Consider the following 57,044-nt stretch of genomic DNA (forward strand, 5'->3'; position numbering starts at 1 on the left):
AGTCAGTGACCGGGGCGGGCAAACGAAGCCAACAAAGAGGCAGCTTGAAGGATGAAGTGTATTTAAGCTTTACGCTCTGGCGCGCCGTGCACCATGGTATAAGCGTAATCCACGCCCATCCCGTAGGCGCCGCTGTGCTCGCGCACCAGGTCCATCACCGCGTCATACGTCTCTTTACGCGACCAGTCGCGCTGGTACTCCAGCAGCACCTGCTGCCAGGTTACCGGCACCGCGCCGGCCTGCACCATACGGTCAATGGAGCGTTCGTGGGCATCAACCGAGGTGCCGCCGGAGGTATCGGTCACTACGTAAACTTCATAGCCCGCATCCAGCGCCATCAGCGCCGGGAAAGTCAGGCAGACTTCCGTCCACAGTGCGGAAATAATCAGTTTCTTGCGTCCGGTCGCCTTTACCGCTTCAACAAAAGCCGCGTCTTCCCAGGAATTCATTGAGGTACGTTCAATAGGTTTCACATCAGGATGTACGGCCAGCAGTTCCGGCCAGATATAGCCGCTGAAGCTTTTGGTTTCTACTGAGGTATAAATCACCGGAACATTAAAAATTTTGCCCGCTTTGGCTAAGGCCACCGTATTATTTTTCAGGGTCTGACGGTCAATATTGGCCACGCCAAAAGACATTTGCGGCTGGTGGTCAATAAAAATAAGCGCTGAGTTTGAGGGATCGATCAGTTCACGAATAGACATAACATATCCTGTTAATCAATGAGTTAAAAAGATACTACCGTTTCCGTTGTGCTGTCTGGATCCTGACTGATAAAGCATGGTGAGTATAGTCAGTAATTTCTAACGAGTTATTAAAGATTTTTTTCTGATTTATTTCCAAAGCGAAAGTTATGACTATTCGATTAACCATTACAAGATGGGCGAAATTATGTTTATCAAATTTTTACGGTTAACCGTTCTAAATTATTCACTGGAATTGAACAGGGCGCTCCGGTAAAACGGGGGCACTCTTTTTTACCGGAAGCTGACGCATGCGCCTGAACCTTGATGTCCTGTTGATTCTCGACGCGCTGGACAAACATGGCTCTTTTGCCACCGCCGCAGAATCGCTATTTAAAACCCCTGCCGCGCTGAGCTACATGATTCAAAAGCTGGAAAACGATCTGAATATCACTCTGTTGGATCGCTCCGGGCACCGGGCAAAATTTACCGATACGGGCAGAATGATGCTGGAGAAAGGCCGATTGCTGCTGAATGCCGCCAAAGATCTGGAAAAGCAGGCGGTGCAGCTCAGCGCCGGTTGGGAACGGGATCTGGCAATCGCCCTGGATGACTCTTTCCCGTTTAGCGCGCTGCTGCCGCTGATCGACGCGTTCTACGCCCAGCATCCGCAAACCCGCCTTAACTTTACCCACCATACTCTTGCGGGCTCGTGGGAAGAGCTCACCCACAACGGCGCGGATATTATTCTCGGGGCGATCAATGAACCGCCGACCTCCGCCGAATGGTCGTGGAAAATGCTCGGCGCCATGGACAATATTTTCGTCATCGCGCCGGGGCATCCGCTGGCGGAAACAACCCAACCGCTGACCAATAAGCAGCTCAGCCTGCATCGCGCGGTGGTTATCAGCGACAGCGCCCGCTACTGCCATCCGCTCAACAGCAACCTGCTCGACGAGCAGCCGCAAATCCGCGTCGATGATTTCGCCAGTAAAGTCGAACTCTTGCGCGCCGGGCTGGGCTGCGGCTTTTTACCGCGCCACATTGCCCGGCCGTGGCTGGAAAAAGGCGAGCTGGTCGAAAAGGCCGTCATCTCCTGCCGCGAGAAAGATATCACCTATATGGCCTGGCGCAGCGGCAACGACGGGCTGGCCCAGCGCTGGTGGCGCGAGGCCATTTTGCAAAGTGAAAGCCTGGGCCAGCTCTACGACTAGCGGCTAAACCAGACGCTGGCGGAGATCGCCGGTAGCGTCAGCACGCCGTCGTGTAGCGCCCCGGCGCCCTCTTTCAGTTGCCAGCCGGTGACGTCGAGCAGCGGCGAATCCTCCACCACCACCTCGCAGGCTTCGCCGCGGTTGATCGCCACCAGCACGCGCTGCTGTTTATAGACGCGCACGAACACCACCACGTTATCTTCGGCATAAATCACCTGACAGCCGCCGTAGCGCAGCGCCTGATTGGCCTTACGCAGCTTGCTCATCCGCTTGTACAGTTCGAGCAGAGCGCCATCCTGCAAAGCCGGATCCCACGGGAACGGCTTACGGCAGAACGGATCGTTATTGCCATCCACGCCCACTTCATCGCCGTAGTAAATGCACGGCACGCCCGGCCAGCTAAATAGCCACACCACCGCCAGCGGCAGGCGGGCAACATCTTTGCCGAGCAGAGACTTAAAGCGCGCGGTATCGTGGCTATCGAGCTGGTTAAACATCCGCAGCTGCTGCTGGTGCGACAGCCCGGCGCGATAGTTATCCATCCACGCCATACAGGTCTGCGCATCGATTTTCTGCGGATCGTAGGAGATATCGGTGTTCGCGAGAAAGCCCCACAGCGGAAAGGTAAAGCCGCGGTAGTTCATCGCCGAATCTTCAACGTCGGCCTGTAGCCACTGGCGCGCGTCGCCGAAATGCTCACCGAACACGAAAGCGTCCGGCCGCTCCAGCTTCGCCGCCTGGGTAATGCCGGCGATATGGCGCAGGTTATTGCGCGCCCCGCCCTCTTCGCCCAGCATATGCACCACGTCCAGGCGCCAGCCGTCCATGCTCCATGGCGCTTTCAGCCAGTGGCGCACGATACTATCTTCCCCGGCATAGATTTCATCGATCAGCGTCGACGACCGGTAGTCCAGCTTAGGCAAGCTGGCGTATCCCAGCCAGTCGTGGGCAACGCCCTCGGGGGAAAAATTATACCAGTCGCGCCACGGCGAATCGGCGTTATGGCAGGCGCCGCCGCTACCGCGCTGGTGGCGGTCGAACCAGGCATGCGAATCGCCGCTATGGTTGAACACGCCATCGAGGATCAGACGCATTCCCTCTTTTTGCGTATGGTGGCGCAGGCGCAGCAGCGCCGCATCGCCGCCAAACTGCGGATCAACGCGACGATAATCCTCGGTATCATATTTATGCACGCTGGGGGCGACAAATACCGGGTTCAGGTACAGCGCCGTTACGCCAAGCTGCTTCAGGTACGGCAGCCGCTCGCTGATACCATCGAGATCGCCGCCGTAAAAGGTGGAGCCGCCCGCCTCGGCGGTTAGCGGTTCATCCCACGCTTTGCGCACGATGTCGTGACCGGCGGCGTGATGGTAATAAATCGCATCCTGTCCCGCTTCGCGAGACTCGCTGCGGGCAAAACGGTCAGGGAAGATTTGATAAAATACCTGATCGGCTACCCACTGCGGTCCGCTGTCCGGCAGATCGACCGCAAACTGCTCCAGCCTCGCCGGCGGAAAGCGGTTGAACCCCTGCGGCGTGAACCACAGCTGACGGTCGGCCCACAGCAGCTTGAAGCTGTAACGCCGACGCGGCTGCCCGTTAACGAGGCTGATTTCCCCGCGCCACGCCACCACGCCCGGATGCGGCTCCTGCCGCAGGCGGTGCATCGGCAGCGACAGCTCTTCGTTATCCTCTTCCGCGCGCAGCGTGACCCGCGGCGGCAGATCGTCGCCGCTTAACCATAGCGTAATAATCAGTCGTTCCTGCTGTTCCTTAATAAACGGAGCAACCGGGAGGTGCCATGCCTTCAACATCATTATTCCTCTCTTTGCAGAATGGGCACACCTTGCCACAGCGTACTGGCGTATGACTCATCATCGGCAGAATTATTGGGGGAGGATGGCGGGGGTGGAGGGATAGCTTGCCGGATAGCCCGTGCGTATCCGGCAAGAAGAGAACGAAAATGACTAGGCTTTCGCCAGTTTTCGCTCGCGGCGGGTTTTAAACTGCCAGCCAATCAGCAGCAGGAGAATCCACGCAAAGCCAACGTACAGCGAGATGCGGGTATCAGGATGGTAGCCGATCAGACCGATAATAAAGACCAGGAACAGCAGGCCAATCACCGTGGTCGCGACACCGCCAGGCACCCTGAACTTCAGCGCCTTCGCCTCTTCCGGCGGAAGGCGGCGACGGAAGGCGATCTGCGACAGCAGGATCATAATCCACACCCAGACGGTGGCGAAGGTCGCCAGCGAGGCGATCACCAGGAAGACGTTCTCCGGCATAATGTAGTTAAGATAGACCGCGAACAGCAGGGCAATCGTCATCACCGTCACCGTCACCCACGGCACCCCGCGACGGGAGGTTTTCGCGAACATCTTCGGTGCGCTGCCCTGTTCCGCCATGCCGTGCAGCATACGCCCCACGCCAAAGACGTCGGAGTTAATCGCCGACAGCGAAGCGGTCAGCACCACAAAGTTCAGGATGCTGGCGGCAAAAGTGATGCCGAGATGCTGGAAGGTCAGTACGAACGGGCTGCCGTTGGTCCCGACCTGGTTCCACGGATAGATAGACATAATCACAAACAGCGTCCCGACGTAAAACACCAGGATACGCATCGGCACCGAGTTAATGGCGCGCGGAATGGATTTCTCCGGATCTTTCGCTTCGCCGGCGGTGATACCGATGATTTCGATCCCGCCGTAGGCGAACATTACCATCTGCAGCGACATCACCATCCCCAGCCAGCCGTTGCTGAAAAAGCCGCCGTTGCTCCAGAGGTTGTGGATACCCGTCGGCTGCCCGCCGTTGCCAATACCCCAGATAATGATGCCGAAACCGGCGAGGATCATGATGATAATCGTGGCGACTTTGAAGAAGGAGAACCAGAACTCCAGCTCGCCGAAGACCTTCACGCTCATCAGGTTGACGGCGCAGATAATCAGCACCACGCTGAGTACCCAGATCCAGTGCGGTACCGCCGGGAACCAGACGCCCATATAGATACCGAAGGCCGTGACGTCGGCGATGGCGACAATCAGAATTTCGAAACAGTAGGTCCAGCCGGTGATATAGCCCGCCAGCGGGCCAAGATAATCCTGCGCGTAGCGCGAGAATGAACTGGCGGCCGGGTTATGCACCGACATCTCGCCCAGCGCGCGCATGATAATGTAGGCCGCGGCGCCGCCGATAATATAAGCCAACAGAACGCTCGGCCCCGCCATTTTAATCGCGTCAGCCGAACCATAGAAAAGGCCGGTACCGATTGCCGACCCCAGCGCCATAAAGCGAATATGCCGGGTACTTAGCCCGCGCTTAAGCTTGTTACTACTTTCCATCGTGTTCCATGCCGTTTTTCTCCTCTGGCCTTCGCGGGGGCAAAGAACAAAGGAGGGTGACCAAAAAAACAAAAAACCACGGGACCTGAAGTCCCGTGGTTAAACACCTGTGTAAAGCGTCGGTTAGTGCGCGCTGGATGTCACCTGACGTCCCGCTGCGCGATCCCAGATAACCGCCAGCACCACCATAACGGCGGTTGGCATCAGCCAGGCCAGGCCCTGCTCCGCCAGCGGCAGACGCGCGGTCCAGGACGGCATCATCTCTGCAAACGCCGACGCTTTAATGCCGTCAATGATACCAAACATCAGGCTGATAAACATTGCCGGGGCGATAACGCGGGACGAATTATGCCACCAACCGCGGGTAAAGCTTAATACAACCAGTGCGATACACGGCGGATAGATAGCCGTCAGCACCGGAATCGAAATCTGAATCAGGTGGCTCAGGCCGAGGTTGGAGACCGCCATCGAAAACAGGCCGAGGATAAACACCAGCGTACGGTAGGAGAACGGCAGGTACTGGGCAAAGAACTCCGCGCAGGCGCAGGTCAAGCCCACCGCCGTCACCAGACAGGCGATAAAGATCAGCGCCGCCAGCAGGAAGCTTCCCGCGCCGCCGAAGGTGTGCTGGACGTAAGCATGCAGAATCGCCGCGCCGTTAGCGGACTGCTCCACCAGCGTGCCGCTATCGGAACCTAAACGGAACAGCGCCAGGTACAGCAGCGTCAGGCCCACGCCGGCCATCAGGCCAGCCCAGACGGTGTAGCGGGTCAGCAGGCGGGCTTCGGTGACGCCGCGAGAACGCGCGGCGTTAACAATCACGATACCAAAGACCATTGCCCCGAGGGTGTCCATGGTCAGATAGCCGTTGACGAAGCCGTTAGAGAACGGCGCGGTGCGGTAGGCTTCCATCGCGTGGCTCAGCGGACCGGCAGGCCAGACGATTGCCGCCACGGCGAGAATAATCAGGGCGATAATTTTCAGCGGCGCGAGGAAATTCCCCACGGTGTCCAGCAGCTTGCCCGGGTAGAGCGAAACGAGGATCACCAGCGCAAAATAGATAACGCTGTAAATCAGCAGCGGCAGCGGGCCGTCGCCGGTCAGCGGCGCAATCCCCACCTCAAAAGAGACGGTCGCGGTACGCGGGGTCGCGAACAGCGGCCCTACGGCCAGGTAGCAGACGACCGCCAGCAGGATACCGGCGACTTTACCAATCGGCGTGCTCAGGCTCTCTACGCCGCCGCCGACTTTTGCCAGCGCCACGACCGTTAGCACCGGCAGACCCACGGCGGTAATCAGAAAGCCAATGGCCGCGCTCCAGACGTGTTCGCCGGCCTGTAAGCCAACCATTGGGGGGAAGATAATATTGCCTGCGCCGACAAACAGCGCGAAGGTCATAAAGCCCAACGCTATGATGTCGCGAGATTTTAACTGATGGGTCATAAATTCATTACAGCCTGTGGATGTGGTGTTGTAAAAACGGATAAATACCGCGCCTTTCCCCTGGGGATGATACAGCGGCCATTGTCAGTAAACTCAGCGGGATATGCTCCCAAAGCGGCGTGGAAAAGAATTGTTTTTTGAATTACCACGCAAAAACAGTCTGTCTGCGACCGTAGGGGGGCAATTTAAACGCTTATAACGTTTTAAAGCAAGGAGGGATCGCAAAAGCAGATGATTATGCTAACTCTATTTTGATGCGTAGAATTATTTACCTGATGGATAGAAAACATCTGGCTTATCATGCGAACAAAAAAGCAGCGAGCGTTCGTTAATTACGCAGCTGTGATTGCGCTGCAAAGGAAAATGACCAGCCGAAGCTGGTCATTGGCAAGTTATTCTGACACCCGGCCGCTCGGGCTCAATTTTTGGCAATTAAACGTTCCGGTAACAGGAAGCTAAAGCGGGTGCCTTTCCCCAGCGTACTCTCAATTTCGAGGCGGCTATCGTGATGGCTGACGGCGTGTTTGACGATCGCCAGCCCCAGACCGCTGCCGCCGGTCTGTCTTGAACGCGCTTTATCCACCCGGTAGAAACGCTCGGTCAGACGCGGAATATGTTCCGGCGCGATGCCCGGCCCGTTATCTTCGACGCTGAACAACGCTCCGTGCGGCGCGCGCTGCCAGCTTACGGTAATGTCCGTTCCCGGCGGCGTATGGTTGACCGCGTTATAGACCAGGTTGGAAATGGCGCTGCGCAGCTGTTCTTCATTACCCAGTACTTTCAGCGATTCATCGACCGAAAAATGCAGCACCTGCCTCTGCTGGCTTAGCGTTTGCGCCTCGCGCTCGACCACCCGCAGCATCATCGGCACATCGATTTTATCGTTCATCGCCAGTACCGGCGCGGCTTCGATTCGCGACAGCGTCAGCAGTTGCTTAACCAGGCCTTCCATGCGCTGGGTTTGTTCACGCATGGTGTGCAATGCTTTTTCGCGCGTTCCCCCTTCCAGCACCTGCTCCTGCATCATCTCCAGATACCCCTGCAGCACCGTCAACGGCGTGCGCAGTTCGTGGCTGACGTTGGCGAAAAAGTTTCGCCGCGCCCCTTCCAGCTGGTGCATCTGCGTGACATCGCGCGCCACCATCAGCAGCTGTTTATCGCTATAGGGCATCACGCGAATTTCAAGATGACGGCCGTTATTCAGCACCAGATTGAGCGGTTTGGAAAAATCGCGGTATTTCAGATAATTGGCAAATTCAGGGTAGCGCAAGAGGTTAAGGATGTTCTGCCCGTTATCGTCAGGCCAGCGCAGATTCAGGATCTGCTGGGCCAGACCGTTGCACCAGAACATCACCCCTTCTTCGGTGGTCAGCACCACCGCATCCGGCAGAGACTCCGCCCCGCTGCGAAAGCGCTTAATCAGGCTTCCCAGCTCACGGCGGCGCTTTTTATTACGCATCTGCATCTGGTGCAGTCCGTAAAGCAGCGGCTCCCAGCTGCCGCTGCCCGGCGGCGGCGTCATGCTGCGATCAACCCACAGCCACCACGACAGGCGCATCAGATTCCAGAAATGCCAGACAAGAAGACCGGTCACTGCCGCCAATAAAAACCACGGCAGGTAACCTAAAAACGCCCCGAGGATCAGGGCCGGGATACAACACAAGAAAAGCTCAAGCGCCAGCCTTTTCCATGACAGCCGTTCCAGCACGGTTCACACTCCTGTCAGCATTCAGAAACGGGCGGAGAAACGATATCCCGTACCGCGAACCGTTTGTACCATCCGGTCATGGCCGCTATGTTCCAGCGCTTTGCGCAGACGGCGAATATGCACGTCTACCGTTCTGTCTTCGACATAAACGTTGGTTCCCCAGACGTGATTCAGCAGCTGTTCGCGGCTATAGACTCGCTCCGGGTGCGTCATGAAGAAGTGGAGTAATTTAAACTCCGTAGGCCCCATATCCAGCGGATTTTCGCCGGTCATGACGCGATGCGAAGAGGGGTCGAGGCTCAGCCCCTGCATTTCAATCACCTCCTCCACCGCCATCGGCGAAATGCGCCGCATCACGGCTTTAATTCGCGCCACCAGCTCTTTCGGGGAAAACGGCTTAGTGATGTAGTCATCGGCGCCGGTCTCCAGGCCGCGGACGCGATCTTCCTCTTCGCCGCGGGCGGTCAGCATCACCACCGGAATATCACGGGTCATCGCTTCACGCTTGAGCTGTTTAATAAACTGCAGACCCGACCCGCCCGGCAGCATCCAGTCAAGGAGGATCAAATCAGGCCAGGGTTCATTGAGCTGATTGACCGCGCTGTCAAAATCTTCCGCCTCGACGGGCTGAAAGCCGTTTTGCTCCAGAACAAAGCAAACCATTTCGCGGATTGGAGCTTCATCTTCAACGACCAGAATTCTTCTCGCCATTATTTACCCTGTATTTTTTAGCCATCAGTATAGAAGTGCGCGGCCATTATGCGTCAGATTTATGACAGATTTATGAAAAAAATGACCGCCAGATGAACGCGGATTTCGAATTGTGACACGGACTTAACTCACCCAAAAGCAGCGTTATCCCCTCAATAATTCAGGTTTCACTCCCCACAAGTACAGGTAACCAGGTGGCTGGACGTAGCCAACGCATAAGCAACTTGAAGGATGACGGGTATATAATGCCGCTTACGCTTTTTCTCCAGGGAACAACTATGCGCATCCTTCACACCTCTGACTGGCACCTTGGGCAAAATTTTTACAGCAAAAGTCGCGCCGCCGAACATCAGGCGTTTCTCGACTGGCTGCTGGCCAGCGCGCAGGAACATGATGTCGATGCCATTATTGTTGCGGGCGATATTTTTGATACCGGCTCACCGCCGAGCTACGCGCGCGAGCTGTATAACCGCTTTGTCGTTCAGCTGCAGCAGACCCGCTGCCGGCTGGTGGTGCTGGCGGGAAACCACGATTCGGTCGCCACCCTCAACGAGTCGCGAGACATTCTCGCCTTCCTGAATACGACGGTGGTGGCCAATGCCGGCCACGCCCCTTTTATCCTGCCGCTGCGCGACGGTACGCCGGGGGCGATTTTTTGTCCGGTACCGTTCCTGCGCCCGCGTGAGCTGGTGACCAGCCAGGCCGGGCACTCTGGCGGCGAAAAGCAGCAGCTGCTGCTCAGCGCCATCAGCGACTACTACCAGCAGCAGTACCAGCTGGCCTGCGAACTGCGCGGCGACCGGGCGCTGCCGATTATCGCCAGCGGCCATTTAACCACCGTCGGCGCCAGCAAAAGCGACGCGGTTCGCGAAATCTATATCGGTACGCTGGACGCCTTCCCGGCGAGCCGTTTTCCGCCCGCCGACTATATCGCGCTCGGCCACATTCACCGGGCGCAGGTGGTCGGCGGCTGCGAACATATCCGCTACAGCGGTTCGCCCATCCCGCTGAGCTTTGACGAAACCGGGAAAAATAAGAGCGTCAATCTGGTCACTTTCGCTAACGGCTGCCTGACGGACGTCACGCCGCTTATCGTCCCCGTCACCCAGCCGCTGGCGGTCCTGAAGGGCGATTTCGCCAGCATTAGCGCACAGCTAAACCAATGGCAGAATAACGACCAGCAGCCCTCAGCGTGGCTGGATATAGAAGTCACCAGCGACGAATATATGCATGATATCCAACGTAAAATCCAGGCGCAGACCGAAACGCTGCCGGTAGAAGTGCTGCTGGTGCGCCGCAGCCGCGCCCAGCGCGATCGCATTCTGGCCGGCGCTCAGCGCGAGACCCTCAGCGAACTGCAGGTGGAGGACGTCTTCGCCCGCCGTCTGGCGCTGGAAACGCTGGAAGCAACGCAGCAGCAGCGCCTGGAACAGCTCTTTAATGAAACGCTGCATAGTCTGAACGGTGAGGATCGCCTGTGAAAATACTCAGCTTACGCCTGAAAAACCTCAACTCACTCAAAGGCGAATGGAAAATTGATTTCACCGCTGAGCCCTTCGCCAGCAACGGACTGTTCGCGATTACCGGGCCAACCGGCGCCGGAAAAACCACCCTGCTGGATGCAATCTGTCTGGCGCTGTATCACGAAACCCCGCGCCTGAGCAGCGTGTCGCAATCGCAGAACGATCTGATGACCCGCGACACCGCCGAATGCCTGGCGGAAGTGGAGTTTGAGGTAAAAGGCATCGCCTACCGCGCCTTCTGGAGCCAGAACCGGGCGCGAAACCAGCCGGACGGCAACCTGCAGGTTCCGCGCGTCGAGCTGGCGCGCTGCGAGGACGGCAAGATCCTCGCCGATAAGGTCAAAGATAAGCTGGAACTGACCGCCTCGCTCACCGGCCTGGACTATGGCCGCTTCACCCGCTCAATGCTGCTGTCGCAGGGGCAGTTCGCCGCCTTCCTGAACGCGAAACCGAAAGAGCGCGCCGAGCTGCTGGAGGAGCTGACCGGCACCGAGATTTACGGCCAGATTTCGGCACAGGTCTTTGAAAAGCATAAGCAGGCCCGCGTCGAGCTGGAGAAAATTCAGGCCCAGGCCTCCGGCGTGCTGCTGCTGAGCGACGAACAGCAGCAGGCGCTCCAACAAAGTTTGCAAGCGCTTACTGATGAAGAAAAACAGCAGGTTAGCGAACAAACCCGCCTGCAAAATGCCCGTCAGTGGCTGGTACGCGGCGCAGAGCTGACGGCAGAAGATCGGCAGGCTCAAACCGCGCTACGCGAAGCGCAGGCTGCGCTGGAGCAGGCGCAACCGCAGCTTACCGTATTGCTGAATGCCCAGCCCGCGGAGCAGCTACGCCCGCAGTGGACGCGTCAACAGGAGCAAATCGCCGCGCTGGCGCAAACCCGCAATCTGAGAGAAGAAGTAAATACTCGCTTACATGAACGACTGCGGCTGCGGGCGGGGATTCGCCTCGCCGCCCGGCAGCAATCTGAACGCCTGCAGAACCACCAGCAAACGCTCGCCGCATGGCTAAAAGAGCACGACCGCTACCAGCGATGGGGCAATGCGCTGGCGGGCTGGCGGGCCGCTTTCCAGCAGCAGGCCCGCGATACGCAGCAGCAAGCCGCTCTGCAGCAGCGTCTGGCGGAAACCAGCCGCCGGCTGGGCGAACTGCCGCCCGACGGGCTGGCGCTGGATGCTGAGCAGGTCAGCGCCAGCCTCGCGCAGCACGCCGCGGCGCGCGCTCTGCGCCAGCAGCTCGCGGCCCTGCATGGCCAGCTGCAGCCGCTGAGCCAGCGATTATCACAGCTTCATGCCGCCGGGCAGGCCAGTAAGCAGGAGCAGGAGCGGCTGGAAACCACCCTGGCCCAGCGCCGTCAGGCCTATAAAGAGAAGAATCAGCAGTTTAGCGATGTCAAAGCCCTGTGCGAAATGGAAGCGCGCATTGCCGGTCTGGAGGCCGAGCGAGCCCGCCTGCAGCCCGGTTCCCCCTGTCCGCTCTGCGGTTCCGCGCAGCATCCGGCCGTCGCCGAGTATCAGGCGCTGGTTCCCGGCGTAAATCAGGCGCGGCGCGATGCGCTTGAGCGCGAAGTCAAACAGCTGGCGGAGGCCGGCGCCCTGGTGCGCGGCGAGCTGGACGCCCTGCTTAAGCAGCAGCAGAAAGAGGCCACCGAGAAAGCATCGCTTCTGCAGCAGGAGCAAGCGCTTACCTCACGCTGGCAGGCGACGATCGCCGGATTAAATATCGACCTGACGCCAAAGGATGACATTCCCGGCTGGCTAAACGCGCAGCAGGAGCATGAACAGCGGCTGTATCAGCATCAGCAGCGTCTGGCCTGGCAGGCCCAGCAGCAGGAGTGCCAGCAGCAGCTCCAGCAGCTCCAGCAGGAACAAGCGCAGCGCAGCGCCGCGCTGGCGGCTGAACTGGCCGCATTTGCGCTGAGTTTACCGGCAGCAGAGCAGGCCGCAGGCTGGCTGGCGCAGCGGGAAGACGAGACCCGCGGCTGGCAGGCCAAACAGAACGAACTGATCGCCCTGCAGGAACAGCTTCAGCAGCTGACCCCGCTGCTGGAGTCCTTGCCGGAAACGGACTTAGCGGCGGAACCCGCGCCGCTGGACGGCTGGCGCCAGGTGCACGACGACTGCCTCGCGCTTCAGAGCCAGTGGCAAACCCTGGGGCAACAGGAGAGCCAGCAGCAGGCTCAGTTGAAAGAGAGCGAAGCGCAGTTCAGCGCGGCGCTGGCCGCCAGCCCGTTCGCTGACCAGCAGGCGTTTCTCGCCGCGCTGCTCGATGAGGAGACGCGCCGGCGCCTTGAACGCCTGAAGCAGACGCTGGAAAGTACGCTACAGCAGAATCAGGCGCTGGCGATGCGGGCCCGCGAGGCGCTGGATAGCCACCGCCAGCAGCCGCCGGCGGAAACGGATATCAGCCAGCCTCTTGAGCGGGTACAGGAACAGCTTCAGCAGCTGACGACGCTGCTGCGGGAAAACAGCGCCCGTCAGGGAGAGATTCGCCAGCAGCTGAAGCAGAATGCAGAAAACCAGCAGCGTCAGCAGTCGTTACGCCAGCAGATGGAACGCGCTGCGCAGGAAGTGGAAGACTGGGGATGGCTGAACGCGCTTATCGGCTCCAGAGAGGGCGATAAATTCCGTAAGTTTGCGCAAGGCCTGACGCTGGATAACCTGGTGTGGCTGGCCAACCATCAGCTCAACCGCCTGCACGGCCGCTATCTGCTGCAACGCAAAGCCAGCGACGCCCTGGAGCTGGAAGTGGTCGATACCTGGCAGGCGGACGCGGTGCGCGACACCCGGACGCTGTCCGGCGGCGAGAGCTTCCTCGTGAGCCTCGCGCTGGCGCTGGCGCTCTCCGATCTGGTGAGCCATAAAACGCGGATAGACTCGCTGTTTCTCGATGAGGGCTTCGGCACTCTGGACAGCGAAACCCTGGATACCGCGCTGGATGCGCTGGACGCGCTCAACGCCAGCGGCAAGATTATCGGCGTCATCAGCCACGTTGAGGCGATGAAAGAGCGCATTCCTGTGCAAATTAAAGTTAAAAAAATCAACGGGCTGGGCTATAGCCGTCTCGATAAAGCTTTCGCCGTCGAATAAATTTCCCCCTCCGCACCTGTCTTCAAGCCTCTCCCCCACGGGAGAGGTCGCGCCGTTGCCCGGGCTCAGCATTCACGATAAATCTTGATATTGCACGAATTTGCATGATAAGTTTAAACTCATTGCTTTAACGATGAGCCTCAGGCGAAATCATGCATAAAAACCGTGCTTATTATTTTAACCACATCATTTCGTGCAAAAACGTGCATTCATGACTTTTTCTGAGGGCGTGCTGCTGCCTCCGGCAGCATCGTCCCATCCCCTCTGGCCCATTAAGAAGGTCTTAACCATGAAAAGCTTACTTATTTTGATTGCCGGCCCGGTACGCAGCGGCACCCACAATCGCGCGGAACTTATCGACGCTAACCTGAACAATATGGCCCAGGTTGCGCTACGCGTTTATCAGAAAGGGCATATCCCCGTGGTCGGCGAATGGCTGGCTCTGCCCATCGCCAAAGCTGCGGGTTCAACGGAAATTGGCGATGCGATTAGCGAGGAATATCTCTACCCGGTCGCTCACCGTGTCATTAGCCGCTGCGACGCTATATTGCGCATGCCGGGCGAATCCCGGGGAGCGGATCTGGATATTGAGGAGGGTAAAAAAAGGGGGCTGCCGATTTACTACAGCCTGGAGGAGATCCCGGACCGGTAATCCGCGGGGTACCCGCTGCGCCGTTCAGGCCGCGCAGCGGTTGATGATTACAGCGGCCACAGCCAGGCCGCGCCGCGCACGCCGCTGGAGTCCCCGTGCGCCGCCCGGCGAATCGGCGTCTCGCATTCACCGCCGAATACCCATGGTTTTAGCAGATTCGGCACCGTCTGGTAGAGACGGTCAACGTTGCTCATTCCGCCGCCAAGTACAATAACGTCCGGATCGAGGATGTTAACCACGTGAGCCAACGACTTCGCCAGCCGCATCTCATAGCGGCTCAGCGCCAGCTCCGCCACCGGATCCCGCTCGCCCACGCGCTGCATAATCTCGCTGCCTTTTAGCGAATGACCGCTTAACCGCCGGTAATCGGTCGCAAAGCCGGTACCGGAGATAAAGGTTTCAATACAGCCCTGCTTGCCGCAGTAGCACGGTACTTCAGCGCGATAGCGAAGTTCATCTTCATCCATCCACGGCAGCGGGTTGTGCCCCCACTCGCCCGCCGTACCGTTGCCGCCAATATGGGCGCGTCCGTTAAGCGCCACGCCTGAACCGCAGCCGGTGCCGATAATCACCGCAAATACCGTTTGCGCCCCGGCCGCCGCGCCGTCTACCGCTTCCGACACCGCGAGGCAGTTGGCATCGTTGGCCAGACGCACTTCCCGTTGCAGACGCTGGCTAAGGTCTTTATCAAACGGCTGACCGTTGAGCCAGGTTGAGTTAGCGTTTTTGACCACGCCGGTATAGGGCGAAATCGACCCGGGGATGCCGATGCCGACCGTGCCGCTCTGCCCGGTAGCCTGCTCGGCCATCTCGACCAGCGAGGCTATCGTCTCTATCGTCTGGCGATAATCGCCCCCTGGCGTAGGCAGGCGATGACGAAATAGCTGCGCTCCCTGGTCGCTCAGCGCGATGACTTCCGTTTTGGTTCCGCCTAAATCAATGCCAATGCGCACTGTGAATTCCTCTCCCGATTAACAATGCAAGCATAGCGACAATTCGCTATCATGCCCGCTGGATTTAACGACTAAGCCGTGGAAATTATCATGCTGTGGTTCAAAAATTTAATGGTTTATCGTCTCAGCCGCGACATTTCCCTGCGCGCCGAAGAGATGGAAAAACAGCTGGCCGAGCTGACCTTTACCCCTTGCGGCAGCCAGGATATGGCCAAAACCGGTTGGGTACCGCCGATGGGATCGCACAGCGATGCGCTGACGCATACGGCAAATGGCCAGATCGTTATCTGCGCGCGTAAAGAAGAGAAGATCCTGCCGTCTCCGGTGATCAAACAGGCGCTGGAAGCAAAGATCTTCAAGCTGGAAGCCGAGCAGGGCCGTAAGCTGAAAAAAACCGAAAAAGATTCTCTGAAGGATGAAGTGCTGCATTCCCTGCTGCCGCGCGCCTTCAGCCGCTTCAGCCAGACCATGATGTGGATCGATACCGTCAACGGACTGATCATGGTGGACTGCGCCAGCGCCAAAAAAGCGGAAGATACGCTGGCGCTGCTGCGTAAAACCCTGGGCTCGCTGCCGGTTGTTCCGCTGGCGCTGGAAACCCCGATCGAACTGACGCTGACCGAGTGGGTGCGTTCCGGTACCGTGGCTCAGGGCTTCCAGCTGCTGGATGAAGCCGAGCTGAAAGCGATGCTGGAAGACGGCGGCGTGATCCGCGCGAAAAAACAGGATCTGGTGAGCGACGAGATCGCCGTGCACATTGAAGCCGGTAAGGTCGTCACCAAGCTGGCGCTCGACTGGCAGCAGCGTATTCAGTTCTTAATGTGCGATGATGGTTCGATTAAACGCCTGAAGTTCTGCGACGAACTGCGCGATCAGAATGAAGATATCGATCGGGAAGATTTCGCCCAGCGTTTTGACGCGGACTTTATTCTGATGACCGGCGAGCTGGCCGCGCTGATTCAGAATCTGGTGGAAGGGTTAGGCGGCGAAGCGCAGCGCTAATCTCGTGAATTCCTTCCTGCCAGCGCAGGAAGGAAACGAACATTACAGGTAGCGGCACAGATAAGAGGTCGGCTCAGCCACCTGCAGATTAAACTCGCTATTTCCCGGAACGTTGAATACTTCCCCGGCGGCATAGACTTTCCACTCGGTCTCTCCCGGCAAAAGTACGTTCAGCGCGCCGCTGACTACGGTCATCTCTTCCGGCTGCGCGGTACCAAAGGTATATTCCCCTTCCGCCATCACGCCCACGCTCGCACGACCGGTGCTGCTGCTGGTGAAGCCGATAGATTTTACTTTTCCGTCAAAGTATTCATTGCTTTGAAGCATAAACTCGTCCTTATGATCTTGTGTTGAAGGCACAATATAGGGGGCGCTCCTTGCCCCTGTCACGTAAAATTAACGCGTTACATCAGGTTAAACTAATAGTTCTGCCGCCAGCCGTGAAACCAGCACATTTGACAACAGAACCGGAATATCCAGCGCCTTTTGTAATATGTCGCGATGCTGCTGGTGGTAGCAAAGGCAATCCAGCATTAATACGTCTGCGCCCTGTTCAATCAACTCCCTGCCCGCGGCGATTAACTCCTCTTTACCGCCGCTCACCGGATTGGAAATGGCGTAAAACGGAGTATTTTCTAATACCTGCCATTTATTCCGCTGCAGCGGCAAAATCTCTTCAACCGGAACAATCACCCCCACCTGATGGCCGTCGACAATCGACGCGACCAGCGGCGGAATAATTCTTTGCGGCTCAAGCAGGATCGCATTATTCGCCGTAAATCCGCTAAAGGGATGAGTGCTCATGAGTAAAATAAGGTCGTAATTTTGTTTATCGAGCATCGCAATGACGCTACGTAAATCACGCTCAACCTTCTGCCGTGAGACCTGCGCAATTTGATTATCGTTAAGCAAGGTCAATAGCATCTCATCGCCGGGCTCTATGCTGTAGTCCCGCATAACGTCTTCGCGCGTCATTTTGCCGAGCAGGCTAATGTGGGCGATCTCGTCTTCCCTGATATGTTCAGTTAAAAGCGGCAGCATCTCCGCCACGGGTACGACCCCAATGGTCAAGATTGCCATCGATGCACTACTCATATCGTTTACCTTTTCACAACCGCTGTTTCAAAACAGGCTTTTATTTACAACTTCTGCCCCCTGGTGACCCAAAGCAACCGTCGAGAAGCGTAGCAGGTTACGGCTGATATGGAATGTAAAGATTCCAGAAGAGTCAAAAACGCTCCTGAAAATCCGTACCTTAGGTAATCATTAGTACCGTTAATAGATTAAAAATGTGATACATGTCCGGTAGCGATCTTTTCAGAACGAATCCCGGACATTTAAGAGGAATTAAGACTTATCAGGATCTTCGTAACGCCGTTTGGCGTCCAGCGCTTCCTGTTCTGTTGGATGTTCGCTGATGAGTGAGTTTGGCGTCGGGTGATCGGCGCGCAGTTCATACCAGGTGACCGTTTGGCCCTGCGGGCCCTTTTCAACGGCGACAACACGCGCTTCCCTTGGATATGGAGGTCTGGTCGGCATAGCGTTTCCTTTTTTTACCTTAAGAGCTTTAAAGTATAGGCGCTGCCGATCCGTTTACCCCAGGCAAAGTCTTAACTGGTATAGGTCTCGCCGCAGACGGTGGTCATAATCTGTTCTACAACCTCATCCGGCGTGGCGGTCGCATTAATAATATGATGCGCGGCCGCGCGATACAGCGCTTCCCTCTGCGCCAGCACCTCACCCACTTCATCGCGGATGGGCTTTCCGGTCAGCGTCGGGCGCTGTTCCGCCTTCGGATAGGCTTCAAGGCGGTCAATCAGCGCGGAAACCGAGGCCTCGAGATAGATAACGATGCCATTTTCCCGCATAAACTGTCGGTTGTATTCGCTGAGGATAATGCCGCCGCCGGTGGCGATGATAGTCGCGGGTTGAGCGACGCGTTCTAAAGCCTGCGTTTCCAGCGCACGAAAGCGTTCCCAGCCTTCCTGCTGGACGATAGCCGCTACCGTGCGCTGCTCATGCTCCTGCAGCTCATGGTCCGTGTCGGCGAACTTAAAGCTGCGAGCTTTCGCCAGCGCATGTCCGATGGTCGTTTTACCGCAGCCGCGAGGCCCGACAAGAAATATTAGCTGTGTCATTACCGAAGACCCCTTGGTTCCGCATTTTGCGGATAAATGAAAGCGAAAAGAGAAACAATGGTACCGCAAACTTACCCAACGCAAATCGTAAAATAAACGTTACACACCATCTACAAACTCTTTCACCTTAGTATTAGAAAGGACATTTAATGTAAACTTATCATTGCATTTGGTGTTATGCCAGCTTTACTTTTGTACAGAAGTTATTTTTTGTTCGCAGTCTGGCGTAAACAGTAACACATTTCTGCACAGCTTTACGCTGCCGCATATTTACAAGATGCGTGCTTCGGAGCGAATCTGAAGCTAATCAATCAGTATGACAGAGGTATGTAGTATGCAATCTGAAGAGCAACGCCTTATCGATGGACTGTTTTCCCGATTAAAAGAGGCCGAGAGCCACAGCGCATCACGGGATGCCAGCGCTGAGGAGCGGATTGCCGGGCACATTAAAGAGCAGCCGTTCGCCCCTTACTATATGGCGCAAACGATTCTGATTCAGGAAGCGGCGATCAAACAGCTCAACGACCGCATTCAGGCGCTGGAGAGCCAGGTGACCCAGCTTCAGGCCGCGAAGCCGAGCAGCGGCGGGTTTCTCTCAGGCCTGTTTGGCGGCGGTCAGTCGCGCGGTTCCGACCCGATTCCTGGCGCCGAGCAGTATGGCCGACCGCAGGCCGGCGCCCAGCCTCAGTATGCTCCGCAGGCGCAGCAGCAGAACTACGCCCCTCAGGCGTCGCGCAGCGGCGGCGGTTTTATGGCCGGCGCGCTGCAAACGGCGGCAGGCGTCGCGGGCGGCGTGGTGCTGGGAAACATGTTGACCAATATGTTTAGCGGCTCGCATCCGCAGGAGATCGTCAATATCATCGAAGAGAAACCGCAGCCGGATCTCAGCCAGGCGCAGGACAATAGCGTCGCTGACGATACCTTCCGCCAGGATGACGGGCAGTTCCTCGCCGACAACAACGATTATGACGCCGACTTTGACGCCGGTTTCGGCAATGATGATTTCGGCAGCGACGATGACAGCTGGGTTTAACCCTGCTGGCGCTTAACGTCTAACAGCCATTTCTCCAGCGCGGCGGCAAACTGCTGCCGATCGCGCTGGGATAAGCTATCCGGGCCGCCGGTCTGCACGCCGCTGGCCCGCATCGTTTCCATAAAGTCGCGCATCGTCAGGCGTTCGCGAATGGTCGCCTCGCTGTAGCGTTCACCGCGTGGATTCAGCGCCGCCCCGCCTTTCTCCAGCACTTCCGCCGCCAGCGGGATATCGGCGGTAATCACCAGATCTCCCGGCTCGCATAAACGTACGATTTCGTTATCCGCCACGTCAAACCCCTGCGCCACGCGCAGCGTGCGGATAAAGCGCGACGGCGGGACGCGCAGAGGCTGGTTAGCAACCAGCGTCAACGAGATTTGCGCGCGCTCGGCGGCGCGGAACAAAATATCTTTAATGACGTTCGGACACGCGTCCGCATCAACCCAAATAGCCATTGCGGCTCCTGTCGATGAAAAAGAGATGCCGTATTGTCGCCTGCTTTTGCCTTCCGCGAAAGCAACAAGATGTTAAGCTATATCGCTAACGATAAAACAAACAAAGGGGATTGGTGATGGAGAAGAAAATCGGCTTTATCGGCTGCGGCAACATGGGCAAGGCCATCCTGGGCGGCCTGATCGCCAGCGGGCAGGTGCAGCCGGGTCAAATCTGGGTCTATACCCCGTCGCCGGATAAAGTGGCGGCCCTGCACGACCAATACGGCATTAATGCGGCGCAAAGCGCGCAGGAAGTGGCTCAGGTGGCGGATATCGTTTTTGGCGCCGTAAAGCCGGGCGTGATGGTAAAAGTGCTCAGCGACGTCGCCTCCAGCCTGAATAAAGACTCTCTGGTGGTTTCTATCGCCGCGGGCGTGACGCTCGACCAGCTGGCGCGCGCCTTAGGCCATGACCGCAAAATAGTCCGCGCGATGCCCAACACGCCTTCGCTGGTCAACGCGGGGATGACGTCGGTCACGCCGAATGCGCTGGTCAGCGCCGAAGAAACCGCGGAGATCCTGACCATATTCCGCTGCTTTGGTCAGGCGGAAATCATTGCTGAGCCGATGATTCATCCGGTGGTCGGCGTCAGCGGCTCCGCGCCGGCTTACGTCTTTATGTTTATCGAAGCGATGGCCGACGCCGCTGTGCTTGGCGGAATGCCCCGCGCGCAGGCTTATAAATTCGCGGCGCAGGCGGTGATGGGCTCGGCCAAAATGGTACTCGAAAGCGGCGAGCATCCGGGAACGCTGAAGGATATGGTGTGTTCGCCCGGCGGCACCACCATCGAAGCCGTGCGCGTGCTGGAAGAGAAAGGCTTCCGTTCCGCCGTCATCGAAGCGATGGTGAAATGCATGGAGAAATCAGAGAAGCTGAGCCGTTCCTGATTGCAATAGCGAATAGCGGGTGAGGTTTCCCTCACCCGCCCATTTCTTACACCTGTTTTTTCAGGCAGGCGCTCATAAATTTGCTGCGATCGTCCCCTTTCAGGGACTGCTGGGTCGCCTGAGCGTTACACTCGCGCATTTTCTGCTGCTGAGGCGTTAGCCCCTTACCGTCCTGCGCGGCGCCATCTTTCTTCAGGCAGCTACTCATAAACGTTTTACGCTCATCCCCTTTCAGCGACTTCGATGACGCTTCTTTATTGCAGACGCTCATCTTTTGCTGCTGAGGGGTCAACTCTTTTTCCGCGGCACTCACCGCTGTCATAAATACCAGGCCAAAAAGTAGGGTCACAAGTAATGTTATTTTCATCGCACCATCCTCTATGAGTGGATCTCTGTAAGTCTGGTCGCTGATGGAGAAAAAACCAGCCGGTAACGAAAATTCATCACCGGCGCCCGGTTATTTCAGATTAAGTGCGGCTTTCATGGTGTAGAACAGGTCCGTCTGGTCGGTTAAACCCACCACGTTGGCGGCGTGCGGGCCGTAGGCGGCAATACGCAGCTGGGTGCCGGTATGTTCCATCGACTCTTCTTCAGAGTTGCCGTAGCTCATCACCATCACCGAACCATCTTTGGTGTTCAGCGCCTGCGTCAGGCCCGGCGCTTTGGTATCTGCCGGGATAATCTGGCTGGCGTGAGCGTGGTCGGCGGTGACGATAACCAAGGTATTGCCCTCTTTTTTGGCAAATTCCAGCGCCTTCTGTACCGCTTCGTCCAGATCGACGGTCTCGCCAATCTGACCGCACGGATTCGCCGCGTGATCCTGTTTATCGATAGAAGCGCCTTCCACCTGCAGAAAGAACCCCTTCTCATTGCTGCTCAGCAGATCGATGGCTTTTTCGGTCATCTGCGCCAGCGTCGGCACCGATGCATCGCGTTTCGGGTTCGGCGTACAGGTCACCGCCGCCTTATCGATATTGCCGTGATAAGACGCCTTTGGGCCTTCCCAACGCACCGGCATATTGCCTTCCGCGAAGAGACCGAGCAGCGGTTTGTCCTGATTGGCCTGGCTAATGGCGGCCAGCGAGCTGGCGTCGGTGACGATCTGGTAGCCGCGGGCTACCGCCTGATCGTGCAGCGTTTTGCCCTGCCATTCACCGGCCGTCGCGCTTTCCGCGAAGGTTTTCGCGCCGCCGCCCAGTGTTACGTCGGGACGGGCGTTCAGCAGTTGTTCGGTAATCGAACCTTTACCGCCCTTTTCCAGCGCGTTGCTGGCGCATTTTTCGCTGGTCACGCTCGGGCCGTAGCATTTACGCGACGTCACATGCGCCACCAGCGCAGCGGGAGTGGCGTCCTGCAGTTCCGCCGTGGAGACGTTACCGGTGGCTAAGCCCGCCGCTTTCGCCAGCTCAAGGATGGTCTGATGATCTTTTTCATGGATATCCACTCCCAGCGCGCCGTTATAGCTTTTCACGCCGGTGGTCCAGGCCGTTGCGGAAGCGGCGGAGTCGGTGACATAATCCGGCTTGCCGGTTTTCTTATCCAGAGAATAATGGGTGTACTGGCCGGTCAGCGGCAGCGCGTCAATGCCTTTAAAGAAGCCGCCCGCCCCTTCTGCATAATTTCGCGCGGCGGTGATTTCAGAATCGCCCATTCCGTCGCCAATCAGCAAAATAATATTTTTAGCCGGTTTATTGATTAACGAAGCGCGCAGCGCCTCGGTCTGGTCACCGCTTAAACGACGCGCGCCGCCCGGCGTGGTGATATCGCCCTGCGCGGCACGATTTTCCAGAACCGGTGCGGTTGTTGTTTCTGCGTGAATAATCGGGGAGCCCAGCAAAGGCAGCAGGGCAATAAACAGGGCGCTTAATTTCACTTTTATCGTCTCCATGTAAAAAATACTTTAAAAAACAAAACGAGGGAGACTGTATAAAAGCGATGTGACAGTAAAATGACAGCATCCATACCCTGTCACAAAACTAACTACGAGGATGCCGTAACAGCTTCTTTATATATTGCTGCAGTAGCTGGGTATCGCGGTCATCCACCAGCGGGCCGGGGCTGGCCTCATCGATGGCCTGCTCAATATCGGTGATGAGCGCCTGCTGGGCGTCCTGCTCCATATGACGTAGCAGAGCGGTCACCACCACTTCCAGCGCCTCAACCTGGGCCGTCAGCTCCTTCGATTCTTCTTCCTTTTGGGCGAGTTTTACCAGTAGCTCAGCAATGAGATTCTTCACAGCACTTTATCCTTATGCGAGGTCCGTAGTCTGCTATTTATGTCATACATTAGCCGTCGGTTGCCACTATTATTTTTTAAAAAAGTTCGCCACGCCGGTGAATAACAAGCGAAACGTTTTGCTCTTTGCATGCCACCCGCCAGGAATTTACTCAATGCGGATTAATAAGCATCATAACCAACTTTAACAAATAAGAATAAAATGGAATATCGCTATTCTATCGATAACTATAACGTATCGCCATAATATATCTGGTAGGCCAGATTCACGCTGTCCGGCGCGTCTTTACCGGCCAGGCGCGCAATAAGTATTTCGCTCGCCGTTTTACCGATTTCATAACGTGGGGTAATGACGCTGGCTATTTTTTGCAGCCGCGCACGGCCAATTTCCAGCCCGTGAAAACCGGCGATGGCGATCTCCTGCGGAACGGCTTTCCCCTGCGCCTGGCACTCGAGCAGCACCCCCACCGCCAGATCGTCGTTGGTACAAAAAATGGCGTCAATATCCGGGCGCGTCTGCTGCATCTGCAGGAACATCTGCCGGCCAAGCGCAACCGAGGAGATGGTCCGCGGCGCCATGTGATACGCCTTCAGGCCGTGCTCCGCCAGCGCCAGCTCGGTGCCGCGGAAGCGGCTTAAATCGCGGGGATCGTCCATTGAACCAAAAAAGGCGATCGCCCGTTTGCCGCTCTCAAGAAAAGCATGGGTCATATCCCACGCCGCCTTTTCGTTATCGAACCCCACCTGGATATCCAGCTGCTGGCCGCCGTAGTCCATCAGTTCAGCGACGGGGATACCGCTGGCGCGCACGTACTGCACCATGCGATCGCTGTGCTGCTTCCCGGTCAAAATCAGCCCATCGATATTATAAGAGAGCAGATTGAGCACTTCGCGCTCTTCGCGCTGCGGGTCATATTCGTAGTTGGCAATCAGGGTCTGATACTGGTGCGCGGAGGTCACCGACTCAATGCCGGCCAGCACATCGGCAAAAATCTGGTTGCGGAAGGAGGGAATAAGCACGCCAATCGTTTTACTCCGGGCGTTAAGCAGGATTTCCGGGGCGCGGTTAGGGATATAGTTATTCTCTTCCATGACCTTTGAAATCAGCTCACGGCTGCGCTCAGAAACCTGGCCGGGGTCACGTAAATAACGGCTGACCGTCATTTTATTCAGCCCCGCCAGGTTGGCGATATCCTGCAATGTCATCCGGTTGTTTTTCATCAGGTTCTCTACGACAAGCGACTTTTATGCTCGCAGAGAACCTTACCACAGCAGCGGCGGTTTATGTTAGCCGGCAACCTTTTTTGCCGTCACCGGGGAGACGGGTTGCGGGTTAGCGCGCACGTTGTACATCAGCACGACGGAGGACAGCAGCGCGACAGCCATAAAGGTATAGGAAACCCCCGGCCCGCCGGTAATCCCGTTGAGGTACCCCACCAGCCACGCGCCGAGGAAAGCGCCGAGCGCGCCAAAGCTGTTGATTAAGCCCATCGATACGCCGGAAACGTTGCGCGGCAGCAGTTCAGGAATAAGCGCGAAGAACGGCCCATACGGCGCATACATGCAGGCCGCGGCAATGACCAGTAGCGCATAGGAGAGCCAGAACGCCTGGTTGCCCACCAGCCAGGAGCCAAAGAAAGCGATAGCGGCAATCAGCAATAACGGCCAAATAAACAGTTTACGATTCTGGAACTTATCCGACAGCCAGGAGACCGTCAGCATCAGGATAATTGCCGCCAGGTACGGCACCGCCGCCAGCCAGCCCACCGCCACGATATCCATCTGCGCGGCGTTCTTCAGAATCGACGGCATCCACATCATGAAGCCGTACACGCCGATGCTCCACAGCGCGTGCACGGCGCAGAGCATGATCACATTGCGCGAGCGCAGCGCTTCACCGTAGTTGCGCACCGGCTTGATATGACTCTGCTCGCTGTCCATCACCTTCTGCAGGGTCTCTTTTTCCTGCTCGTTCAGCCAGGAAACCTCGGACGGTTTATCGCGCACCAGTATCCACCAGCATACCGCCCACAGTACCGCCGGAATGCCTTCGATGATAAACATTTCGCGCCAGCCCCACGCCTGAATCAGGTAGCCGGAAACGATGGACATCCACAGCACCGTTACCGGGTTTCCGAGGATCAGGAACGTGTTGGCGCGCGAACGCTCGGTTTTCGTAAACCAGTTGCTGATATAAATCAGCATCGCCGGCATCACCGCCGCCTCAACCACGCCAAGGGTAAAGCGAATCGCCATCAGCATCGGAATATTGCTGACGAACCCGGTCGCCGCCGCGCAGAATCCCCATAAAATCAGGCTAAAGAAAATCATTTTTCGCACGCTGCGTTTTACCGCATATATCGCGCCGGGTACCTGGAAAAAGAAATAGCCGAGAAAAAATAGCGCGCCAATAAGCGATGCCGTTCCTTTGGTAATACCCAAATCGCTTTCAATTCCCGCCGCAGCGGCAAAACCATAATTCGCACGGTCAAGATAGGCCAGACTATAGGTAATAAATATAATCGGCATTAAATACCACCAGCGACGCGCGGGTAATTTCGCGAGCATGTGCATAAGCACTCCTCAGATATCAATATCATCACACGGGTTTAATACTCTGTCCTTCAGGTAGTGCGGGCACGCTGCTGCCCGAAGGACGCGAAGTGATTCAGACAGCGGCAAGCATTCCGCCGTCCACAAACAGCAAATGACCGTTAACAAAGTTTGCCGCCGACGAGGCCAGATATACCGCGGCGCCAATCAGTTCTTCCGGTTTTCCCCAGCGCGCCGCCGGGGTACGCTGGTACAGCCAGGCGGAAAACGCCTCATCGTTGACCAGGGCGGCCGTCATGTCGGTGGCAAAATATCCCGGCGCGATACCGTTAACCTGAATATTATATTCGGCCAGCTCAACGCACATGCCGCGAGTCAGCATTTTAACCGCCCCTTTCGAGGCCGCATAAGGCGTAATGGTTTTACGCCCCAGCTCGCTCTGCATTGAGCAAATATTAATTATTTTCCCCGCGCGGCGGCCCATCATATATTTCGCCACCTGCTGTGAAACCAGAAAAACGCCCTTCTGATTGACCTCAATAACGTTATCCCACTCCTCCTCCGGAAATTCGGTAAAAGGGAAACGCCGCTGGATCCCGGCGTTATTAATTAAAATATCAATGGCGCCGATCTCCTCTTCGATGCGGGCTATCGCCTGCTCGACCTGCGCCGCCCGGGTGACATCAAAGGCGACCCCTACCGCATGAAAACCCTGCGCCACCAGCGCCTGCGCCGCCTGGTCCGCGCGCGCCTGGGTGCGGTCGTTGATGATGATCTCCGCGCCGTACTCCGCCAGACCGCCGGCCAGCAGATGGCCAATCCCCTGAGCGGATCCGGTGATCAGCGCGCGCTTCCCTGACAAATCAAATAAATTTCGCATAAAACCTCTTTTTCAATAACTGTTACGCGTAACTGTATACGCGTAACAGTCAGGAATAGAAGAGGATGAGAGGGGAAAATGATCGTTTTGTGATCGGTGATACATTTAAAGCTTCGGGAACACCGAGGCCGCTACTGACGCTGTCGCATCCATCGCGGCCGAGGAGAAAGAGCGGAATTAAGCCGCAGGACGGCGGCTGCGGCGCAGCATGATGGCCAGCTGCCAGATATTGATCAGGACAATAACCGCCGTCGCGATAAACACCCAGCGGAAGCCGGCCATGGCCGAGACCGACGCGCCGATCAGCGGCCCGGCCACGTTGCCAAGATACATAAACGACTGGTTATAGCCGAAAATACGCCCGGTGACGCTGTCGCTGCAGTATTTGAGCAGAAGCGTTTGCACCGCCGGCAGCATCGCCCCATCGGCAAAACCGAGCAGGAAACGCAGGACGCCAAGCTGGAATGGGGTGGTAACGAACGACATGGCAAAGAACATCACCACCGCGCAGCACAGCGTCGCCAGCAGGATCCGCGAGGTGCCGATCCTGTCGCCCAGTTTCCCCAGACGGGGAGCCGAAATCAGCGCCGACACGCCCGGCACGGCGGCGATCATGCCGGCGAGAAAGGCGATGTTATTGCTATCCGGCGCCATCGACTTGATAAACAGCGCCAGAATCGGGCCGATTGAGCCGTTGCACAGTTGGATCACCAGAGTGGTGAAAAACAGGCTGATCACCAGTCCCGGATAGGGCAGCGAGGCAAATACCGCCTTGCCGCTCAGCCGCTCCGCCCTCGTGACCTGCGGCCGGGCGCCCTCTTTAATCAGAAACAGCGTCACCAGGAAGCTTACGGTCAGCAAAATCGCGGTGATGATAAATACGGCGCGCAAACCGACGTGGTCAGCCAGAAAACCGCCGAGCAGCGGCCCGCCAATCACGCCGCTGATCTGCGCCGTCGACAGCGTGCTCAGCGCCCAGCCGCTACGCTCGCGCGGAACCTGAGACGCCACCAGCGCCATGGCGTTGGGAATATAGCCGGAAGTCAGTCCCATCACCGCGCGCAGGATAAACAGCTGCCAGACGTTGGTGGCGAACGCCTGAAGTAAAATGGCGATGGCCATCCCCAGCGAGGCGCGCAGCAGCATCAGCTTGCGCCCTTTGCGGTCGGCGAGGCTCCCCCACATCGGCGAGACAATCGCCGACACCAGAAAAGTGACGCTAAACGTCAGGCCCGACCACATGGATAACGCTTCATGCGAGGTCACGCCCAGTTGGGAAACGTACAGCGGCAAAAAGGGAAGAATTTGGCTGATGGCCAGGCCGGTAAAAAAACAGCCAAACCAGACGGAGATAAGATTAACCTTCCAGGATTCCATAACTACGCGTATTCATTAATTTTTTGGCAATTATTAACTAGCTTAGCAATTTCCCCTGTCCGACGTACTACCAGAGATGCGCTGACGGCGAGTTTAGTGTTTTATGACACCAGATTGCCCTATTGCGAATAATTTCATGGTGAAAAGCGTGGTATACAGCGAGTTATGCTCAGAAACAGAACCCCTGGCCGCGCATACCGAGGTGAAAATGGTTCGCATGGGCCGCGTTATAGTCCGGCCCTAAAGCGTTGCCGTAATAGCTGCAACCGCCGGCCAGTAACGCCTGTAGCCAGGGGTGATACTGCGCATCGGGCCACCCTTTCAGCACGCTGATGCGTCGGCCATCGGCCAAACGAAAGCCGCTGATATCCAGCGCCTCCGCGGTAGCGTGCTCGCTGCGCCGCGCGTTCTGACGATGGTAAATATTACGGCAGGCATAGCTGCCAAAATGGTCGACCTGGCGGAGCTCTTGCCCCAGCATCCGCCGAGTCAGCGGTTTCGCCTGCTGTTGCAGATACAGCGCGCTGCTTAACGCCAGCGGGCAGCTGGCGAGGAAGCTGCTGCTAAGCTTTACCGCGCCAAAATCGCGTACCCGAACCACGTTTTGCAGGGGGCACTCTCCCCCGCTATCGGCCACCGCCCGGCTGGTGATGAGATTTCGCTGATTCGCTTCCTTCAGCAGGTTGGCGCACTGTCCGGGCGTCAATCGCCGCAGCTTATAGTGGGTGATGAACCCCGGCGGATCCTCCAGACGCAGCGGCGCCAGCGGGTTATAGTGCGCGGGAAGATAACGATAGCCGTAATATCCGGCCGCCAGCAGCGCCAACAGAACGATAAGCCCTTTTCCTTTCACGCGCTGCCTCCCAATGCTTTACCCGGTGAATATTATGGCAGCCAGGCGGCCGTTTCACATGCTATGTTATGCCCTTTGATGTAATCATGATGGAAGTTGAAATGGCTAAGATGAGGGTTGGGATCGTTTTCGGCGGTAAGTCGGCAGAACATGAAGTATCGCTACAGTCAGCGAAAAATATCGTGGAAGCCATCGACAAAACGCGCTTCGACGTCGTTTTGCTGGGGATTGATAAGCAGGGGCAGTGGCATATCAACGACGCCAGCAACTATCTGCTCAATCCGCAGGACCCCGCCCATATTGCCCTGCGCCCATCCGATATTACCCTGGCGCAAATTCCCGGACGCGAAGCGCAGCAGCTGATTAACGCCGATAGCGGCCAGCCGCTGGCGGCCATCGACGTCATTTTCCCGATTGTTCACGGCACCCTTGGGGAAGATGGTTCTCTGCAGGGTATGCTGCGGATGGCTAACCTGCCCTTCGTCGGCTCCGACGTCCTCGGCTCCGCCGCCTGCATGGACAAAGACGTGACCAAGCGTCTGCTGCGCGATGCCGGGCTGTCGATTGCGCCTTTTATTACCCTGACCCGCGCCAACCGTCATCAGGTGAGCTTTGCCGAAGTGCAGGCGAAGCTGGGCCTGCCGCTGTTCGTCAAACCGGCGAACCAGGGCTCCTCGGTGGGTGTCAGCAAGGTCAACAGCGAAGAGCAGTATCAGCAGGCCGTGGCCCTGGCCTTCGAATTTGACCATAAAGTGGTGGTTGAACAAGGGATTAAAGGGCGTGAGATCGAGTGCGCGGTATTGGGCAACGATAATCCCGAGGCCAGCACCTGCGGTGAAATCGTCCTCAACAGCGAATTCTACGCCTATGACACCAAGTACATTGACGATCAGGGCGCGAAGGTGGTGGTTCCGGCGGCCATCGACAGCGATGTAAACGATAAAATTCGCGATATCGCCGTTCGCGCCTATCAGACCCTCGGCTGCAGCGGGATGGCGCGCGTCGATGTGTTCCTGACCGCCGATAACGACGTGGTGATTAACGAAATCAATACGCTGCCGGGCTTCACCAACATCAGCATGTATCCGAAGCTCTGGCAGGCCAGCGGTCTGGACTATACCAGCCTGATTAGCCGCTTGATTGAGCTGGCGCTTGAGCGTCACGCCGCCGATCGGGCGCTGAAAACATCGATGAATTAATCCCGGTAACGAGTTCACCGCCGTCTGCCGGCGGTAGCCCGGGTAAGCGTTTACGCCGCGACCCGGGGAGTGCGCCGGGGTTGATGTATCAGCCCGGCATCTTCCCGGCTCGCGCTGCGCTTAGCCAGGCTACGGGTTCACCACCTCCGGTTCACGCTTCCTCTGCCGGGCGGCGGCGAATAATAAACCCGGCAATCCAGAAGCTAATGACCCACGTCACCAGCCCAACCGCGTAAGAACGCCAGCCTTCGGTTTCATACCCGAGCAGCCCGACCACGCCATTCATAATAAAAATTAACCCCAGCGCTACCGCGTAGTAGTGCCAATCGCGGCGGATTTTTTCCGTGAGTTTCATAACCACTCCGACAACAAAAAAAGCATCTTCGCATAGCCGCCACCGCGGGTCTGTAGCGGCGTTGAGAATTGTCGCACATTGCGATATCGGTCTAAATTTCACAAATTTGTAGCAAACTCACAACCCGATGAAATCAGGAATATTCCTGGGCGGAAATTACCAGCAATCTGATACTGAAATCCCCCCTTCGTTGCCAGAATTACCCTCTACGTCGCCGTGGAAAAAACGGCAAGAAAGTGAAGTACGGAGGTCAAGATGGCAGAGTTCACCTTTGCAAAGACCGTCAACGGCGGCAAAAAGAGGGGCTCTCTCACCGGCAGCAACATCGCTTACGCTCTGTTTGTGCTGTTTTGCTTCTGGGCCGGTGCGCAAATGCTGAGTATGCTGATCCACGCGCCCGGCGTTTTTGAGCATCTGATTCAAATGCAGGACAGCAGCCGCCCGCGGGTCGAGATTAGCCTGGTGGTCGGTACCCTGTTCGGCCTGATTCCCTTCCTGGCGGGCTGCGTGCTCATTGGTATTCCTGGGCTGATATTCCGCTGGCGCAGCCGCCGCTAACGGCGCGCCATACAGCTGGCCCGCCGGTCGTCAACGCGTTTGGCAAACCAGGCGGTCGTCAGGTTACGGGTGATTTTCGGGCTCTCAAGCTGAATGCCCGGCAGCACCTCCCGCGGGAGCGTTTTGCCGGCTTTCTTATCGGCAATGCGAAACACCTGCTTATAGAGATCGCTCTCTTCAAACGCCAGGGTATCGCCCTTCTTTAACTGACGATGGATATCATCATCGCTCATTGCCAGCTGTGAGGATAACCGGCGCACCGCCAGTTCGGTGGTTCCGGCCTCGTCGCTATCGTAGCGAATCAAATCGCCATCCAGCGCCAGCTTCACGCCCGTCGCTTTAGAGACGGCGTTCTGGAAGGCGGCGTTACGGCTGGCGTACCATCCGGCGTTGAAATCGGCAAAACGGTACAGCGGCACGCTGTAGTTCGCCGGATAGTTCAACAGATGATAGGTGCCGAACCACAGACCGCCGCGCAGGCTGAACACCTCCTGGCGCACGGTACCGTCGATTTTCCACGGGTAGCCGTCGGTATGCTGCTCGGCGAAGGCGATGCTGACCTGCATCGGGCCGCCGGTATGCACCGGGTTCAGCGAGCCGAACAGCTTCTGCCCCATCGGCACCATGCCGATAAAATCATCGAAAATCGCGCTCAGCTGCTTTTCGGTTTTCACGCTATCGAGGCGTTCGCTATAGCTTTTGCCGTTGGGCGATTTGATTTTCAGCGCGGTATGCACCAGAAAAACCGGGATATGCATTTTCTCCGCCCGGCGGTCAATCTCCTGCCAGGCGATTTTATTCAGCCCCGGCACCGCCGGGTCGGCCTGATAGTTGGACTCCTGCTGCGCCACCGCCAGCACCGAACAGACGTTCTCTTCCGTCGGCGCCAGCTTCTGGCTGGCAAAGGTTTTGGCGATGGCCTGCGCCCAGGCCTCGCGATCTTTCACGCTGGCGGGCATTTTCTGCCGCACCACCGCGGCAACATCAATCGCCTTTTCGCCCTTTTTCAGCTCCGGCTCCGGCTTGCTGGAGCAGGCGGTGAGGACAATCCCTGCCAGTAGCGTCAGGGTGAGAGAAGTGATTCTGGATTGCGCTACCGGCATGGTTCATCCTTGCGTTGATCAACTTAATGTTTGCGTCACGGTCTGCAGCTCTTTGCCATCCAGCTCGCGCTCGAAGCTGCGCAGACGTTTGTAGATAGACATCAGCTCAACCAGTGTAGTCCATGAGCTAATCAGATACTGGAACGAACCGCGAACCTGGCCAAAGACGTTGGTGATCTGGGTCATCAGGCCCAGCGTAATCGTACCGGCAACAATCGACGGAAACAGCAGGAACAAACCGAAAACGTTATCCACCTGCAGATAAAGAATACGGGCGATATTGAAATACATGTAGTGGAAATAGAGGCGGAAATAGTTGCGGCGCACGGCGCCAAACAGCTCACGCACCGTCGGCGGCGTCGCGCGGTTGGCGTCATCTTCGCCGTACACCAGCTCTTTACGATAGGCGGCCTCAACGCGCTGGTTTTTGAACTCCAGGCCGGGCAGCTTGATCCCCACCACCGCCAGCAGGCCGGTACCCATTAACGACCAGATGATAGCGGCAATCACCAGGCCGTAAGGCAGGTGGCCGACAATCGGTAAATCCGGGACGTGCGCGGAGAGCGTCACCAGCACCGGCAGGAAGGCGATAAGGGTCATCACCGCGTTAAGGAAGCTGACGCCCATGCTCTCCAGGGTGGAAGCAAAGCGCATGGTATCTTCCTGCACACGCTGCGCGGCGCCTTCGATATGGCGCAGATGCTGCCAGTGCGCCATATAGTGTTCGTTCATGGCGGTACGCCAGCGGAAAACGTAGTGGCTGACGAAGAAGTTGTTCATCACCCCGATGACCACCGCGATTAGCGCGATGCCGAGAAAGATGCCAATTTCCTGATAAAACTGGTTAATGCTGACCTTATGCGGCGTCGCCAGCGCGGCCTGAATAAGATCGTAGAACGGGGCGTACCAGGCGTTTATCGCCACCCCGACCTCGACCAGAAACCAGGTGACGAAAATAATCAGCGAGGTGCCGAGGATCGACCAGTACTGCCAGCGGTGGGGGCTGTAAATAAACCAAAAGAGGGCGAAAACGCCCACGCAGAATACGTAGAACGCGTAGAACACCAGGTAGTTGAGCGACCAAAAGCGCGCCGCGCTAATCGCCACATCCTGAGATGCGCCGGTGACCCGCAGCAGCCAGTCGCCGCCGCCCGCCTGCCAAAAGATCACCGCCAGCAGCGACCAGATAAAGGCAGAAATAAAAAACGGCCCCGGTTTGGGGAAAAAGGATTTAAACATCATGCTCTCCTGCTAACTTCTTTTTCGTTTTGCTGTGCTGTGTACCACAAAGACGCCCGCCGCAAAGCCGTCGCAGCGAAGCAAAGTGGGCGGATGATGAGACCGGATATCAGCAGCTTAGTTCGCCGACCATCCGTTCAGAATTGTTTCTGTCGATTTCACCTGTAAAGGATTGCCCGGAACGGTCAGCGTACGCCACACCTCGTTGTAGTGGGCGATCAGCGTGACGGCCTGCGCCGCCGGGCGGTTGGCTGTGGTATGGGCATCTTCAGCGACGGTAATCGCATAGCCCCGGCTGGCGCCGTTTTTGATGGTGGTATCTACGCAGTAGTCGGTGGCGCAGCCGCAAATCACAAACTGCGTGATGTGATGTTCGCGCAGCACCTCTTCCAGGCGGGTGCGGTAGAAGGCGTCGCAGGCGGTCTTGGTCACGAACAACGCGCCTGCCGGCTGGTGCAGTTCAGGCAGCAAAGCAAAACCTTCGCTCCCCTCTTCCAGACCGCCCTCTTCGCAGTGCTGAATGAAGATAACGGTATCCGCGGCGTTTATCAGGCGGTTAATTTGCGCCGCGCAGCGCTCGCGTTCAATACGCGGCGTCGCGAAAACGCCGTTTTGCATATCCACTACCATCACTACCCGTTTCGCCGCCATCGTCTCTTGCCACCCATGTTTAGCCAAAACGAATATCATACGCGCCCGCAGGCGAAAGCCGCTATCCGAAAGCAAAAAAAGGATTTTTTACGCCAGGTTACGTTTTTCCGCACAGAATGGCGTTATTAGCGCTTTGCTCGGCGGCGCTTCGTAGTATAAATACGCTCTATATTTTTCTTCACCATGATGGATGCCCCCGTTGAAACGTAGTCTGCTCATTTTTGCTGCGCTGTGCGCGGCGTCGTTGACATCGGCCCAGGCCGCGCAGCCGAGCGTCGACCCGGAATTCGCTGCGGATGTTGTCGACCGTTACGCTAACCATATCTACTACGGCAGCGGCGCGATCGGCATGGCGCTGGTGGTTATCGATGGTAACCAGCGCGTATTCCGCAGCTTCGGCGAGACGCGCCCGGGCAATAATGAGCACCCGCAGCTCGATTCGGTGATTCGCATCGCCTCCCTGAGCAAGCTGATGACCAGCGAAATGCTGGTCAAACTTCTCGACCAGGGCGTGGTGAAGCTCAACGATCCGCTGAGCAAATACGCCCCGCCGGGCGCGCGCGTGCCGACATATCAGGGAGCGCCCATTACGCTGGTGAATCTGGCGACCCATACCAGCGCCCTGCCGCGCGAGCAGCCAGGGGGCGCGGCGCATCGTCCGGTGTTCGTCTGGCCAACGCGCCAGCAGCGCTGGAACTGGCTCTCCACGGCAACGTTAAAAGCCGCGCCGGGTTCCCAGGCCGCCTATTCCAATCTGGCGTTCGATTTACTGGCCGATGCGCTCTCTACCGCCGCGGGCAAGCCCTGGCCGCAGCTGTTTGAAGAGCAGATTACCCGTCCGCTGGGGATGAAAGACACCACCTTTACGCCTTCGCCCGATCAGTGCCGGCGCCTGATGATCCCGGAGAAAGGGGCCAGCCCGTGCAACAATACGCTGGCGGCCATCGGCAGCGGCGGCGTTTACTCCACGCCTGGCGATATGATGCGCTGGATGCAGCAGTTCCTCTCTTCCGATTTCTTCACCCGCGGGCAGCAGGCGGACCGGATGCAGACGCTCATTTATCAACGCAGCCAGCTGACGAGGGTGATCGGGATGGACGTGCCGGGCAAAGCCGATGCGCTGGGTCTCGGCTGGGTCTACATGAAGCCGAAAAACGGCCAGCCGGGCATTATTCAGAAGACCGGCGGCGGCGGCGGTTTTATCACTTACATGGCGATGAACCCGCAGGCTAACGTCGGCGCCTTCGTGGTGGTCACCCGCTCTTCATTGACGCGTTTCAACAACATGAGCGATGGCGTCAACGAGCTGGTCAGCGAATTAAGCGGCGACCGCCCCGGGATTGAGACCGCCAGCCAGTAACCTGTTGGGATGTTTTGCCGACGATAGATAAGGATCGTTTTGGCGAAACATCCCGCCGCCAATTGAGGTAAACTCGCTTTTTTCATTTCACAAAATCAGGCAAACCATGACAGATTTAATCACTCGCCCGCGCCGACTGCGCAAGTCCGCTTCGCTACGTGCCATGTTTGAAGAGACAACACTGAGTTTGAACGACCTGGTGTTGCCGATCTTTGTTGAAGAAGAAATCGACGATTACAAAGCCATCGAAGCGATGCCCGGCGTGATGCGTATTCCGGAAAGACACCTGGCGCGCGAAATCGAGCGCATTGCCAACGCCGGTATCCGTTCGGTGATGACCTTCGGGATTTCCCATCATACCGATGCCGTTGGCAGCGATACCTGGAACGAAAACGGCCTGGTGGCGCGCATGTCCCGCATCTGTAAAGAGGCGGTGCCGGAGATGATCGTGATGTCCGACACCTGTTTCTGCGAATACACCTCCCACGGCCATTGCGGCGTGCTGTGCGACCACGGTGTCGATAACGATTTAACCCTTACCAACCTCGGTAAGCAGGCGGTGGTCGCCGCTGCCGCAGGCGCGGATTTTATCGCCCCGTCCGCCGCGATGGACGGCCAGGTGCAGGCCATTCGCCAGGCGCTGGACGCCGCCGGATTTACCGATACGGCGATTATGTCCTACTCCACCAAGTTCGCTTCATCGTTCTATGGTCCGTTCCGCGAAGCCGCGGGTACCGCGCTGAAAGGCGATCGTAAAACCTATCAGATGAGCCCGATGAACCGCCGCGAAGCGATTCGCGAATCGCTGCTGGACGAAGCCCAGGGCGCCGACTGCCTGATGGTCAAACCGGCCGGTCCCTATCTCGATATCCTGCGCGATCTGCGCGAGCGCACCAACCTGCCGCTCGGCGCGTACCAGGTGAGCGGTGAATACGCGATGATTAAGTTCGCCGCCCAGGCCGGCGCTATCGATGAAGAGAAAGTGGTGCTGGAAAGCCTCGGCGCAATCAAGCGCGCCGGCGCGGATCTGATCTTCAGCTACTTCGCCCTAGATCTCGCCGAAAAGAAAATCCTGCGTTAATTCGGCTATTACCGTTCCCCGGTCGCGGCTGACGCCTTACCGGGGCTACAAACCTGCTCCGGTAGCCCGGGTAAGGCGTCAGCCGCAACCCGGGGAATTCCTCTGCTGCAGAAAGTTGCGAGACTCTTTCCACCATTATCTTTGGATTCTTGCCAGACTGTTACCCCGACTCTATCCTGCCGCTTAAGACGCTATCTTTTGCAAAGGAGCGCTGCATGGTGGCCTACCGTCGTTATTACCTGAAGGGTGGAACCTGGTTTTTTACAGTTAATTTGCGAAACCGAAAAAGCAGACTTCTGACCGAGCACATCGGTACTTTACGTCACGCCATCCTCACCATCAAACGGCGAAAACCCTTTTACATTGATGCATGGGTTATCCTTCCTGAACATCTTCATTGCATCTGGACATTACCCGGAGACGATAGCGATTTCTCCGCCAGATGGCGGGACATAAAAGGTTGCTTTAGCAAAGCATTAAAACAAGAAAATGTCTGGCAACCGCGTTTCTGGGAACATGCAATCCGCGATGAAGAAGACTACCGCCGGCATATCGATTACACCTACATTAATCCTGTAAAACACGGTTGGGTACGACAGGTTTGTGATTGGCCTTTTTCAACCTTTCACCGGGATGTACGCCGCGGGTTATATCCCGATAATTGGGGTGGCGAAATTCACGATTTTTTGTGCGGCGAACGCCAGTAAACCCCCGGTCGCGCTACGCTTACCGGGGCTACGATCTGCTCCGGTTGCCGGGTTCATTGCCAGGCTTCCCCCGGTCGCGCTGCGCTTACCGGGGCTACAATCTGCTCCGGTAGCCCGGGTAAGGCGCCAGCCGCAACCCGGGGAAATATCCCAAATCTTCACTCAACTGTAATCTGAGCGACATCTGCGCCTTCTACTGTCTGGGCAGGACGGAGGAGGTGCCGCTATGTTTAGTCTCGACAATGTCATCGATGACCTGTGGCCTCAGGCAAAGCCAGCGCTCTGGCAGAAAAAGGTGCTGAAAAAGCTCCTGCATGAGGAAGAGTTTCAGCAGTTTGCCGCGCGTCATCATCACCTGAAAGGACTGGATACGGTCGAACAGGTGCTCGAACATCTTAATATCCGCTGCGCTATCCCGGCGCACGATCTCGAACAAATCCCCGAACATGGCCCGCTGGTCATTATCGCCAACCACCCCACCGGTACGCTTGACGGCCTGGCCCTGCTCTACGCGGTGTCCCGCGTGCGCCGCGACGTCAAAGTAGTCACCAACCGCATGCTGACCCACCTTGAACCGCTGAGCTCGCTGTTTATTCCGGTCGATAATATCAACGGCCGAACCGCCAAAGCGGCGCTGCAGCAGATGGACCAGCAGCTGCAAAACGGCGGCGTGCTGATTTTCTTCCCGGCGGGTGAAGTTTCACGCCTCACCCGGCGCGGTATTCGCGATAAAAAATGGCACTCCGGATTTATTAAGCTGGCGGCGAAATATCGCGCCCCGCTGCTGCCGGCGTGGATCCGCGCGCGCAACAGCGCGCTGTTTTACGCCAGCACGCTGATTTCCGATAGCCTGCCGCTGCTGCTGCTGATGCAGCAAATGTTTCGCCGCCGCAACGGCAGCCTGCCGGTTAATTTCGGCCAACAGATTGCCTGGTCAAGCTGGTTCGATCCTCAGCGCTCTGTTCGCGAGCTGACCGAACGCTGCTATCGCCACCTGGAGCTGCTGGCAAAAGGGCAGCCCGGCGTATTTAAAAGCGAAAGCGCTATTGCCCGACCTGAAGACCGCGCCCTGCTCAAGCGCGAACTGGGACGGGCGGAAACGCTGGGGCGCACGGCGGATGGCAAAGTGATTTATCTCTGGCAGCGCCGCGGCCAGGAAGATGCGCCGGTGCTGCGCGAACTGGGCCGCCTGCGGGAAATCGCCTTCCGCGCGGTGGGCGAAGGCAGCGGCAAACGTCGCGACGTTGACGGTTACGACGACGACTATCTGCATCTGATTCTGTGGGATGAAGAAGACCTGGAAATCGTCGGCGCTTACCGCTTTATGCCGACCGCGATGCAGCTGGAAAAGCGCGGCCTGAACGGCGTCTATAGCTACAGCCTGTTCCATTACGACGCGCGCATGGACGATATTCTGCAGCACGGAATTGAGCTGGGGCGCAGCTTTATCCAGCCGCGCTACTGGGGCCGCCGCGGACTGGACTACCTGTGGTCCGGCATCGGCGCGTATCTGGCGCGCTATCCGCACTATCGCTATCTGTTCGGCCCGGTGTCGATTTCCGGCGGGCTGCCGCCGTCGGCGCGCGATCTGCTGGTCGCGTTCTATCGACTGTGGTTCCCGGCGACGCATCCGCTGGCGGAGTCGCGCCGCCCTTATCCGGCCTCGCTGCCCGATGTGCTGGCGCAGTTTGGCGGAGAAGATTACAACGACGATCTGGCGCGGCTGAAGTCCCTGCTCGGCAACCTCGGCTGCGCGATCCCGCCGCTGTATAAGCAGTACTCGGAAGTTTGCGAGCCGGGCGGCGTACAGTTTATCGATTTCGGCAGCGACCCGGATTTCAACAACTGCGTGGATGGTCTGGTGCTGGTGGACTTGACCTACCTGAAGGCGAACCGCTATCAGCGCTATATTGGGGTACATCTGGACGCGCAAAAATCGGCATAAAAGCCTTTTCCCGGAGGCGGCGCGTTTATCGTAGGTTGTTTCCCGGCTTGCGGCGCATTGCGCCTTAGCCGGGCTACGGGTTTACAGCTTTCTGCGGACCGATAGCCCGGACAAGGCGCGTTAAGTGCCGCCTCCGGGAAGCCACGTGCAATACCGCTTCCGCTTTTCTCCGCGGCGCGCGACCGGGCTACAAGCATTACCCCGCCCGATAATAGGGTTTATCCCCGAGAATCGTCGCCCGGTGCATAATGCGCCGCTGCGGCAGGTAATCGGCGTTGGCGTAGTGCTGGGTGACGCGGTTATCCCAAATGGCCACGTCGTTCGGCTGCCAGCGCCAGCGCACCTGGAAGTCCGGTTTAGTAACATGAGCAAACAGGAAGCCGAGCAGCGCCTCGCTCTCTTTCTCCGTGACGTCGACGATGCGGGTGGTAAAGCCCTCATTGACAAACAGCGCCTGCTTCCCGGTCACCGGATGGGTGCGCACCACCGGATGCAGCAGCGGCGGATTTTTCGCGACCGCCTCCAGCCAGCGCTGATGCTCCTCTTCGCTTTTGCGGTATTTGTACTCCTGAAACGATTTGCGAAAATCATGCTCCGCGCGCAGGCCGCTTAACAGCTGGCGCAAAGGCGCGGAGAGCGCCTCATAGGCCGCAATGCCGCTGGTCCACAGGGTGTCGCCGCCGGTTGACGGCAGCTCTTTTGCCGCGAGGATCGCCCCGGCGGGCGGCGTCTCTATAAAGGTGACATCGGTGTGCCAGTTATCGTTATCTGGCGGGTTATCGTCGTGGGTATCGAGCACGATAATCTCATCCACGCCGGGCGCGTGCGGATAGACCGGATGAATATGCAGGTCGCCAAAGCGCAGGGCGAGATCCCGCTGCTGCTCGGGAGTGATGTTTTGCTCGCGCAGGAACACCACCTGGTGACGCAGCACCGCGTGATACAGCTGCTCAAACTGGTTGTCGCTCAGCGGACGGGTAATGTCGACACCGGATACCTGCGCGCCAATATACGGCCCCAGCGGGGTAATGCTTAAACGTTCGCTCATTGTACTTCTCCATGCCAGGGCGTCAGGCGACGCTGCAGCGCGCGCAGCCCCAGTTCCAGTAAAAAGGCGATGATGGCAATCACCGCGATCCCGGCCAGCACCACGTCGGTGGCGAGGAACTCACCGGCGGACTGCACCATAAAACCTAACCCGCGGGTGGCGGCAATCAGCTCCGCGGCCACCAGCGTCGACCAGCCCACGCCGAGCCCAATGCGCAGGCCGGTGAGGATCTCCGGCAGCGCGCCGGGCAGGATCACCAGCCACAGCACCTGCGCCCGGCTGGCCCCTAAAGATTGCGCGGCGCGAATGCGCACCTGCTGGGCGCTCTTAACCCCCGCCAGCGCCGACATCGCCACCGGCGCGAATATCGCCAGGTAGATCAGCAGGATCTTCGAGGTCTCGCCGATGCCGAACCAGATCACCATCAGCGGTAAATAGGCCAGCGGCGGCACCGGGCGATAAAGCTCGATCAGCGGGTCGAGGATCCCGCGTACCGTGGGGCTCAGCCCCATGGCGATCCCCACCGGCACGCCGAGCAGTACCGCCGCCAGCAGCGCGATAACGATACGCGTCAGGCTCGCCGCCAGGTGCTGCCAGAGGGTGGCGTCCATAAAACCCTGCGGACCGGCAATAGTGATAAGTTTCTGCAATACCTGTCCCGGCGGCGGCAGAAACAGCGGACTAATCAGCTGCAGGGCGGCAACGGCCCACCAGATAGCCAGCAGTACCGCCAGGGTCGCCACGCTCAGGCTGAGCTGACGCGAGAGCGGCCAGCGCCACTTCAGCCCCCGCTGACGCGGTTTGTCATTGATGACCACGCTCATGAGAAAGCCTCCCGTTGTTCAAATACCCGGCTGAGGACGTATTCGCGCTGTTCGATAAACCGCGGGTCCGATTTAATGCTGCGGCAGGATTCACCGGCGACGAAGCGGCGGCCAAAATCGAGCGGCAGCCGTTCGAGCACCCGGCCCGGCCCCGGCGAGAGTAGTACCAGTTCGGTGGCCATAAACACCGCCTCTTCGATATCGTGGGTAATCAGCAGCACCTTCTTACCGGTCTCATGCCACAGGCTGAGCAACAGGGTTTGCATCTGCTCGCGGGTAAAGGCATCCAGCGCGCCAAACGGTTCATCAAGCAGCAGCAGCTGCGGGTTGGCCGCCAGCGCGCGGGCAATGCCTACCCGCTGGCGCTGGCCGCCGGAGAGCTGCCAGATAAAGCGCTTTTCCGCTCCCTCAAGGCCCACTTTTTTCAGCATCTGCGCGGCGGTTGCCCGGCGCTGCGTTTTGTCGACCCCGGCCAGCTGCAGCCCGAGCGCGACGTTATCCTGCACGTTGCGCCACGGCAGCAGCCCTTCGTGCTGAAACACCACGCCGCGATCGGCGCCCGGCCCTTCAACCCGCTGGCCTTCAAGGGTGATGCTGCCGTGCTGATAAGGCACGAATCCGGCAATCAGGTTCAGCAGCGTGGTTTTACCGCAGCCGGAGGGCCCCAGGACCACCAGCAGTTCGCCGCTGTCCAGCGTCAGGTTGATATCCGCCAGCGCCGGTTTACCGCCGTAATCGGCGGAAAGATGCGAGATTTGCAGCATCATGACCTCCTTTACTTCACAAAACGGTCGGTGACGTACTGGCTGTAGTCGCTACCGGCGGCGGGCACTTTGCCCTGCTCTTTCAGGAATTTAGCGGTGTCGATGATGGCTTTATTCACCGGCCCGTTCAGCTCCTGCGCCTGCTGGGCGGCGGTCAGGTAGGTATTGCCTTTCACCAGCCCCGGCACGTCGGCTTCCGGTACGCCGCTTAAGCGCGCCAGCTTGCTGATGTTCTCCGGCTGCTTCAGCCACTCATCCGGGTTGGCGATATAGGGCTGCTGCGCGTCAATGGCGCTTTTGGCGAAGGCTTTGACGATGTCAGGATGCTTTTCGGCAAAGTCTTTGCGTACCACCCACACGTCCAGCGTCGGCGCGCCCCACTCGCCCACCTGCGACGAGTCGGTGAGAACCGTGCCGTCTTTTTCCAGCGCGTTAACCGCCGGCGCCCAGACGTAGGCGCCGTCAATGTCGCCACGCTGCCAGGCGGCAATAATCGCCGGCGGCTGCAGGTTGAGGATCTGCACCTGCCCCGGTTTAATCCCCCAGTGCTTCAGCGCCGACAGCAGGCTGTAGTGAGTCGTAGAGATAAATGGCACGGCGATGCGTTTGCCGATCAGGTCCTGCGGTTTGGTGATGCTCTTCTTCACTACCAGCGCTTCGGAGTTACCGAGCTTTGAGGCCAGCAGAAAGACTTCAATCGGCACCTGCTGGGTGGCGGCGACCGCCAGCGGGCTGGAGCCGAGGTTGCCGATCTGCACGTCGCCGGAAGCCAGCGCCCGCACGATGCTCGCGCCGCTGTCAAACTTGCGCCAGTCGACGGTCGCCCCGCTTGCTTTGGCGAAGGTGTTGTCCGCCTGGGCGACTTTCGCCGGCTCGGCGGAGGTCTGATACGCCACGGTAACGTTGACCGCCTGGGCCTGGAACGCCGCCAGCGCCAGCGCGGCAATGAGTGTGATACGCGATGAAAAAACCATGTTGTCTGCTCCCCTGTCTTGTTATGGGGGCAGTATTTCGTTGCGCCTGAATTTGATAAAGGAATTAAAACATCTTGCTAAGAACAAAGCGTTTTTAGAAAAAAAGCGGCAATGCTTATACACAAAATCATTCATGCTGCATCGAGGCGGCAAGGTTGTTCGTCCCCGGGAGCTGACATAAGTCAGTGACCGGGGCGGGCAAACGAAGCCAACAAAGAGGCAGCTTGAAGGATGAAGTGTATTGCGATTTTGTTACATTCGTTGCATAACTGCGCCTGATTGATTGCCAGCGCAGCGGCGGCAGGCATCATAGAACCATGATGCGCTGAGAGAGAAGAAACATGATTCGAGTGGTGCTGGTCGATGACCATGTGGTGGTGCGTTCAGGCTTTGCGCAGTTACTCAGCCTCGAAGAAGATCTCGAGGTGGTTGGCCAGTTCAGCCGCGCGGCGGAAGCCTGGCCGGCGCTGCTGCGCGACGACGTCGACGTGGCGGTCATGGATATCGCCATGCCGGATGAGAACGGCCTGAGCCTGCTAAAGCGCCTGCGCGCGCAAAAGCCGCAGTTCCGCGCCATTATTCTCAGTATTTACGACACCCCCACCTTCGTGCAGAGCGCGCTCGATGCCGGTGCCAGCGGCTATCTGACCAAACGCTGCGGCCCGGAAGAGTTGGTCCAGGCGGTGCGTTCCGTCGGTATGGGCGGACACTACCTGTGCGCCGATGCGCTGCGGGCGCTGCGCGGCGGAGAGCAACCGGCGCAGGTGCTGGAAGTGCTCACCCCGCGTGAACGCGAAATCTTTGATTTGCTGGTTAAAGGCGACAGCGTCAAGGAGATCGCCTTTAAGCTCGAGCTCAGCCACAAAACGGTTCACGTCCATCGCGCCAACGTGCTGGGCAAACTACAGTGTCACAGCACCATTGATCTGGTCCATTTCGCCCTCGACCACCAGCTGCTGGCGGGTCATTAATGTCGCGCAGCCTTCGCCACAGCGTCATCTCGCTGTTCATCGTGCTGGCCTGGGGAAGCGGCTGGCTGATGCTGTGGACGCTCGGGTTTTACCTGACCCATAACGGCCAGCAGGCGGCGCTGTTCCTGCCGCACGGCGTCTATCTGGCGCTGCTGATCCTGCTTTCGCGCCGCTACTGGCCCGCGCTGGTGCTGCCTCCGGTGCTGATGCTGCTCTGGCTGCACGGCGAACAGCTGCTGAACGGCTATATTCTGCTGGCCGCGCCGTTGATCGGCCTGCTTCCCGCCGGCATCGCCCAACAGTTCTGGCACCGCTTTCCCCTTTACTGGCAGCGGCTGACGCTGCTGCTGGCGACGGTCACCGCCAGCGCGCTGCTCAACACCGCCCTGCTCTCGCCGTTTGTGAAAAGCCCGGCGATGATGCTCGGCCTGGCCTCGTTTACCGGCGGGGTGCTGCTGACGCCGTTTGTCTATCTGATTTTTGAATTCCTGCGCCAGCAGCACCGCTACCATCTACTGGGGCTGGATACCAATAATCCGCCGCTGCGCACCTCATTGATCATCTGGTGCAGCCTGTTCTTTATCATCGGCATCGGCACCCAGATGGTACTGTCGCCGGAAATCGAGCGCCTGCTGTTAATTGTGGTGTTTCTGCCCAACGTGGTGATGGCGTGGAAGTTCGGCTGGCAGGGCGGCGTCCTTTCCGGCCTGCTGGGCAGCATGATGATCACCATCGCCCGCCAGGTTGGCGTTGGATTCAGCAACCTGGTGGAGCTGGAGATTTTTCTGGCCACCCAGGCGCTGCTCGGCATCGGGCTGGGCATTGCCATCAGTCGCCAGCAGCACCTGGCGCAAAACCTGCACCACTATCGCCAGCGGCTGGAGGCGGAGCTGGCGGCCCGGCGGGCGCTGGCCGAAAAGCTGATCCATACCGAAGAGGATACGCGCAAAAGCCTGGCGCGCGAGCTGCACGACGAAATCGGCCAGAATATTACCGCCATTCAGATCCAGTCGCAGCTGGTGAAGCGGGCGCGCGATCCGGCGCAAACCCAGGCCGCCGCCAGCCAGATTAACGATCTCGCCCGGCGTATTCACCACTCCACCCGCCAGCTGCTGCGCCAGCTGCGCCCTCCGGCCCTCGATGAGCTGTCGTTTAAAGAGGCGCTGCACCATTTGCTCAATGAGTTTGCCTTTGCCGAGCGCGGTATCCGCTGCCGCTTTGACTACCGGCTCACCGCCACGCCGGAGAGCGAAACGGTGCGCTTCACCCTCTATCGGCTGCTGCAGGAGCTGCTTAATAACGTCTGTAAGCACGCCGACGCCAGCGAGGTCGCCATTGCCCTGTATCAGCAGGGGACGCTGCTGCGCCTGGAGGTGAAGGACAACGGTATCGGCATCAGCCCCGACAAAATGGCCGGCTTCGGCATTCAGGGCATGCGTGAGCGGGTCAGCGCCCTGGGCGGAGAGCTGACTCTGGAGTCGCAGCGCGGCACACGCGTAATTGTTAACTTGCCCACAAATTTGCAACAAACAGCCGGCTAACCAGGAAAAAGTCTTAGTCACTCCGGACTTTCTCTCATCCCCTTTCGATTTCACTTTCATATAGTCAGCAAAACGGAGACGGCTATGCGCTCAGCAACCGACATTAATCAACGTTACAGGACGCTGCGTCCGCAGCTGCTGATGTACATGGTCATCGGGTATGCGGCGTTTTACCTGACGCGCAAAAGCGTCAACTACGTTCTGCCAGCGCTGCAAACGGATCTGGGCCTGGATAAAGGCGATATCGGCCTGCTGGGGTCGCTGTTTTACCTGACCTACGGCCTGTCGAAGTTTACCGCCGGGCTGTGGCACGACAGCCACGGGCAGCGCTGGTTTATGGGCGCGGGCCTGTTCGCCACCGGTCTGCTGAACGTGGTGTTCGCCTTCGGCGAGTCGCTGACGTTGCTGCTGGCGGTCTGGACGCTGAACGGATTTTTTCAGGGCTGGGGCTGGCCTCCCTGCGCCCGCCTGCTAACCCACTGGTACTCGCGCAACGAACGCGGCTTCTGGTGGGGCTGCTGGAATATGTCGATCAACATCGGCGGGGCGATTATCCCGCTGATTAGCGCCTTTGCCGCCCACTGGTGGGGCTGGCAGGCGGCGATGCTGGCACCGGGGATGATCAGCATGGCATCAGGCATCTGGTTAACGCTGCACCTGAAAGGAACGCCCCGCGAAGAGGGATTGCCGTCGGTGGGCGCCTGGCGTAACGACCCGCTGGAGCTGCGCCAGGAGCGGCAAAGCCCGCCGATGGGGCTGTGGCAGATGCTGCGCACCACGATGCTGAAGAACCCGATGATCTGGCTGCTGGGCGTCTCTTATGTGCTGGTCTACCTGATCCGCATCGCGCTCAACGACTGGGGCAACATCTGGCTGACGGAGAGCCACGGCGTCAATCTGCTCAGCGCCAACGCCACGGTGATGCTGTTTGAAGCGGGCGGCCTGCTCGGCGCGCTGTTCGCCGGATGGGGCTCGGATCTGCTGTTCAGCGGCCAGCGGGCGCCGATGATTTTACTGTTCACGCTGGGGCTGATGGTCTCCGTCGCCGCGCTCTGGCTGGCGCCGGTACACCACTACGCGCTGCTGGCGGTGTGTTTCTTTACGGTGGGCTTCTTCGTTTTTGGCCCGCAAATGCTGATTGGCCTCGCGGCGGTGGAGTGCGGACACAAAGCGGCGGCGGGTTCCATCAGCGGATTTCTCGGCCTGTTCGCCTATCTGGGGGCAGCGCTGGCGGGCTGGCCTCTATCGCTGGTCATTGAACGCTACGGCTGGTCGGGGATGTTCAGTTTACTCTCGGTCGCCGCAGTTCTGATGGGTTTATTGCTGATGCCGCTGCTGATGGCGAGCATTACTACCTCTGCTGCTCAAAGGATAAAATAATGAAAAAAACGCTGGTCACTACCCTGATTGCTTCCGGCATTGCGCTGGCGACGTTAAGCGGCGCGGCGCACGCCAAAGGTCGTCTGGTGGTCTATTGCAGCGCCACCAACGAAATGTGTGAGGCGGAAACTAAAGCCTTCGGCGAAAAATATGACGTAAAAACCTCGTTTATTCGCAACGGCTCCGGCAGCACGCTGGCGAAGGTCGATGCCGAGAAGAAAAACCCGCAGGCGGATGTCTGGTACGGCGGCACCCTCGACCCGCAGTCCCAGGCCGGCGAAATGGGCCTGCTGCAGCCCTATAAATCGCCGAATCTTACGCAGGTGATGGAGCAGTTCCGCGATCCGGCGAAGCTGAAAGGCAACTACTCCTCGGCGGTGTACGTCGGCATTCTCGGCTTCGGCGTGAACACCCAGCGCCTGAAAGAGAAAAACCTGCCGGTGCCAAAATGCTGGAAGGATCTGACCAAACCGGAATACAAAGGCGAAATCCAGATTGCCGACCCGCAGAGCTCCGGCACCGCCTACACCGCGCTGGCGACCTTCGCCCAGCTGTGGGGAGACGATCAGGCTTTCGATTATCTTAAACAGCTCAACGCTAACGTCTCCCAGTACACGAAATCCGGTATCGCCCCGGCGCGCAACGCCGCCCGCGGTGAAACGGCCATCGGCATCGGCTTCCTGCACGACTATTCGCTGGAAAAAGAACAGGGCGCGCCGCTGGAGCTGATCTCGCCTTGCGAAGGCACCGGCTACGAAATTGGCGGCGTGAGCATTCTGAAGGGCGCGCGCAACCTCGACAACGCCAAACTGTTTGTCGACTGGGTGCTGTCGAAAGAGGCCCAGGAGCTGGCGTGGAAGAAAGGCAAGTCCTATCAGATCCTGACCAACACCAGCGCCGAAACTTCGCCGAACTCGCTGAAGCTCGACGACCTGAAGCTTATCAACTACGACATGGATAAATACGGCTCAACGGACGTGCGTAAAGCGCTCATCAATAAATGGGTTAGCGAAGTGAAGATGGGTAAATAAGCCCGCACTGCGTTCATTTGCCGGGTGGCGGCATCAACGCCCTACCCGGCCTACGACACCGGAAAACTTATGTCACACACACTTGCACTCCATCCCGTGAAAAAGCGGGATGCGATATTCCTTTGGGTTTTATTCGGCTGGCTGGCGTTCGCCCTGCTGCCGAGCTGGAGCCTGGATTACGGTCTGCTGGAGTCCACGCAAGATGAAATTCTCGCGGCCTACGGCTGGTCACAGTTCAATATCAGCTGGCTGTGGTATCTCCTGCCGAGCCTGCTGCTGATTCGTCCATGGCAGGAAGCCAGCCGGGAGCAGCGCAGCCGCCACTACCTCGACGCCGGCTGGGCGCTCCTCTGTATGGCGTTTATCGTCGTCAGCGCCACCGTGGAAGGCCGCGGGTTAGGCTACGCCACCCTCGTGCTGTTTGTCGCGCTGGGCGCCATCATGACCCTGGCGCTCACCCGCCTGGAATGGCTGGGCGGCGACCGCTTTGTGATTGGTTCGCTGGTCACCATCGTGGCGTTAATCGGCGTCTTTATCGTCTGGCCGAGCATCGCCATTTTCATCCCGATGTTCACCAACGACGCCGGCGAGTTTGCCCCGCTGGCGTTTATGGCCGTGCTGTCGCAGGCGCATATTGTCCAGGTGATCCTCAACTCCATCGCCCTGTCGATTGCGGTAGGCATCGGCTGCACCTTCTTTGGCCTGGTGCTGGCGATTTACACCACCCGCATCGCCCAGCGCAGCGCGATTATTGGCCGCATTTTCTCGATTCTGCCGATCGTCACCCCGCCGTTTGTCGTCGGCCTCGGCGTTACCCTGATGATGGGCCGTTCCGGCTACGTCACCGAGCTGATGGTCGACTGGTTCGGCTTAACCAACACCAACTGGCTGTACGGGTTTACCGGCATCTGGCTGGCGCAGGTGCTGGCGTTCACTCCGATGGCGTTTATGATCCTCGACGGCGCGATTAAAACCATTCATCCGTCGCTGGAGGAGGCGTCGTACACCCTGCGCGCCAGCCGCTGGCAAACCTTTAACGGCGTCTTCGTCCCGCTGCTGAAACCGGCGCTGGCGAACGCGTTTTTAATTGTCATCGTCCAGTCGCTGGCCGACTTCAGCAACCCGCTGGTGCTCGGCGGCAACTTCGACGTGCTGGCGACGCAAATCTACTTCTATATCACCGGTTCGCAGCTCGATTATCAGGCCGCCAGTACCCTCGGCGCGTTCCTGCTGCTGTTCTCGCTGCTGGTGTTCTGCATTCAGTATATGTGGATCGGCAAGCGCTCGTACGTCACGGTTTCCGGTAAGTCCTATCGCGGCGACGTGCAGCCGCTGCCGGTGACCCTGGTGTGGAGCGTGATCGCCATTCTGGCGGTGTGGATCGCCTTCAACGCCCTGCTCTACGGCAGCATTTTCTACGGCAGCTTTACCGTTAACTGGGGCGTGGACTACACCCTGACGCTGGATAACTTTATCAAGCTGTTCGGCCAGGGAATGAGCGACGGCGCCTGGCCTTCGCTGCTCGATACCCTGCTCTACGCCGGGATCGCCGCGCCGATCACCGCCGCCTTCGGCCTGCTGATCGCCTGGATCGTGGTGCGTCAGCAGTTTAAAGGCAAAAAGACCATCGAGTTCACCACCATGCTGTGCTTCGCGGTGCCGGGCACCGTGGCAGGCGTCTCCTATATTCTCGCCTTTAACAGCGCGCCGGTGTACCTCACCGGAACGGCGGCGATTGTGATTATCTCGATGGTGATGCGTAACGTGCCGGTGGGCATCCGGGCGGGCATTGCTGGTTTAGGCCAGATCGACAAATCGCTGGACGAAGCGTCGCTCAGCCTGCGCGCGGGTTCCCTGCGCACCATTACGCATATCCTGCTGCCGCTGCTGCGCCCGGCGATCCTCTCGGCGCTGATCTACAGCTTTGTGCGCGCCATTACCACCGTCAGCGCCATTGTGTTCCTCGTGACGCCGGACACCCGCGTCGCTACCGCCTATATCCTCAACCGGGTGGAAGACGGCGAATACGGCGTGGCGATCGCCTACGGATCGATTCTGATCGTAGTGATGCTGGCGATTATTTTTATCTTTGACTGGCTGATCGGGGAAGCGCGTATCTCCCGGTCAAAAGCCAAAAACCAGGCGTAATGGAGCGCACTATGAGTCAGAAAAATTTTGTTGAACTGCGCAACGTCACCAAGCGATTCGGCAGCAACACGGTTATCGACAATATCAATCTCACCATCCCGCAGGGGCAAATGGTGACCCTGCTCGGCCCTTCCGGCTGCGGTAAGACCACCATTCTGCGCCTGGTCGCCGGGCTGGAAAAACCGAGCGAAGGGCAGATTTTCATCGATGGCGAAGACGTGACCCATCGCTCCATTCAGCAGCGCGACATCTGTATGGTGTTTCAGTCTTACGCCCTGTTTCCGCATATGTCGCTGGGGGACAACGTCGGCTACGGTCTGAAGATGCTCGGCGCGTCGCGCAGCGATGTGAAAGCGCGGGTGAAGGAGGCGCTGGCGATGGTGGATCTGGAGGGCTTCGAAGACCGCTATGTCGATCAGATCTCCGGCGGCCAGCAGCAGCGCGTAGCGCTGGCGCGCGCCCTGATCCTCAAGCCAAAGGTGCTGCTGTTTGATGAGCCCTTAAGCAACCTCGACGCCAACCTGCGGCGCAGCATGCGCGATAAGATCCGCGAACTGCAAAAGCAGTTTGATATCACCTCGCTGTACGTGACCCACGATCAGAGTGAAGCCTTTGCGGTTTCCGATACCGTGCTGGTGATGAATAAGGGGCATATCATGCAGATCGGCTCGCCGCAGGATCTTTACCGCCAGCCCGCGTCGCGCTTTATGGCGAGCTTTATGGGCGATGCCAACCTGTTCCCGGCCGCCTTCAGCGAGGGGTTCGTCGATATTTATGGCTATCGGCTGCCGAGGCCGCCGCATTTTGCCGCCCACGGCGAGGGCAGCGTCGGCGTCCGCCCGGAGGCGATCACCCTGAGCGATCGCGGCGAGGAGAGCCAGCGCTGCACGATCCGCCACGTGGCCTATATGGGGCCGCAGTACGAGGTGACGGTAGAGTGGCACGGGCAGGAAATTTTGCTGCAGGTGAACGCGACGCGGCTGCAGCCGGACGTCGGCGAGCATTACTATCTCGAAATCCACCCGTACGGGATGTTTGTGTTAGCGGATGCCGGATGATTGATGCCGGGTAGCGCTTACGCTTACCCGGCCTACGATTCGTGCACGTTGTCGGCCGGGTAAGGCATCAGCCGCCACCCGGCGCAAACTCAACGCCGGGCGTTCAGTTCGGCAATATCCTTCGGCGTCGTGCGGCAGCAGCCGCCAATCAGCTTCGCCCCCGCCGCCAGCCACTGGGGTAAATATTCCGCCAGCCTTGCACAGGCTTCGCCGTGGTGATGCCAGGTCTTGGATACCGCGTCATAGTGCTCCCCGGAATTAGGATAAACCACCAGCGGCAGCGCCGTCAGGCTATGCAGATGCGCCAGCGCGGCGGTGGTGTTCTCCAGCGCGATACAGTTAATGCCCAGCGCCACCACCTGCGGATAGTTTGCCAGCACCCCAACCACTTCCCGCAGCGGCGTGCCGTCGCTGAGATGCTGCGCATCGCGCAGGGTAAACGAGAACCACGCGCGCGCGCGCGGATAGGCGGTCAGCAGCTCCGCCAGCGCCTTCATCTCGGCGAAATTCGGCATCGTTTCGCAGGCCAGCAGATCGGCCCCGGCGTCGAGCAGCGCTTCCACGCGCGGACGATGAAACGCCTGAAATTCCTCACGGCTGCGGACATAATCGCCGCGATACTCCGAACCGTCCGCCAGGAAGGCGCCGTACGGCCCGACCGAACCGGCAACCAGCAGCGCGCCCGCCTGCGGGTTTTCCGCCAGATACGCCTCCCGCGCCTTGCGGGCCAGCTCAACGCTTTTGCCGATCAGCGCTTTCGACTGCGCTTCATCGAGGCCGCGGGCGGCAAAGCCCGCCGGCGTCGCCTGATAGCTGGCGGTGATCGCCACCTGCGCGCCGGCGCGGAAATAGTCGAGGTGAACTTCGCGGATAAGCTCCGGGTTGTCGACCAGCACTTTCGCCGACCACAGGCTGTCGGCAAGATTGCAGCCGCGCGCTTCCAGCTCCGTCGCCATCGCGCCGTCCAGCAGGATAAAGGGCTTTGCGTCAAGGAGGGCGGTTAACGGATTATTCTGCGACATGTTGAGGCTCCTGGGTGAGTTTCCGTGAACGAGTCAGATAATACGCACCATAACACAGTGCCACGAACGGGATCCCGCACCACAGCGCAATCCTCTGACTCGGGTCAAACGCCAGACCCACGCAGGCCACCAGGCAAAGCACAAATCCCAGCGCCGGCACCAGCGGATACCACGGCGCGCGATAGTGCAGTTCGCTTAGCGCCTTCCCCTGCTGCAGATGGCGGCGGCGGAACATAAAGTGCGAGGCGCAGATGCTCAGCCATACCGCCACCACCGCGAAGCCGGAAATCGCCGACAGCGCGACAAACACCGTATCCGGGGCCACGACGCTGGAGAAGAGCGCCAGCACGCCGCCGAGCATGCTCACCGAAATCGCCGTCAGCGGCACGCCGTTTTTAGTTAATTTAGTAAAACAGGCCGGCAGCGTTTTTTCATTGGAGAGCGACCACAGCATCCGCCCGGAGGCGTAGAGGCCAGAGTTGGCCGCCGACAGAATCGCCGTCAGGATCACAAAGTTAAAGATATCCGCCGCGTAAGGGATCCCCACCTTTTCGAACACCAGCACAAACGGGCTTTTCTCGACTCCCGCCTGCTGCATCGGGATCAGCGCCGCCAGCACGAAGACGGTGCCGATAAAAAAGATAATCAACCGGGCGATGGTGGTGCGAATGGCCACCGGAATGACTTTGTGCGGATTCTCCGTTTCCCCCGCCGCGATGCCGATAAGCTCGGTGCCGGAGAAAGCGAAGTTAACCGCCACCATGGTCATCAGGATCGGCAGACCGCCGTGCGGGAACCAGCCTTCGGCGGTGAGATTGCGCAGCCCCGGCGCCGGGGAGCCATCCTGCATCGGAATGATGCCGAAGATCGCCGCCCCGCCGAGAATAATAAAGGCAATAATGGTGACCACCTTCACCAGCGAGAACCAGAATTCACCTTCGGCAAAGAAGCGGGTGGAGATAACGTTGAGGGCGAAAATCACCGCGCAGAACACCACGCACCAGACCCATACCGGCACCTGCGGGAACCAGTACTGCATGCAGAATCCGGCGGCGGTGAAGCTTGAGCCAAGCGCGACGGTCCAGGTTAGCCAGTAGAGCCAGGCGACGGTGTACCCGGTCGCCGGGCCGAGATAGCGGGCGGCGTAGACGTGAAACGCCCCGGTTTCCGGCATCGCCACCGAGAGTTCGCCCAGACACTGCATCACCAGCCAGACCACCAGCGCGCCAATCAGATAGGCCAGCAGCGTACCCGCCGCTCCGGTGGTGGAGATGATATAGCCGGTATTAAAAAATAGCCCTGTGCCAATAACGCCACCCAGCGACAGCATAATCAGGTGGCGGGTCTTCATGGTGCGCTTAAGCTGCCCACCTTGTTGTTGTGTTGTTTGCATTTGACCTCATGGGCGTATAGACATCTAAACATCCAGATAAGAGATTCCTTATACCCCGCCTATCGCCAAATTGCAAAGCGGCCTGGCGCGATGGCGCAAAAAAGACGCTGGCGCCATCGTGCACCAGTAACGCCACATTTGCGGGCAGCTGCACCACGGCGACTCTCCCGCCGGGCGCAGTCTGCCCCTTTTTTGATCCTCGTTGGCGTAAACCGCCGCGTTTATCGGTGGTATGCCCTGGCATTCTCTTTGCAACCCTCCCGATATCTTTATCTGGCGAGGCAACGAACATGACAGAGCAAACCACAACGCTAAAAAGAACGCTCGGCAGTTTCCGCTTATGGGGGATCGCCGTTGGGCTGGTTATTTCCGGAGAGTATTTTGGCTGGAGCTACGGCTGGTCCCAGGCCGGGACGCTGGGCTTTATGATCGTCGCGCTGGCCATCGCCGCGATGTACTGCGCCTTTATTTTTAGCTTTACCGAGCTGACCACCGCCATTCCGCATGCGGGCGGGCCTTTTGCCTACGCCTACCGCGCCTTTGGCCCGACCGGCGGGTTTATCGCCGGCTTCGCGACCCTGATTGAATTCGTCTTCGCCCCGCCCGCCATCGCCATGGCCATCGGCGCCTATCTTAACGTGCAGTTTCCGGCGCTCGACCCCAAATGGGTGGCCTGCGGCGCCTACATCATCTTTATGACGCTGAATATTCTCGGCGTGGGTATCGCCGCGACCTTTGAGCTGGTGGTGACGTTATTAGCGATTTTCGAACTGCTGGTGTTTATGGGCGTTGTCGCGCCGGGCTTCTCCTGGAGCCACTTTACTGCTAACGGCTGGGCGGGCGCGGAGAGCTTCAGCGGCCTGGCGCTGCCGGGGATGTTTGCCGCCATCCCGTTCGCTATCTGGTTCTTTCTGGCGATTGAAGGCGCATCGATGGCCGCCGAAGAGGCGAAGGATCCGCAGCGCACCATTCCCCGGGCGCTGGGCGGCGGCATCCTGACCCTGACCGTGCTGGCGATTGGCGTGATGATTTTTGCCGGCGGCGTGGGCGACTGGCGAACCCTGGCCAATATTAACGACCCGCTGCCGCAGGCGATGAAAATGGTGGTCGGCAACAGCAGCGGCTGGCTGCATATGCTGGTGTGGCTGGGGCTCTTCGGCCTGGTGGCCTCGTTCCACGGGATTATCATGGGCTACTCGCGGCAGATTTACTCGCTGGCGCGCGCGGGCTATCTCCCCGCCAGCCTGGCGACGCTGAACCGCCGCACCCGCACGCCGCATCTGGCGATCCTCGCCGGGGGCGTGGTGGGCATCGCCGCCATTTTCTCCGATTCGCTGATCACCATTAGCGGGATGCCGCTGACCGCCTGTATCGTCACGATGTCGGTATTTGGCGCTATTGTTATGTATATCACCTCGATGGCGGCGCTGTTTAAACTGCGCCGCAGCGAGCCGAAGCTGATTCGACCGTTCCGCGCACCGCTCTATCCGTGGGCGCCGGCCTTCGCGCTGGCCATGGCGGTACTCTGCCTGGTGGCGATGGTCTGGTACAACACGCTGCTGGCGCTGATTTTCGCCGCCATGATGCTCGGCGGCTACCTGTGGTTTCGCAAGACCGCAGCGGCCCGCCAGCGCGCGGCGGTGGATCCGCAGCTGCGTACGGTCTCCTGAGGAGGCGACACATGTATAAAACTACGCTATCGGGCCAGGTATGGCGCTTTGATAGTCTGAAAACCTTGATGGCGAAGGCCTCTCCTGCGCGTTCCGGCGACGCGCTGGCGGGCGTTATCGCCGGCTCCGCCGAAGAGCGGATGGCGGCAAAAATGGCGCTGGCGGAGGTTCCCCTCACGGAGATTCTCGATAATCCGCTGATTCCCTACGAGCAGGATGAGGTGACCCGGCTGATCCTCGATACCCACGACGCCCGGGGCTTCGCGGCGATTAGCCATCTTACGGTCGGCGATTTTCGCGACTGGCTGCTCGACGACGCCACCGATGAAGCGGCGCTGCGCCAGGTCGCCCGCGCGATAACCCCGGAGATGGCCGCCGCGGTCAGCAAGCTGATGCGCAATCAGGATCTGATCCTCGCCGCCAGCAAATGCCGAGTCATCACCCGTTTTCGCAATACCATCGGCCTGCCGGGGCGCCTGAGCGTGCGCCTGCAGCCCAATCACCCGACCGATGATATGAAAGGCATCGCCGCCAGCATGCTCGACGGCCTGCTGTACGGCGCCGGGGACGCGGTGATCGGCATCAATCCGGCCAGCGACAGCCTGCCGGTGCTGGCGCAGCTGAACCATATGCTTGACGATATTATTCAGCGCTTCGCCATCCCCACCCAGTCGTGCATTTTGACCCACGTCACCAACACCCTGCAGCTGATTGAGCGCGGCGCGCCGGTGGATCTGGTGTTCCAGTCGGTGGCCGGTACCGAAGCCGCCAACAGCGGTTTCGGCATTAATCTGGCGCTGCTGCAGGAAGCGCGGGAAGCGGCGCTTAGCCTGAACCGCGGCACGCTGGGCAACAACGTGATGTATTTTGAAACCGGCCAGGGCAGCTGTCTTTCCGCCAACGCCCACCACGGCGTTGATCAGCAGACCTGCGAAGCCCGGGCCTATGCCGTCGCCCGCCATTTTGAGCCGCTGCTGGTCAATACGGTGGTGGGCTTTATCGGCCCGGAGTATCTGTACGATGGTAAGCAGATTATCCGCGCCGGGCTGGAAGATCACTTCTGCGGCAAGCTGATGGGGCTGCCCATCGGCTGCGACGTTTGCTACACCAATCACGCCGAAGCGGATCAGGACGATATGGATACCCTGCTGACGCTGCTCTGCGCGGCCGGGCTGACCTTTTTGATCGGCGTTCCGGGGGCTGACGATATTATGCTCAACTACCAAAGCACCTCGTTCCACGATGCCCTTTACGCCCGCCGACTGCTGGGTTTACAGCATGCGCCTGAGTTCGCTGACTGGCTGACGAAGATGCAAATTATTGACCGTCACGGCGCGCTGCGTCTGACCGATGCCCGCCATCCGCTGCTTTCCGTCCTGCCGCAAGGAGAACCGGTATGAATCCTCCCGACGCCTGGAACCCGCTGCGTGAATTTACCGATGCGCGGATTGCGCTGGGGCGCAGCGGCGCCAGCCTGCCGACCCGCGAAGTGCTGAATTTCGGCCTCGCCCACGCCCGGGCGCGCGATGCCATTCACCAGCCTTTCGCCAGCGACCAGTTAGTCCAGCCGCTGGCGGAGCTGGGGCTGTCGACGCTGACCGTCCGCAGCGCCGCCAGCGATCGCCATGTCTATCTGAATCGCCCGGATCTGGGGCGACAGCTGAACGAAGAGAGCCGCGCCGACCTCGCCGCCAGCGGCGCGCGCCCCGCCGACCTGCTGCTGGTGATTGGCGACGGGCTGTCGTCGTACGCCGTGCAGCGCCAGGCGGTGCCGCTGATTCGCGCCCTGCTGCCCTATCTGAAAACCCTCGGCCTGAGCCTGGCCCCGGTGGTGCTGGCGCACCAGTCGCGGGTCGCGCTGGGCGATGATATAGGCGAAACGCTGAAGGCCAGAGCGGTGGCGATATTGATTGGCGAAAGGCCCGGGCTCTCCTCGCCGGATAGCCTCGGGGTGTATTTAACCTGGCAGCCGCATCGTCAGCGGCTGGAGTCGGAGCGCAACTGTATTTCTAATATCCGTCCGGAAGGACTGAGCTTTGATGCCGCCGCATTTAAACTGGCCTGGCTACTGGAGCAGGCCTTTTTGCGGCGGCTTACCGGAGTGCGCCTGAAAGACGAAAGCGATAATCCGGCGCTGCATGGAAAAATAAAACCGTTGAGCCATTTAAAATAATAAGTCACGCAGGCAGCAGAATAGATTTTTAATATTATCTGGCGCACCTGAATATTATATTCGGGTGCGCGCTAAAATTGCG

The 57,044-nt window shown here is 58.6% G+C and carries 52 protein-coding genes; 22 read left to right on the plus strand and 30 right to left on the minus strand.

The genetic code is table 11. The annotated features are described in order from the left end of the window. Positions 1-62: 62 nt before the first annotated feature. On the minus strand, positions 63-704 hold the full coding sequence (locus tag ABLU67_RS17790; protein WP_004848179.1) for a hydrolase: 642 nt from the start codon (positions 702-704) through the stop codon (positions 63-65). Positions 705-994: 290 nt separating this feature from the next. Between ABLU67_RS17790 and ABLU67_RS17795 the strand changes: the two genes are divergently transcribed. After that, positions 995-1,897 (plus strand): LysR family transcriptional regulator, encoded by a 903-nt coding sequence (locus ABLU67_RS17795; RefSeq protein WP_004129645.1) that lies wholly within the window; start codon positions 995-997, stop codon positions 1,895-1,897. On the opposite strand, the gene malZ is transcribed toward ABLU67_RS17795, so the two are convergent. The 5 genes from malZ to phoB all read right to left on the minus strand — a co-directional run bounded on the left by malZ (position 1,894) and on the right by phoB (position 9,097). Continuing rightward, complete coding sequence (malZ, locus tag ABLU67_RS17800; protein ID WP_165795124.1) at positions 1,894-3,711, minus strand: maltodextrin glucosidase; 1,818 nt, start codon at positions 3,709-3,711, stop codon at positions 1,894-1,896. The two genes, ABLU67_RS17795 and malZ, sit on opposite strands and share 4 nt — an antisense overlap. A gap of 153 nt (positions 3,712-3,864) precedes the next feature. Further along, positions 3,865-5,235, minus strand: a complete 1,371-nt coding sequence (gene proY / locus ABLU67_RS17805; protein WP_014228149.1) for a proline-specific permease ProY — start codon at positions 5,233-5,235, stop codon at positions 3,865-3,867. A gap of 123 nt (positions 5,236-5,358) precedes the next feature. Beyond that, positions 5,359-6,678, minus strand: a complete 1,320-nt coding sequence (gene brnQ, locus ABLU67_RS17810) for a branched-chain amino acid transporter carrier protein BrnQ (protein WP_014837566.1) — start codon at positions 6,676-6,678, stop codon at positions 5,359-5,361. A gap of 418 nt (positions 6,679-7,096) precedes the next feature. After that, positions 7,097-8,386 (minus strand): phosphate regulon sensor histidine kinase PhoR, encoded by a 1,290-nt coding sequence (gene phoR / locus ABLU67_RS17815; protein ID WP_004848171.1) that lies wholly within the window; start codon positions 8,384-8,386, stop codon positions 7,097-7,099. Positions 8,387-8,407: 21 nt separating this feature from the next. Then, positions 8,408-9,097 carry a phosphate response regulator transcription factor PhoB gene (phoB, locus tag ABLU67_RS17820; RefSeq protein ID WP_004099401.1) on the minus strand — a complete coding sequence of 230 codons (690 nt, stop codon included), beginning with the start codon at positions 9,095-9,097 and terminating at the stop codon, positions 8,408-8,410. Positions 9,098-9,375: 278 nt separating this feature from the next. Here phoB and sbcD point away from each other — a divergent pair, with 278 nt between their 5' ends. From sbcD to ABLU67_RS17835, 3 genes are all read left to right on the plus strand, one after another. Continuing rightward, positions 9,376-10,578, plus strand: coding sequence for an exonuclease subunit SbcD (gene sbcD, locus ABLU67_RS17825; RefSeq protein ID WP_014228147.1), 1,203 nt, complete (start codon positions 9,376-9,378; stop codon positions 10,576-10,578). Beyond that, complete coding sequence (gene sbcC, locus ABLU67_RS17830; protein ID WP_134897077.1) at positions 10,575-13,709, plus strand: exonuclease subunit SbcC; 3,135 nt, start codon at positions 10,575-10,577, stop codon at positions 13,707-13,709. The genes sbcD and sbcC overlap by 4 nt, the downstream gene beginning before the upstream one ends. 289 nt (positions 13,710-13,998) lie before the next feature. Beyond that, positions 13,999-14,361, plus strand: coding sequence for an NUDIX hydrolase (locus ABLU67_RS17835; RefSeq protein WP_025107193.1), 363 nt, complete (start codon positions 13,999-14,001; stop codon positions 14,359-14,361). Positions 14,362-14,408: 47 nt separating this feature from the next. Here ABLU67_RS17835 and mak read toward each other — a convergent pair whose 3' ends face one another. Continuing rightward, entirely contained in the window at positions 14,409-15,314 is a 906-nt protein-coding gene (mak, locus tag ABLU67_RS17840; protein ID WP_014228144.1) for a fructokinase, read from the minus strand. Between the two features lie 90 nt (positions 15,315-15,404). Here mak and rdgC point away from each other — a divergent pair, with 90 nt between their 5' ends. Next, positions 15,405-16,316 carry a recombination-associated protein RdgC gene (gene rdgC / locus ABLU67_RS17845; RefSeq protein ID WP_004099396.1) on the plus strand — a complete coding sequence of 304 codons (912 nt, stop codon included), beginning with the start codon at positions 15,405-15,407 and terminating at the stop codon, positions 16,314-16,316. A gap of 42 nt (positions 16,317-16,358) precedes the next feature. Here rdgC and ppnP read toward each other — a convergent pair whose 3' ends face one another. The 4 genes from ppnP to aroL all read right to left on the minus strand — a co-directional run bounded on the left by ppnP (position 16,359) and on the right by aroL (position 18,454). Beyond that, on the minus strand, positions 16,359-16,643 hold the full coding sequence (gene ppnP / locus ABLU67_RS17850) for a pyrimidine/purine nucleoside phosphorylase (protein ID WP_004099395.1): 285 nt from the start codon (positions 16,641-16,643) through the stop codon (positions 16,359-16,361). Between the two features lie 87 nt (positions 16,644-16,730). Further along, positions 16,731-17,411 (minus strand): AroM family protein, encoded by a 681-nt coding sequence (locus ABLU67_RS17855; protein WP_165795123.1) that lies wholly within the window; start codon positions 17,409-17,411, stop codon positions 16,731-16,733. 252 nt (positions 17,412-17,663) lie between these two features. Then, positions 17,664-17,855 (minus strand): YaiA family protein, encoded by a 192-nt coding sequence (locus ABLU67_RS17860; protein WP_004129622.1) that lies wholly within the window; start codon positions 17,853-17,855, stop codon positions 17,664-17,666. 71 nt (positions 17,856-17,926) lie between these two features. After that, positions 17,927-18,454 carry a shikimate kinase AroL gene (aroL, locus tag ABLU67_RS17865; RefSeq protein ID WP_004848163.1) on the minus strand — a complete coding sequence of 176 codons (528 nt, stop codon included), beginning with the start codon at positions 18,452-18,454 and terminating at the stop codon, positions 17,927-17,929. Positions 18,455-18,788: 334 nt separating this feature from the next. Here aroL and ABLU67_RS17870 point away from each other — a divergent pair, with 334 nt between their 5' ends. Further along, positions 18,789-19,487: a DUF2076 domain-containing protein gene (locus tag ABLU67_RS17870; RefSeq protein ID WP_014228142.1), complete on the plus strand. Its 699-nt coding sequence runs from the start codon at positions 18,789-18,791 to the stop codon at positions 19,485-19,487. Here the strand turns inward: ABLU67_RS17870 and ABLU67_RS17875 are convergent. Then, positions 19,484-19,942 carry a YaiI/YqxD family protein gene (locus tag ABLU67_RS17875; protein ID WP_009653579.1) on the minus strand — a complete coding sequence of 153 codons (459 nt, stop codon included), beginning with the start codon at positions 19,940-19,942 and terminating at the stop codon, positions 19,484-19,486. The genes ABLU67_RS17870 and ABLU67_RS17875 overlap by 4 nt on opposite strands. Positions 19,943-20,058: 116 nt before the next feature. Here ABLU67_RS17875 and proC point away from each other — a divergent pair, with 116 nt between their 5' ends. Beyond that, entirely contained in the window at positions 20,059-20,868 is an 810-nt protein-coding gene (gene proC, locus ABLU67_RS17880; protein ID WP_004848157.1) for a pyrroline-5-carboxylate reductase, read from the plus strand. 46 nt (positions 20,869-20,914) lie between these two features. On the opposite strand, the gene psiF is transcribed toward proC, so the two are convergent. From psiF to ABLU67_RS17920, 8 genes are all read right to left on the minus strand, one after another. Continuing rightward, entirely contained in the window at positions 20,915-21,235 is a 321-nt protein-coding gene (gene psiF / locus ABLU67_RS17885) for a phosphate starvation-inducible protein PsiF (protein WP_004132478.1), read from the minus strand. 90 nt (positions 21,236-21,325) lie between these two features. Then, positions 21,326-22,756, minus strand: a complete 1,431-nt coding sequence (gene phoA, locus ABLU67_RS17890; RefSeq protein WP_025107196.1) for an alkaline phosphatase — start codon at positions 22,754-22,756, stop codon at positions 21,326-21,328. Between the two features lie 88 nt (positions 22,757-22,844). Beyond that, positions 22,845-23,105, minus strand: a complete 261-nt coding sequence (gene iraP / locus ABLU67_RS17895) for an anti-adapter protein IraP (RefSeq protein WP_004848155.1) — start codon at positions 23,103-23,105, stop codon at positions 22,845-22,847. A gap of 227 nt (positions 23,106-23,332) precedes the next feature. Beyond that, on the minus strand, positions 23,333-24,325 hold the full coding sequence (locus tag ABLU67_RS17900) for a substrate-binding domain-containing protein (protein WP_014837560.1): 993 nt from the start codon (positions 24,323-24,325) through the stop codon (positions 23,333-23,335). A gap of 66 nt (positions 24,326-24,391) precedes the next feature. After that, entirely contained in the window at positions 24,392-25,678 is a 1,287-nt protein-coding gene (locus ABLU67_RS17905) for an MFS transporter (RefSeq protein WP_004848153.1), read from the minus strand. A gap of 94 nt (positions 25,679-25,772) precedes the next feature. Next, the gene (idnO, locus tag ABLU67_RS17910) at positions 25,773-26,537 is read right to left on the minus strand and encodes a gluconate 5-dehydrogenase (RefSeq protein ID WP_014228137.1); all 765 of its coding nucleotides are present in this window, start codon (positions 26,535-26,537) and stop codon (positions 25,773-25,775) included. 177 nt (positions 26,538-26,714) lie between these two features. Then, positions 26,715-27,914, minus strand: coding sequence for a multidrug efflux MFS transporter (locus ABLU67_RS17915; protein WP_014228136.1), 1,200 nt, complete (start codon positions 27,912-27,914; stop codon positions 26,715-26,717). Positions 27,915-28,083: 169 nt separating this feature from the next. Next, positions 28,084-28,767 carry an extensin family protein gene (locus tag ABLU67_RS17920; RefSeq protein WP_014228135.1) on the minus strand — a complete coding sequence of 228 codons (684 nt, stop codon included), beginning with the start codon at positions 28,765-28,767 and terminating at the stop codon, positions 28,084-28,086. 101 nt (positions 28,768-28,868) lie between these two features. Between ABLU67_RS17920 and ddlA the strand changes: the two genes are divergently transcribed. Continuing rightward, a complete protein-coding gene (ddlA, locus tag ABLU67_RS17925) occupies positions 28,869-29,966 on the plus strand; it encodes a D-alanine--D-alanine ligase (RefSeq protein ID WP_032694176.1) in 1,098 nt (365 codons plus the stop codon). Between the two features lie 151 nt (positions 29,967-30,117). Here the strand turns inward: ddlA and ABLU67_RS17930 are convergent, their stop codons facing one another. Then, complete coding sequence (locus ABLU67_RS17930) at positions 30,118-30,321, minus strand: DUF2754 family protein (protein ID WP_004132489.1); 204 nt, start codon at positions 30,319-30,321, stop codon at positions 30,118-30,120. Between the two features lie 255 nt (positions 30,322-30,576). Here ABLU67_RS17930 and ABLU67_RS17935 point away from each other — a divergent pair, with 255 nt between their 5' ends. Then, positions 30,577-30,879, plus strand: coding sequence for a DUF2755 family protein (locus ABLU67_RS17935; RefSeq protein ID WP_009653569.1), 303 nt, complete (start codon positions 30,577-30,579; stop codon positions 30,877-30,879). Here ABLU67_RS17935 and ABLU67_RS17940 read toward each other — a convergent pair. The 3 genes from ABLU67_RS17940 to ABLU67_RS17950 all read right to left on the minus strand — a co-directional run bounded on the left by ABLU67_RS17940 (position 30,876) and on the right by ABLU67_RS17950 (position 33,851). Continuing rightward, positions 30,876-31,982 carry a DUF1615 domain-containing protein gene (locus ABLU67_RS17940; RefSeq protein ID WP_224225734.1) on the minus strand — a complete coding sequence of 369 codons (1,107 nt, stop codon included), beginning with the start codon at positions 31,980-31,982 and terminating at the stop codon, positions 30,876-30,878. The two genes, ABLU67_RS17935 and ABLU67_RS17940, sit on opposite strands and share 4 nt — an antisense overlap. An 18-nt stretch (positions 31,983-32,000) precedes the next feature. After that, positions 32,001-33,221: a peptide antibiotic transporter SbmA gene (sbmA, locus tag ABLU67_RS17945; protein WP_025107199.1), complete on the minus strand. Its 1,221-nt coding sequence runs from the start codon at positions 33,219-33,221 to the stop codon at positions 32,001-32,003. Positions 33,222-33,338: 117 nt separating this feature from the next. Next, the gene (locus tag ABLU67_RS17950; RefSeq protein ID WP_160741885.1) at positions 33,339-33,851 is read right to left on the minus strand and encodes an isochorismatase family protein; all 513 of its coding nucleotides are present in this window, start codon (positions 33,849-33,851) and stop codon (positions 33,339-33,341) included. A 220-nt stretch (positions 33,852-34,071) separates the two neighbouring features. Between ABLU67_RS17950 and ampH the strand changes: the two genes are divergently transcribed. The 4 genes from ampH to ABLU67_RS17970 all read left to right on the plus strand — a co-directional run bounded on the left by ampH (position 34,072) and on the right by ABLU67_RS17970 (position 38,965). Next, entirely contained in the window at positions 34,072-35,232 is a 1,161-nt protein-coding gene (gene ampH, locus ABLU67_RS17955) for a D-alanyl-D-alanine-carboxypeptidase/endopeptidase AmpH (protein ID WP_014837555.1), read from the plus strand. Between the two features lie 106 nt (positions 35,233-35,338). Continuing rightward, on the plus strand, positions 35,339-36,313 hold the full coding sequence (hemB, locus tag ABLU67_RS17960; RefSeq protein WP_004848143.1) for a porphobilinogen synthase: 975 nt from the start codon (positions 35,339-35,341) through the stop codon (positions 36,311-36,313). 215 nt (positions 36,314-36,528) lie between these two features. Then, a complete protein-coding gene (locus ABLU67_RS17965) occupies positions 36,529-37,020 on the plus strand; it encodes a transposase (RefSeq protein WP_032748194.1) in 492 nt (163 codons plus the stop codon). A 226-nt stretch (positions 37,021-37,246) separates the two neighbouring features. Beyond that, on the plus strand, positions 37,247-38,965 hold the full coding sequence (locus ABLU67_RS17970; RefSeq protein WP_014228127.1) for a lysophospholipid acyltransferase family protein: 1,719 nt from the start codon (positions 37,247-37,249) through the stop codon (positions 38,963-38,965). 196 nt (positions 38,966-39,161) lie between these two features. Here the strand turns inward: ABLU67_RS17970 and tauD are convergent, their stop codons facing one another. From tauD to tauA, 4 genes are read right to left on the minus strand one after another with little or no spacing between them, the layout of a single operon-like run. Further along, complete coding sequence (tauD, locus tag ABLU67_RS17975) at positions 39,162-40,013, minus strand: taurine dioxygenase (RefSeq protein ID WP_032694131.1); 852 nt, start codon at positions 40,011-40,013, stop codon at positions 39,162-39,164. Next, a complete protein-coding gene (tauC, locus tag ABLU67_RS17980) occupies positions 40,010-40,837 on the minus strand; it encodes a taurine ABC transporter permease TauC (protein WP_032694130.1) in 828 nt (275 codons plus the stop codon). Before tauC ends, tauD begins: the two co-directional genes overlap by 4 nt. Beyond that, on the minus strand, positions 40,834-41,601 hold the full coding sequence (tauB, locus tag ABLU67_RS17985; RefSeq protein WP_004848135.1) for a taurine ABC transporter ATP-binding subunit: 768 nt from the start codon (positions 41,599-41,601) through the stop codon (positions 40,834-40,836). Before tauB ends, tauC begins: the two co-directional genes overlap by 4 nt. 11 nt (positions 41,602-41,612) lie before the next feature. Further along, the gene (gene tauA, locus ABLU67_RS17990) at positions 41,613-42,575 is read right to left on the minus strand and encodes a taurine ABC transporter substrate-binding protein (protein ID WP_004848133.1); all 963 of its coding nucleotides are present in this window, start codon (positions 42,573-42,575) and stop codon (positions 41,613-41,615) included. A 341-nt stretch (positions 42,576-42,916) separates the two neighbouring features. Here tauA and ABLU67_RS17995 point away from each other — a divergent pair, with 341 nt between their 5' ends. The 6 genes from ABLU67_RS17995 to fbpC all read left to right on the plus strand — a co-directional run bounded on the left by ABLU67_RS17995 (position 42,917) and on the right by fbpC (position 50,704). Continuing rightward, a complete protein-coding gene (locus tag ABLU67_RS17995; RefSeq protein WP_064358642.1) occupies positions 42,917-43,546 on the plus strand; it encodes a response regulator transcription factor in 630 nt (209 codons plus the stop codon). Beyond that, positions 43,546-45,087, plus strand: a complete 1,542-nt coding sequence (locus tag ABLU67_RS18000) for an MASE1 domain-containing protein (protein ID WP_025107205.1) — start codon at positions 43,546-43,548, stop codon at positions 45,085-45,087. The genes ABLU67_RS17995 and ABLU67_RS18000 overlap by 1 nt, the downstream gene beginning before the upstream one ends. A 60-nt stretch (positions 45,088-45,147) precedes the next feature. After that, positions 45,148-46,467, plus strand: a complete 1,320-nt coding sequence (uhpC, locus tag ABLU67_RS18005) for an MFS transporter family glucose-6-phosphate receptor UhpC (protein ID WP_223852531.1) — start codon at positions 45,148-45,150, stop codon at positions 46,465-46,467. Next, positions 46,467-47,498 (plus strand): ABC transporter substrate-binding protein, encoded by a 1,032-nt coding sequence (locus tag ABLU67_RS18010; protein WP_025107206.1) that lies wholly within the window; start codon positions 46,467-46,469, stop codon positions 47,496-47,498. The genes uhpC and ABLU67_RS18010 overlap by 1 nt, the downstream gene beginning before the upstream one ends. Before the next feature lie 69 nt (positions 47,499-47,567). Next, positions 47,568-49,646 (plus strand): iron ABC transporter permease, encoded by a 2,079-nt coding sequence (locus ABLU67_RS18015; RefSeq protein WP_049083018.1) that lies wholly within the window; start codon positions 47,568-47,570, stop codon positions 49,644-49,646. 11 nt (positions 49,647-49,657) lie between these two features. After that, positions 49,658-50,704 carry a ferric ABC transporter ATP-binding protein gene (fbpC, locus tag ABLU67_RS18020; protein WP_025107208.1) on the plus strand — a complete coding sequence of 349 codons (1,047 nt, stop codon included), beginning with the start codon at positions 49,658-49,660 and terminating at the stop codon, positions 50,702-50,704. A gap of 89 nt (positions 50,705-50,793) precedes the next feature. Here the strand turns inward: fbpC and mmuM are convergent, their stop codons facing one another. Together mmuM and mmuP are read right to left on the minus strand one after the other, a co-directional pair. Further along, positions 50,794-51,726 carry a homocysteine S-methyltransferase gene (gene mmuM, locus ABLU67_RS18025; protein ID WP_202019557.1) on the minus strand — a complete coding sequence of 311 codons (933 nt, stop codon included), beginning with the start codon at positions 51,724-51,726 and terminating at the stop codon, positions 50,794-50,796. Continuing rightward, positions 51,713-53,119: an S-methylmethionine permease gene (gene mmuP, locus ABLU67_RS18030; RefSeq protein WP_004848117.1), complete on the minus strand. Its 1,407-nt coding sequence runs from the start codon at positions 53,117-53,119 to the stop codon at positions 51,713-51,715. Before mmuP ends, mmuM begins: the two co-directional genes overlap by 14 nt. Positions 53,120-53,409: 290 nt before the next feature. On the opposite strand from mmuP, the gene eat reads away from it, so the two are divergent. The 3 genes from eat to eutC are packed head-to-tail and all read left to right on the plus strand — an operon-like array spanning position 53,410 to position 56,962. Then, entirely contained in the window at positions 53,410-54,789 is a 1,380-nt protein-coding gene (eat, locus tag ABLU67_RS18035; protein ID WP_004129501.1) for an ethanolamine permease, read from the plus strand. A gap of 11 nt (positions 54,790-54,800) precedes the next feature. Continuing rightward, on the plus strand, positions 54,801-56,189 hold the full coding sequence (locus ABLU67_RS18040; RefSeq protein ID WP_049083019.1) for an ethanolamine ammonia-lyase subunit EutB: 1,389 nt from the start codon (positions 54,801-54,803) through the stop codon (positions 56,187-56,189). Beyond that, on the plus strand, positions 56,186-56,962 hold the full coding sequence (gene eutC, locus ABLU67_RS18045) for an ethanolamine ammonia-lyase subunit EutC (protein ID WP_032748163.1): 777 nt from the start codon (positions 56,186-56,188) through the stop codon (positions 56,960-56,962). The genes ABLU67_RS18040 and eutC overlap by 4 nt, the downstream gene beginning before the upstream one ends. Positions 56,963-57,044 lie beyond the last annotated feature (82 nt).

The organism is Klebsiella sp. GN_Kp190 (genome assembly GCF_040061795.1).
GTDB classification, from domain to species: domain Bacteria; phylum Pseudomonadota; class Gammaproteobacteria; order Enterobacterales; family Enterobacteriaceae; genus Klebsiella; species Klebsiella michiganensis.

What these genes read in the sequence shown, in the direction of transcription:
- ABLU67_RS17835 (WP_025107193.1), top strand. Translation starts at nt 13,999, where the DNA reads ATGAAAAGCTTACTTATTTTGATTGCCGGCCCGGTACGCAGCGGCACC.
- ABLU67_RS17915 (WP_014228136.1), bottom strand. Translation starts at nt 27,914, where the DNA reads ATGGAATCCTGGAAGGTTAATCTTATCTCCGTCTGGTTTGGCTGTTTT.
- ABLU67_RS17905 (WP_004848153.1), bottom strand. Translation starts at nt 25,678, where the DNA reads ATGCACATGCTCGCGAAATTACCCGCGCGTCGCTGGTGGTATTTAATG.
- eat (WP_004129501.1), top strand. Translation starts at nt 53,410, where the DNA reads ATGACAGAGCAAACCACAACGCTAAAAAGAACGCTCGGCAGTTTCCGC.
- ABLU67_RS17965 (WP_032748194.1), top strand. Translation starts at nt 36,529, where the DNA reads ATGGTGGCCTACCGTCGTTATTACCTGAAGGGTGGAACCTGGTTTTTT.
- fbpC (WP_025107208.1), top strand. Translation starts at nt 49,658, where the DNA reads ATGAGTCAGAAAAATTTTGTTGAACTGCGCAACGTCACCAAGCGATTC.
- ABLU67_RS18010 (WP_025107206.1), top strand. Translation starts at nt 46,467, where the DNA reads ATGAAAAAAACGCTGGTCACTACCCTGATTGCTTCCGGCATTGCGCTG.
- malZ (WP_165795124.1), bottom strand. Translation starts at nt 3,711, where the DNA reads ATGTTGAAGGCATGGCACCTCCCGGTTGCTCCGTTTATTAAGGAACAG.
- ABLU67_RS18015 (WP_049083018.1), top strand. Translation starts at nt 47,568, where the DNA reads ATGTCACACACACTTGCACTCCATCCCGTGAAAAAGCGGGATGCGATA.
- ABLU67_RS17935 (WP_009653569.1), top strand. Translation starts at nt 30,577, where the DNA reads ATGGCAGAGTTCACCTTTGCAAAGACCGTCAACGGCGGCAAAAAGAGG.
- proY (WP_014228149.1), bottom strand. Translation starts at nt 5,235, where the DNA reads ATGGAAAGTAGTAACAAGCTTAAGCGCGGGCTAAGTACCCGGCATATT.
- rdgC (WP_004099396.1), top strand. Translation starts at nt 15,405, where the DNA reads ATGCTGTGGTTCAAAAATTTAATGGTTTATCGTCTCAGCCGCGACATT.
- brnQ (WP_014837566.1), bottom strand. Translation starts at nt 6,678, where the DNA reads ATGACCCATCAGTTAAAATCTCGCGACATCATAGCGTTGGGCTTTATG.
- ABLU67_RS17860 (WP_004129622.1), bottom strand. Translation starts at nt 17,855, where the DNA reads ATGCCGACCAGACCTCCATATCCAAGGGAAGCGCGTGTTGTCGCCGTT.
- ABLU67_RS17855 (WP_165795123.1), bottom strand. Translation starts at nt 17,411, where the DNA reads ATGAGTAGTGCATCGATGGCAATCTTGACCATTGGGGTCGTACCCGTG.
- tauA (WP_004848133.1), bottom strand. Translation starts at nt 42,575, where the DNA reads ATGGTTTTTTCATCGCGTATCACACTCATTGCCGCGCTGGCGCTGGCG.
- ddlA (WP_032694176.1), top strand. Translation starts at nt 28,869, where the DNA reads ATGGCTAAGATGAGGGTTGGGATCGTTTTCGGCGGTAAGTCGGCAGAA.
- ABLU67_RS17970 (WP_014228127.1), top strand. Translation starts at nt 37,247, where the DNA reads ATGTTTAGTCTCGACAATGTCATCGATGACCTGTGGCCTCAGGCAAAG.
- tauD (WP_032694131.1), bottom strand. Translation starts at nt 40,013, where the DNA reads ATGAGCGAACGTTTAAGCATTACCCCGCTGGGGCCGTATATTGGCGCG.
- ABLU67_RS17900 (WP_014837560.1), bottom strand. Translation starts at nt 24,325, where the DNA reads ATGAAAAACAACCGGATGACATTGCAGGATATCGCCAACCTGGCGGGG.
- ABLU67_RS17930 (WP_004132489.1), bottom strand. Translation starts at nt 30,321, where the DNA reads ATGAAACTCACGGAAAAAATCCGCCGCGATTGGCACTACTACGCGGTA.
- ABLU67_RS18040 (WP_049083019.1), top strand. Translation starts at nt 54,801, where the DNA reads ATGTATAAAACTACGCTATCGGGCCAGGTATGGCGCTTTGATAGTCTG.
- sbmA (WP_025107199.1), bottom strand. Translation starts at nt 33,221, where the DNA reads ATGTTTAAATCCTTTTTCCCCAAACCGGGGCCGTTTTTTATTTCTGCC.
- sbcD (WP_014228147.1), top strand. Translation starts at nt 9,376, where the DNA reads ATGCGCATCCTTCACACCTCTGACTGGCACCTTGGGCAAAATTTTTAC.
- ABLU67_RS17875 (WP_009653579.1), bottom strand. Translation starts at nt 19,942, where the DNA reads ATGGCTATTTGGGTTGATGCGGACGCGTGTCCGAACGTCATTAAAGAT.
- aroL (WP_004848163.1), bottom strand. Translation starts at nt 18,454, where the DNA reads ATGACACAGCTAATATTTCTTGTCGGGCCTCGCGGCTGCGGTAAAACG.
- ABLU67_RS17995 (WP_064358642.1), top strand. Translation starts at nt 42,917, where the DNA reads ATGATTCGAGTGGTGCTGGTCGATGACCATGTGGTGGTGCGTTCAGGC.
- ABLU67_RS17950 (WP_160741885.1), bottom strand. Translation starts at nt 33,851, where the DNA reads ATGGTAGTGGATATGCAAAACGGCGTTTTCGCGACGCCGCGTATTGAA.
- phoA (WP_025107196.1), bottom strand. Translation starts at nt 22,756, where the DNA reads ATGGAGACGATAAAAGTGAAATTAAGCGCCCTGTTTATTGCCCTGCTG.
- ABLU67_RS18000 (WP_025107205.1), top strand. Translation starts at nt 43,546, where the DNA reads ATGTCGCGCAGCCTTCGCCACAGCGTCATCTCGCTGTTCATCGTGCTG.
- ABLU67_RS17790 (WP_004848179.1), bottom strand. Translation starts at nt 704, where the DNA reads ATGTCTATTCGTGAACTGATCGATCCCTCAAACTCAGCGCTTATTTTT.
- tauB (WP_004848135.1), bottom strand. Translation starts at nt 41,601, where the DNA reads ATGCTGCAAATCTCGCATCTTTCCGCCGATTACGGCGGTAAACCGGCG.
- ABLU67_RS17795 (WP_004129645.1), top strand. Translation starts at nt 995, where the DNA reads ATGCGCCTGAACCTTGATGTCCTGTTGATTCTCGACGCGCTGGACAAA.
- eutC (WP_032748163.1), top strand. Translation starts at nt 56,186, where the DNA reads ATGAATCCTCCCGACGCCTGGAACCCGCTGCGTGAATTTACCGATGCG.
- mmuP (WP_004848117.1), bottom strand. Translation starts at nt 53,119, where the DNA reads ATGCAAACAACACAACAACAAGGTGGGCAGCTTAAGCGCACCATGAAG.
- phoB (WP_004099401.1), bottom strand. Translation starts at nt 9,097, where the DNA reads ATGGCGAGAAGAATTCTGGTCGTTGAAGATGAAGCTCCAATCCGCGAA.
- ABLU67_RS17940 (WP_224225734.1), bottom strand. Translation starts at nt 31,982, where the DNA reads ATGCCGGTAGCGCAATCCAGAATCACTTCTCTCACCCTGACGCTACTG.
- ABLU67_RS17870 (WP_014228142.1), top strand. Translation starts at nt 18,789, where the DNA reads ATGCAATCTGAAGAGCAACGCCTTATCGATGGACTGTTTTCCCGATTA.
- idnO (WP_014228137.1), bottom strand. Translation starts at nt 26,537, where the DNA reads ATGCGAAATTTATTTGATTTGTCAGGGAAGCGCGCGCTGATCACCGGA.
- tauC (WP_032694130.1), bottom strand. Translation starts at nt 40,837, where the DNA reads ATGAGCGTGGTCATCAATGACAAACCGCGTCAGCGGGGGCTGAAGTGG.
- proC (WP_004848157.1), top strand. Translation starts at nt 20,059, where the DNA reads ATGGAGAAGAAAATCGGCTTTATCGGCTGCGGCAACATGGGCAAGGCC.
- hemB (WP_004848143.1), top strand. Translation starts at nt 35,339, where the DNA reads ATGACAGATTTAATCACTCGCCCGCGCCGACTGCGCAAGTCCGCTTCG.
- ppnP (WP_004099395.1), bottom strand. Translation starts at nt 16,643, where the DNA reads ATGCTTCAAAGCAATGAATACTTTGACGGAAAAGTAAAATCTATCGGC.
- mmuM (WP_202019557.1), bottom strand. Translation starts at nt 51,726, where the DNA reads ATGTCGCAGAATAATCCGTTAACCGCCCTCCTTGACGCAAAGCCCTTT.
- psiF (WP_004132478.1), bottom strand. Translation starts at nt 21,235, where the DNA reads ATGAAAATAACATTACTTGTGACCCTACTTTTTGGCCTGGTATTTATG.